Genomic DNA, 54297 nt, shown 5'->3' with positions numbered 1-54297 from the left:
GCGCGCAGTGGCGAAGAAGACAAGATCGGCGCGCTCGATGCCGGTGCCGATGATTACCTGACCAAGCCATTCGGCGTGGGCGAACTGGTGGCGCGCCTGCGCGTGCTGCTGCGCCGGCATGCGCGATCGAATCCGCATGGTTCGACGCAGATCGCCTTTGGCGAGGTGCAGGTCGACCTGGCGAGCCGGATGGTCATGCGCGCGGGGCAGGCGGTGCACCTGACGCCGATCGAATACCGACTGTTGTCGGTGCTGATCGCGCATCGCGGCAAGGTGATGACGCATCGCGAATTGCTGCGCGAGGTCTGGGGGCCTTCGCATTCCGAGAGCAGCCAGTATCTGCGGGTCTATATGGGCCACTTGCGGCACAAGCTCGAAGCGGATCCGGCGCAGCCGGTGCATTTGCTCACGGAGGTCGGGCTCGGCTACCGGTTTGCGGGGTAGGGTAGGGGTGCAGTGCGACGGCCGGGCATTGCTGCTGACCTGCGTGGACGCCGCCGCGCCAAGAACGAACCGAATCGACAAAAAGAAAAAGGCCGATGCTTGCGCATCGGCCTTCGTCTTGTATCGGATGGCTCCCCGACCTGGGCTCGAACCAGGGACCTACGGATTAACAGTCCGGCGCTCTACCGACTGAGCTATCGGGGAACAGCAGAGAAAGAGATTATAGCCAGTGCCTCTTTTCTTCGTCAACACCTTTTGGCGTATTTTTCTTGCCGGCTGGTCTGGCGAGCTGCCTGGCTGCTGCGGTCTGCGCTGCAGGCGCGCCTGATTGGTGGCGCTCCGTTGCTTCGCATCGACAGCGAGGCCGAATGATAGGCGAGCCCCCGGTCGGCGCCCACAAGAAAAAAGCCGCCATTCAGGCGGCTTTTCGTTTGATCGCTGATGTCCGGACCGTGATCAGTCGAACACCGGCGATTCCACGCCGAGCACCTTGTGCAGCTTCGGCGAGGTGGTGGTGTACTGCATGTGGATCTTCTTCTCGGGGAAGATATATGGTGCAGCACCGAACGCGGCCAGTGCGGCCTCGTGGAAGCCCGACAGGATCAGCTTCTTCTTGCCGGGGTAGGTGTTGATGTCGCCCACCGCGAAGATGCCGGGAATATTGGTCTGGAACTTCTCGGTGTCCACCTTGATCTGCTTGCGCTCCAGGTCCAGGCCCCACTCGGCGATCGGGCCGAGCTTGGGCGACAGGCCAAAGAACACCAGCAGGTCGTCCAGCGGCAGGCGGCGGGTGACGCCGTCGGCACCAGTCACCTTCACCTCGGTGAGCACGCCATCCTTCTCTTCATAGCCGCCGATCTGGCCGACCAGGAACTGCATTTCCATCTGTTCGCACAGATCCTTCATCTTCGCGACCGAAGCCGGAGCCGCGCGGAAGCCGTCGCGGCGGTGGATCATTACCACCGACTCGGCCTTGCCGACGAGGTCCAGCGCCCAGTCCAGCGCAGAGTCGCCACCCCCGACGATCACCAGGTTGCGGCCGTGGAAGCGGCTCGGATCCTTGACGCGGTAGAACAGCTGCTTGCCGTCGAATTTGTCGATGCCGTCGACCTTCAGCGTGCGCGGCTGGAACGAGCCCACGCCCGCGGCGATGAAAATGGTCTTGGTGATGAAGCGGGTTCCGAGCGAGGTCTCGACGAAGAAGCGGCCATCTTCACGGCGCTCGACCACGGAGACTTCCTGGCCCAGGTGGAAGGTGGGCTCGAACGGTTCGATCTGCTTGAGCAGGTTGTCGGTCAGTTCCTGGCCGGTGCAGCTGGGCACGGCCGGGATGTCGTAGATCGGCTTGTCCGGATACAGCTCCACGCACTGGCCGCCCACCACCTTGAGGGAGTCGATGACGTGTGCCTTGATTTCGAGCAGGCCCAGCTCGAACACCTGGAACAGGCCCACGGGGCCTGCACCGACGATCAGCGCGTCGATTTCCAGCGGCTGACCGCCGGCGGTGTTGCTGGCGGCGGCTTTCGTCGTGTCGGCAACGGGATTGGGAATGCTCAAGTCCATAATCGTCCTGATACGTTGTGGGCATCGCGTGCCCGGCATTGCGGAAAGCGCGTGGGGACGGCTTTCTAGTCAGTTCAGCGCTGCAGGTATTGCAGCTTGTCGGTGGCGTCCTTCCACTCTTCGGCCTCGGCCAGCGGAGCCTTGGTCTTGGTGATGGACGGCCAGTTGCGCGCCAGCTCGACGTTCAGTTGAATGAACTGCTGCTGGTCGCCCGGAACGTCTTCCTCGGCGTAAATGGCATTCACCGGGCATTCGGCCACGCACACCGCGCAGTCGATACACTCGTCCGGGTCGATGGCCAGAAAATTCGGGCCTTCACGGAAACAATCCACCGGACATACGTCAACGCAGTCTGTGTAGCGGCAACGGATGCAGGATTCGGTGACAACGTGAGTCATTTCGGTTCCAGGAAAACGGGTCGGCTTTTGATGGGAAACTGGTTTCGGCCGCTTGTTTGCCGGCGCTGCAACGAGCATTGCCGCCAATTGGCGATCTGCACGGGGCGAGCGCGGGCCGTGGCCTTTCAGAAACCGATATTGTATCCGAGCCTCCGGGCAAGGATAGCGGGTCTATATAGCTGGATCAGATAGTTTTCTTATTTCTTTATGTATATTTGATTGCGAACAGGTCTGTGCCAGATAGTGCGGGAATGGCACGATGCGATGGTCCCGGAAGCACTTCAGAGCGCCGCATCCTCCGTCACGCCCGGTCACCAGGAGATCACCATGCCTTGCCAGCAGCGCTTTGGTCCGTGGGAGCGCCTCAGAGGCGCGCGTTACCGGGCGTTGTTCGGGTGGCTGGGGCTTATCGGACTGCACTTGCTGGCGGCGACTCTGCCGGCCGGCGCGAACGCGCAGACGTTGTCCGAGCCCGCCATGGCTGACAGCGTGGTGTCCCGCCTGGTGGCATGGCGCACGCGCTCGGACCAGCCGGTGACGCTCGCGGCACTGACGAGCTTCGACTGGGAGAGCTTCAGCGTCACCCGGGCCCCGGCCGGGGATGCCATGGCCAACTGCGGGCGGGCCGGGTTGTTGCCATGTGGCCCCGAACTGCAACCTGATTCCCGCCAGTTGGTGCAGGTACTGAGCTTCCAGCGCGCGGGGGTCCAGGTCTATGCCGAGCGCATCATGGCGGAGAACGGCGCGTTCGCCGAGCCATTACCGGTGCGGGTGCCGCGCGCGGCCGCAACGCTGGTGTCTTGCCGCGGCAGCGATGACCGTCCCTTGTGGTGTGTGCAGGGCGCCGCGGCCCCACGGCGCCCGCAACCTTTTCTCGACGGCGGCTGACCGGGCGTTCGAACACCCGTCCGCCCGCCAGGGCGGACATCGGTTAGCATGTGTGCCTGACCCGGCATCGCCGTCTGGCCCGTTATGATCATTCCATCCCTGCTCGACACCGACCTGTACAAGTTCACGATGATGCAGGTCGTGCTGCACCATTTCCCGCAGGCGCACGTCGAGTACCGCTTCAAGTGCCGGAACGCGGGCGTCGACCTGACCCCGTACCTCGACGAAATCCGTGCGGAGGTGGCGCACCTGTGCAGCCTGCGTTTCTCGGACGAGGAGCTCGACTTCCTGCGGGGCATGCGTTTCATCAAGAGCGATTTCGTCGATTTCCTCGCGCTGTTCCACCTGAACCAGAAGTACGTGTCGATCGAACCCGCGCCGCAGGGCAATGGCGAGATCGAGATTGCGATCCGTGGCCCGTGGCTGCATACCATCCTGTTCGAGGTGCCGCTGCTGGCCATCGTCAACGAGGTGTACTTCCGCCGTACCCGGCCCGAGCCCGACCTTGCCGAAGGCCGACGCCGGCTGGATGAGAAACTGACGTTGCTGCAGGCACCGAACTACCGCGATTGCGTGATCGCGGACTATGGCACGCGCCGCCGCTTCTCGCGCGGCTGGCAGGAAGAGGTCCTGCTGGCGATGCGTGGCATGCTGGGGCCGCAACTGGCAGGCACAAGCAACGTGCATTTCGCGCGCCTGCACAATATGGTGCCGCTGGGTACCATGGCCCACGAGTATCTGCAGGCGTGCCAGGCGCTGGGCCCACGCCTGCGCGATTCGCAGGTCTTCGCGCTGGAAAGCTGGGCGCGCGAATACCGCGGTGACCTTGGCATTGCGCTGTCGGATACCTACGGCTTCGATGCGTTCCTGCGCGACTTCGACCTGTATTTCTGCAAGCTGTTCGACGGCGTGCGCCACGATTCAGGCGACCCGTTCCAGTGGGGCGAGCGGATGCTGGAGCACTACGTGGCCAACCGCGTCGACCCGCTCGGCAAGACGCTGATCTTCAGCGACAGCCTCGATATCCCGCGTGTCATCGAGCTGTACGAGCGCTTTCATGGCCGCTGCCGGCTGGCGTTCGGCGTGGGGACCAACCTGACCAACGACCTTGGTTATACGCCGCTGCAGATCGTCATCAAGATGGTCCGCTGCAACGGGCAGCCCGTGGCCAAGCTGTCGGATACGCCGGAAAAGACCATGTGCGACGATCCCGGCTACCTGGCCTACCTGCGCCAGGTGTTCGAGGTCCAGGCGCCTGCTTAGCAATTTTCAACAGATTCGGGGCGAGGGCGGGTCAGGGCGCGCCACTATAATGGCGTGCATTGCCACGCATGTTCATGACGCCAGGCCCTATGGAAACCAACAACGCCCGTGACCGCATCTTTGCCCGTATCCGCGCCGCGCAGGGGCGTTCGCCCAAGGTAACCAGCGGCGAGCGCGAAGCCGTGGCCGACTACCTCGCGCGTCATCCGCAGGGGCCTCGTCCGGAGGTGCACCCGGACCGTACCGAAGCCTTCATGGCACAGGCGCAGCGCATGGCGTCCACGGTCGATCGTGTCGCGACGCTCGCCGATGTGCCGGCGGCGACGGCGCGCTTCCTGGACAGCCTGAACCTGGTGCATCGTGCCGTCGCGTGGGACGCGTTTGGCGCGCTGCCATGGCAGGACAGCGGCTTGACCGTGGAGTGCCGGCCTCCTGAGCGCGATCCGCAGGCCGACCACGACCATGGCGATCTGGTCGGCATCACGGGCTGTTTCTGCGCCATCGCCGAGACGGGCTCGTTGATGCTGCTGTCGGGTCCGGAAACGTTCGCGTCGGCAGCGCTGCTGCCGGAGACACATATCGCGGTGGTGCCCGTGTCGCGCATCGTCGACAGTCTCGAAGATGCGTTCGCGCTGGTGCGCAGCGAACGCGGCGAGCTGCCGCGCGCGACCAATATCATCAGCGGCCCCTCGCGTACCGGCGATATCGAGCAGACCATCGTGCTGGGCGCGCATGGGCCGTATCGCGTCCACGTCATCCTGGTCGACCAGACCTGATCGCGCGCTTCGGAAGGGCAGGCGCGGCGCCGCTGCAGGTCTCATACCTGCGCGGCGGTTTTGCCCGGCCGCTCCTGCGCACACTGTCCAAGGAGAGTTCATCTGATGCAACGTGCCCGCATGCTGTGGCCGGTGCCGGCCATGCTGGCCTTTTTGCCGTCGCAGTCACACGCCGCCGACATCAATGGCGCAACGCTGTCCGCATGGTGGGGACTACCGTTCGCGGGGGTGCTGCTGTCGATTGCGCTGTTGCCGCTGCTGGCACCGCGTTTCTGGCATCACCACTACGGCAAGATCGCCGCGGGCTGGGGCCTCCTGTTCCTGCTGCCGTTCGCTGCGGTGTTCGGCGTGCATACGGCGTTGGCAGGCGCGGTGCACGCGCTGCTGGCCGAGTACATTCCATTCATCGCGCTGATCGCAGCACTCTATATCGTCGCGGGCGGTATCTGTGTGCGCGGCAACCTGCACGGAACGCCAGGGCTCAATACCGGCATCCTGACACTCGGCACGGTGCTTGCCAGCGTCATGGGGACGACGGGCGCGGCCATGCTGCTGATCCGGCCGCTGCTGCGCGCCAACGACAACCGCCGCCATGTGTCGCACGTGGTGGTCTTCTTCATCTTCCTGGTGGCCAATGCGGGCGGCGCGCTTACGCCGCTCGGCGATCCGCCGCTGTTCCTTGGCTTCCTGCAGGGCGTGGACTTCTTCTGGACGCTGCGCAATATCCTGCCGGAGACGTTGTTCATCTGCGTGGCGCTGCTGGCGATCTTCTACGTGCTCGACCGGCACTACTACCACAACAAGGAAGAGGCGCTGCCAGCCAGCAGCGACCCCACGCCGGACACACGCGGGCTTCGCATCGAAGGCAAGGTCAACTTCGCGCTGTTGCTCGCGGTGGTGGGTCTGGTCCTGATGAGCGGTTTGTGGAAGCCGGGCCTCTCGTTCGACGTGCTGGGCACGGAGGTGCCGCTGCAGGCGGCCGTGCGCGACGTGATGCTGGTGGTCGTGGCCATTGTCTCGCTGCTGGTGACGCCGCACTCGGCACGCAACGGCAACGAGTTCAGCTGGGAGCCGATCCTGGAGGTCGGCAAGCTTTTTGCCGGCATCTTCCTGACCATCATCCCGGTGATTGCCATGCTCAAGGCCGGTACCGACGGCGCGTTCGGGGTCGTGGTGCGGACGGTCAGCGATGCAAACGGGCAGCCGGTCGACAGCATGTACTTCTGGGCGACGGGACTGCTGTCGTCCTTCCTGGACAATGCGCCGACCTATCTGGTGTTCTTCAACACCGCAGGCGGAGATGCCGCCACGCTGATGACGCGCGACGCTTCCACGCTCGCGGCCATCTCCGCCGGTGCGGTGTTCATGGGCGCCAATACCTATATCGGCAATGCGCCGAACCTGATGGTGAAAGCCATCGCTGAAAACCGCGGCTTGCGCATGCCCAGTTTCTTCGGCTACATGCTATGGTCTGGCTCCATCCTGCTGCCGCTGTTCCTGGTGATGACGTTCCTCTTTTTCAAAGTGTGATGCCATGAAGCCGTCTGTCCTTGTCACCCGCGCCATTTTTCCCGATGTCATCGACCATCTCGCGCGGCATTTCGATGTCGATGACAACCAGCAGGACGCCGTGCTCGACGCCGACGCGCTCAAGGCGCGCCTGGCCGGCAAGGCCGGCGTGCTGACCAATACCGCAGACCGCGTCGATGCCGGCCTGATTGCCGCGCTGCCCAGCCTGCGTGCCGTCTGCAACATGGCGGTGGGCTACAACAACCTCGACATTCCGGCATTGACGGCAGCGGGCATTGTCGCCACGAACACGCCTGACGTGCTGACCGAGACCACGGCCGATTTCGGCTGGGCGCTGCTGATGGCGACCGCGCGCCGCGTCACCGAGTCCGAACACTACCTGCGCGATGGCAGGTGGCAGCGATGGAGCTATGACATGCTGGTTGGCATGGACGTGTACGGCAGCACGCTGGGCATCCTCGGCATGGGCCGCATCGGCCAGGCGCTGGCTCGGCGCGCGGCCGGGTTTGGCATGACGGTGCTGTACCACAACCGCAGCCAACTGCCGGCGTCCACGGAGCAGGCGCTCAATGCGCGTTATGTGAGCAAGGCCGAGCTGCTGCAACAGTCCGACCACCTGGTGCTGGTCCTGCCGTATGGCCCGGACAGCCACCACGCGATCGGCGCTGCCGAACTGAACCAGATGAAGCCGACTGCGACGCTGGTCAACCTTGCGCGCGGTGGCATCGTCGATGACGAGGCGCTCGCGCACGCGCTCAAGGCGCGTCGCATCTTCGCTGCGGGCCTTGACGTGTTCGAAGGCGAACCGGATGTTCACCCGGACCTGCTGGTCGTGCCCAACGTCGTGCTGACACCGCATATCGCCAGCGCATCGGAGAAGACGCGCCGTGCCATGGCCATGCTGGCCGCCGACAACCTGATCGCGGCGCTCGATGCCGGGCCTGATGCCGGGCATCCCAAGTCCGTCATCAATCCCACGGTGATGGGGCATCGCCGCTGAAACGTTACCTATGACCTGGATTCCCCTGCTTACGCTGGGCGTGGCGCTGCTGGCGCTGGTTCTGCTTGTCGTCCTGGTGCTGCGCCAGCAGGCAACGCCCGCCGACGGCGACCTGCATCGCCAGCTTGCCGATTCCCGCAATGAAGGCCTGCGCGGGATGGAGCGGCTCGAACGCGAACTGCGCAATGAAGTGGCCGAGGCCGCGCGCGGCAGCCGGTCGGAGTCGGCCCAGCAGATGCTGCGCTTCCAGCAGACGCTGTCGTCACAGCTCACGAGCATCGCCACGCTGCAGAACAACCAGATCGACACCTTTGCCCAGCAGCTGGCCAAGCTGACCGAATCGAACAACCAGCAACTCGAACACGTCAGGCAGAACCTGCTGTTGCAGGGTCAGCAGGCACGCGACGAGCAGGCCATGTCGTTGCGCCGCTTTGGCGACGGCCTGCAGCAGCAGCTTGCGCAGATGTCGGAGGCCAATGAGCGCCGGCTGGCCGAGGTGCGCGCCACGCTGGAGCAGAAGCTGCGCGACATCGAGGCGAACAACGCCACCAAGCTCGACGAGATGCGCCGCACCGTCGACGAGAAGCTGCACGCCACGCTGGAGCAACGGCTCGGCGAGTCGTTCCGGCTGGTCTCGGACCGGCTCGAGCAGGTGCATCGCGGTCTTGGCGAAATGCAGATGCTGGCGCAGGGCGTCGGCGACCTGAAGAAAGTACTCACCAACGTGAAGTCGCGCGGCACCTGGGGTGAAGTGCAACTTGAGATGTTGCTCGAGCAGATGCTGACGCACGACCAGTACGCCAAGAACGTGGAAACCGTGCGCAACTCGGGCGCGCGCGTGGAATTTGCCATCCGCCTGCCGGGCAAGGATGCCGCGCAGGGCGCGGTCTGGCTGCCGATTGATGCCAAGTTCCCGAAGGAGCAGTACGAGCGCTTGCTCGATGCCCAGGAGCGTGGCGACGTCGACGGCGTGGCCGCGTTTGGGCGTGAGCTGGAAGTGGCATTGCGGCGCGAGGCGCAGACCATCTCGGAGAAATACCTGTCGCCGCCCGCCACCACGGATTTCGCCATTCTCTTCCTGCCCACGGAAGGGCTATACGCAGAGGTCTTGCGCAGGCCCGGCCTGACCGATGTGATGCAGCGGAACTACCGCGTCACGGTGGCGGGGCCGACCACGCTGACGGCAGTGCTGAACAGCCTGCAGATGGGTTTCCGCACGTTGGCACTGGAAAAGCGCTCCAGCGAAGTGTGGGAAGTGCTGGGAGCGGTGAAGACGGAGTTCGGGAAATTCGGGGACGTGCTTGCCAAGACCCGCGATACGCTGGAGCGTGCGGCACGCAATATCGAACAGGCCGAGGTTCGCACGCGCCAGATGGCGCGCAAGTTGCGGACAGTCGAGGCCTTGCCTGGCGAGGCGGCACAGCAGTTGTTGGGCACCGGCGTGCCCGAGGTGCTGGGAGTGCCCGAAGTGTCGGAAGACGCGGGCGGCTGAAGCTGGCGGCGCGACACGCGCCGGCTCCGCAATTTGGTCAGTTCTGCTCTTCGGGCGCCAGTTCCCGCACGTGGACTTCGATGCCGCCAAAGCGTGCGGCAACCCAGTTGTAGGCCTTGCAGGCCAGCCACAGCAGACCGAATCCGATCAGTGCGTTCAGGATCAGGGCCGTGAACACGGTGATGCCGGGCAGATCGCCATAGCGGATGAAGGCAACAAATAGCCCCAGCGAGACGATCGGTACCGAAAAGCACAGGTAGACCAGCACCAGTGCGCGGGCGGTCTTGACCGGGTGGAGGTAGGCAATCTCCTGATTCATGACGGGGGAGAGATATGTTTCAAAATCGTGCGGCAAGTGTAGCGATTGCCCGTTGCCACGCATAGCCCGGCAATGGCGTGGCGTCCATTTCACCCGCTACCGCCAACAGTGAGCGTCAATATGCGGCGCAAAAACGACACATTGGCGTCGCCCGGGCCCGCGGTTCTAAGCTCAGACCAGCCCGTCGAACAGCAGAACATCGACCAGATCGCCGGCCCGGACGGAATCCTGCTCGTGCGCCAGTACGATGAAGCAATTGGCTTCGCTCATCGAGCGCAGCACGCCGGAGCCTTGTTGTCCGGTCACTCGCACCTCCCAGTCCTGCTCGCCGCGCGCCAGGATGCCGCGCTGGTACTCGGTGCGGCCGGGCTTCTTGCGGATCGGCTGGGCGCTGCGCACGCGCATCAGCGGCAGCGGCGGCACGCTGGCACCCATTTGACGGTGCAGTGCGGCGCGCACGAAATGGTAGAAGGTGACCATGACGGCCACCGGATTGCCGGGCAGGCCGAACAGTAGCGCGTCGCGTCCGCCCGAGGCGATGCGCCCGAATGCCATCGGGCGCCCGGGTCGCATGGCGATTTTCCAGAAGGTGACGTCGCCCAGGCTGGCCATGATCTGCTTGGTGTAGTCGGCTTCGCCGACCGAGACGCCGCCAGAGGTGATGACAGCGTCCGCATTCTCGCAGGCCGAGCGGAACGCGGCTTCCAGTGCAGCGGGATCGTCGCGCACCACACCCATGTCGATCAGCTCGACGTTCAGGCGTCGCAGCATGCCGTGCAAGGTATAGCGGTTCGAGTCGTAGACACAGCCCGGATCGAGCGGCTCGCCGATCGAGCGCAACTCGTCGCCCGTCGAGAAGAAAGCCACGCGCAGGCGCCGGCGCACCCGTACCTCGGCAAATCCCAGCGAGGCCAGCAGGCCCAGGTCCGCCGGCTGGATGATGCGCCCAGCCGGCAACGCAGCCTGGTCGCGCGCCAGGTCTTCGCCGCGCAGGCGCCGGTTGTCGCCAGCGCGCACCGTGTCGGCGGCGAAGCGGATGCGGCTGCCATCGGCCGATGGTTCCACAAACTCCTGCGGCACCACGGTGTCGCAGCCTGCTGGCATGACCGCGCCGGTCATGATGCGCACGGCCTGGCCTGCGCCCGGCGGGGTGCCGGCGCCACCACCAGCGAATGCGGTCTCACGCGCGACTTCCAGTTCCACGTGCCCTGCGGCGGACTGTAGCGCGCTGCTGGCAAAGGCATAGCCATCCATCGCCGAGTTGTCGTGCGCGGGTACGTCGATCGGCGAGATGATGTCTTCGGCCAGAACGCGATCCAGTGCGCTGCGGATGGGCACCTGCTCGATGCCGCGCACCGGCTCCACCACCTCGCCGATGATGCGGTTGGCATGCGCCACGGGCAGGGCGGTGGGGTCGTAGTCGGACAGGCAGGAAATGACGGATTGCAGGGATGGCATGGTGGGAACGGGCCTTCAGCCGGCGTCGTGCGTGCGCAGCTCGTCGAGGGTGTTGATATTGGCAAAGGCGCCGGCGTCATCGAACAGGACTTCCGCGAGCCGGTGCGAGGCCGCCCAGGTTTCGATCTTGCGTCCGCCGCCGTTCAGGTAGGCGAGCAGGTCGTCCAGCATGCCTACCGGCATCAGGCAAAAGACCGGCTGCAACTGGCGGCGGCCGTCCGCATCGACCGTGACCGGGATCGCCAGATCGGCGCCTTCGGCTTCGATGGCGTCGGCGAGCCGTTGCACCAGATCGGCAGGCAGGAACGGTGAATCGCAGGGCGCGGTGACCATCCAGCCCGTGGGGCATTGCTCGAGCCCGGCCAGCATGCCGGCCAGCGGTCCGGCAAAGTCGGGCACCGAGTCGGTCACCACCGGCACGCCGAACGATTCATAGGCCGACAGGTTGCGGTTCGCGTTGATCATCAGCGCCCCGGTCTGCGGCGTCAGCCGCATCAGCGTGTGCATGGCCATGGGCGTGCCGTGCAAGGGCTGGAGGCCTTTGTCGGTGCCGCCCATGCGGCTGCCCCTGCCGCCTGCCAGGATCAGGCCGGTAATGTCGTCGCGTGCAATCATCGGAGAGATTGGGTCCGGCGGCGGGTTATCCGCCGATGTATGACATTTCGATCTTGCGTTCGGCGCGGGCCTGACGCACCGCAGGGTTGCTGCGCTGCTCGGAGTAGTTGTCGGTGCGGCCCTGCCAGACCTGCGCGATGGCGTTCGACACCTGCAGATCGCTGTAACCGCCGCGCAGCAGGGCGCGCAGGTCATAGCCCTCGGTCGCGAACAGGCACAGGTAGAGGCGGCCTTCGGTCGACAGCCGGATGCGGCTGCAGTCGCCGCAGAACGCGTGGCTCACGCTGGAGATCACGCCGATCTCGCCGCCGCCGTCGCGGTAGCGCCAGCGCTCGGCGGTTTCGCCGGCGTAGTTGGCTTGCACCGGCTCCAGCGGGAAGGCTTCGTCGATGCGGCGGACCACTTCGGCGGACGGCAGCACTTCGTCCATCTGCCAGTGGTTGCTGGCGCCGACATCCATGAACTCGATAAAGCGCACGATGATGCCGCTGCCACGGAAGTGGCGGGCAAGCGGCACGATCTCGGCGTCGTTGGTACCGCGCTTGACCACCATATTGACCTTGATCGGCGCCAGCCCCACCGCCTGCGCGGTCTCGATGCCGTGCAGCACGTCGGCCACGGCAAAGTCCACGTCGTTCATGCGGCGGAAGGTGGCATCGTCGATGGCGTCGAGGCTCACGCTCACGCGGCTCAGTCCGGCATCGCGCAGCGACCGCGCCTTGCGCGCAAGCAGCGATGCATTGGTAGTCAGCGTCAGGTCCAGCGGCTTGCCAGAGGCGGTCTCGATGCGCGCCAGCATCTCGACGAGCTTCTCGATGTTCTTGCGCAGCAGCGGCTCGCCGCCAGTCAGGCGAATTTTTTCGACGCCCAGGCTGGCGAAGAGTCGTGCCGTACGCTCGATTTCCTCGAAGCTGAGCAGTTCGGAGTGCGGCAGGAAGGTGTAGTCCTTGTCGAAGACTTCCTTCGGCATGCAATACACGCAGCGGAAATTGCAGCGGTCCGTCACCGAGATACGCAGGTCGTGCAGCGGGCGCGCCCGGGTATCGGCGACCAGCCCGGAAGGCTCTGCCAGCGTTTCAGGGATGCTGGGCGTCATCGAGCGGTAGCGATGATCGCGCAGGTCGAAGATCGGAATGACGGTTTCGGTCATGGCCTGTGGGTGGGCGATGCGTCCGGGGAGCCAGGCTCGGGGGATCGGATGCATTCTGGTGCCATTCTAGCCGAGGCCGGCTGCCGGGATCCGGATTGCCCCTGCATGAAAAAGGGGACGGCCATGCCGTCCCCTTCGATTTCCCGTGGACAGGAAATGTGGCGCTTACTGCTGCGCGTTCGATTCGACCTCGCGGCCGCCGGTCTCGACCAGGATCATCGGGCCTTGCGGCAACGGCGGCAGCGGCTTGCGCTCACGCGGCACGCGCGGCGCGGGCACGATGCGTGCGGCGGCCTCCTGTGCTGCGCGCAGCTTTTCGCTGTCCGTGCCGACCCACTCCAGGCCGGCCGTGGCCAGCATCGGCTGCAGGCCTTCCATCGGCAGCGGCGACACGGTGGCCGGTGCGGCAGCCGTGGAGGCCACGGGTGCTGCCGGCGCTTCCACCACGGCGGGTGCGACGGCGGGCTGCACGATGGCGGCGGCCGGCTCGGCCTGCATGGGCGCTACAGGCTCGCTAGCCACGGCTACCGGCTCGACGACGACTGGCGCCGGTGCGACTTCGGCGGCCGGGGCTTGGGCAATCACCGGAGCAGGTGCCTGCGTCACAACCGGTTCGGCCCTGACTTCGGCCACCGGGGCGGCAACTGCCTCGACAGCCTGAACCGGCGCTTCCGCGATGATTGCGACGGCTTCGACTGCACGGACTTCCCGGACTTCGGCTACCGCAGCGGCCGGAGCCGGTGCGGCGGCTTCGGCGGCCACGGCGACGGTCGCTTCGGCCACGATCTCCGCAGGCGTATCGCCTTCGGCATCGTCCTGCGAACCCTGCACCGAATCGTCGCGTTCGCGGCGATAGCGGTTGCGGCCACGGCGGTTGCGGCGGCGACGTTCTTCGCCCTCGCCACCTTCGGTCGCGGCTTCAGCGCCTTCTGGCAGGTCGGCGCGCGGTGCCTCGGCTTGCGTATCCTCGAACGCTGCCTGCGGCAGGCTGGCAGCGGCCTGGATGGCAGCTACGGCTTCCACCGGTGCGGCTTCGCCGGCTTCTGCTTCGCGCGCATCGCCACGGTCACGCTGGCGCTCGCGCTGCCGTTCGCGGCGATCCTGATTGCGGTCGCGGCGGCCTTCCTGGCGCCCTTCGGCACGTTCACCCTGTGCGGCATCGGCCTGACGGGCCAGTGCGGGCGTGGCTTGGGCGTCGCCCTGGCGCGGCTGGCGGCCCTGACGCTCGCCGCGCGGCTCGCGCGGTTCGCGTTGTTCAGTCCGCTCGCCACCCTGGCGCTCGGTACGCTCGCCGCGCGGACCGCGTTCGCCGCGCTGGCGCTCTCCGCGCTCGGCGCGTTCACCACGCTCGGTGCGCTCACCGCGTTCGCCACGCTCGCCGCGTTCCCCACGCTGGCCCTGGCCGCGGCCTTCGCCACGCTGGCCGCGCTCGCGGCGCCCTTCGGGGTTGCGCGCTTCGCTGGCGACCGGCTTGGCCGGCTCGACCACCACCGGCGCCGCCGGGCGGACACCAAACAGGCCCTTCAGCCAGGCGATGAAACCGCCGCCTTCGACCGGCTTCGTCGCCGGCACCGGCGGGGCGGCCGGAGCGGCCTCCGGGCGCGGAGCGCGCTCGGCGCGAGGCACCGAGACAGGCGCCGGCTGTTCCGGCGTGATGCCCTTGACCGCTGCTTCCTGGCGCGGCTTGGCGTCTTCCTTCTTACGGCTGCTGTAGCTGGTATCGGCTTCCAGTTCCTTGGCGGCGGCTTCGGCCATGCGGTAGCTGGCCGTGCCTTCCTCCAGGCGCGGATCGTCGTGGCGCAGGCGCTCAAGCTTGTAGTGCGGCGTCTCCAGGTGCTTGTTCGGAATCAGCAGCACATTGACCTTGAAGCGCAGCTCGATCAGGTTGATTTCCTGGCGCTTTTCGTTCAGCAGGAAGGCGGCGACCTCCACCGGCACCTGGCAGTGGATGGCGGCGGTGTTCTCCTTCATCGCCTCTTCCTGGATGATGCGCAGCACCTGCAGGGCGGACGATTCGGTATCGCGGATGTGGCCCGTGCCGTTGCAACGCGGGCAAGTGATGTGCGAGCCCTCCGACAGCGACGGGCGCAGGCGCTGGCGCGACAGCTCCATCAGGCCAAAGCGGCTGATCTTACCCATCTGCACACGCGCACGATCGTGGCGCAGGGCGTCCTTCAGGCGGGTTTCGACATCCTTCTGGGCCTTGCCCGACTCCATGTCGATGAAGTCGATCACGATCAGGCCGCCCAGGTCGCGCAGGCGCAGCTGGCGCGCGATCTCGTCGGCCGCCTCCAGGTTGGTGCGCAACGCGGTTTCCTCGATGTCGGCGCCCTTGGTGGCGCGGGCCGAGTTGACGTCGACCGAGACCAGGGCCTCGGTGTGGTCGATCACGATGGCGCCGCCGGACGGCAGCATCACCATGCGGGAATAGGCCGACTCGATCTGGTGCTCGATCTGGAAACGCGAGAAGAGGGGCACGTCGTCCCGGTACTTCTTCACGCGGTTCATGTTGTCAGGCATCACCACGCTCATGAAGGCGCGGGCCTGTTCGTAGATCTCGTCGGTATCGATCAGGATCTCGCCGATATCCGGCTGGAAGTAATCGCGGATCGCGCGGATGACGAGGCTCGATTCCAGGTAGATCAGCAGAGGGGCCTTGTTGTCGCCGGCGGCGCCGTCGATGGCCTTCCACAGTTGCAGCAGGTAGTTCAGGTCCCACTGCAGTTCCTCGGCCGAGCGGCCGATGCCGGCGGTACGGGCGATGATGCTCATGCCGTCCGGTACGGCCAGCTGCGCCATGGTTTCGCGCAGTTCCTGGCGGTCTTCGCCTTCGATGCGGCGCGACACGCCGCCGCCGCGCGGGTTGTTCGGCATCAGCACCAGGTAGCGGCCGGCCAGCGAGATGAACGTGGTCAGGGCCGCGCCCTTGTTGCCGCGCTCTTCCTTCTCGACCTGGACGATCAGTTCCTGGCCTTCATGGAGGGCGTCCTGGATGCGCGCGTTGCGCACGTCGATGCCTTCCTTGAAGAAGGCGCGGGCGACTTCCTTGAAGGGCAGGAAACCGTGGCGTTCTTCGCCGTAATTGACGAAGCAGGCTTCCAGCGAGGGTTCGATGCGGGTGATGACACCCTTGTAGATATTGCCCTTGCGCTGTTCGCGCCCGGCGGTTTCGATGTCGATATCGATCAGCTTCTGACCGTCGACGATGGCGACGCGCAACTCCTCCTGTTGCGTCGCGTTAAACAGCATGCGTTTCATCGCAATAACTCCAGTGTCGCGGATGGCACCGTCAAGCAGTGTCCGCGGCGAATCGATGAAGCACGCAAGGGAGCGAAGCGAGGCGCGAGAATTGCCGAAAAGCGCCAAATTGCGTCAAGACGCAACCGGCTGGGCGCGGGTGAAAGAAAGGCGACGACGTCTGGGAGAACGTCCGCGTGGCGGGAAAGAACACCGGCTGCTGCTCTTGTCGCAGAAATCCGGCGTATTCCCGGATGCCGGCGGCGATGCGGGGCCGGCGCAAACGGCGCCGGCGACATCGCGGCCGGCCACGGAAGGCCTAGACGCGTCAAAGAGCAAGTTTTTCGGACGCGGCACGGCGACCATTTGCTACCTGACATCTCCTGGCGGGCGCACCTACTACTTCTTGGAGTTCTGCGACCGGGCGCCGGTATTTCTAGTCAGGTGGCAGGCACGCCTGCCGGCCGGCACCGTTTCCCGGTGCGGCGGGACTTTCTCTCACCGAAGCGGATGCCACCGGGCATCCGCCTTGAATTCTGTTTTACCTGAACACTTTGTTCCCACGAAATTGCCGGCCTTGCCGAAGCCACCTCTGGGCGACTTCCTGCGCGCCGGCAATTGCGCGCGTGCTGCTTTGCCGTCATTTGCCCGTCTGGCGCCTGCGGGTTACGCGAATAAGCGGGAGACGGAAGGGCTGACGGCAACCCCAAGTGTAAAATGCGATAAATCGCTTACACAGGCCTTGTGCTGCCGGTCATTGGCCGGAACAGCGAGGAAATTATATTGAAAATGAATGAGTTACGCCATCAAATTGAAACAGGGGCAAAGTCCGCGCCGGCTGCTCCCCAGGTGGCGTATGTCACGATTGACGAAGGCGCCGAAGGGCAGCGCATCGACAACTTCCTGCTGAAGATATCGAAGGGGGTGCCGAAGAGCCATATCTACCGGGTGCTGCGGTCGGGAGAGGTGCGTGTCAACAAGGGTCGCATCGACGCCACCTATCGTCTTCAGATCGGCGACGTGGTTCGTATTCCGCCCATGCGGGTGGCGGAATCTTCACAAGCCGGCGGCCGACAACCCGTGCCGGCGGCCGATTTTCCGGTCCTGTTCGAGGACGCGCACCTGCTCATCATCAATAAGCCGGCAGGCGTGGCCGTGCATGGCGGCTCGGGCGTGGCCTTCGGTGTGATCGAGCAGCTGCGCAAGGCGCGGCCGCAGGCCAAATTCCTGGAGCTGGTCCACCGCCTGGACCGGGAGACGTCCGGCATCCTGGTCCTGGCCAAGAAGCGGTCGGCGCTGGTTGACCTGCACGAACAGATCCGTGGCAATAGCATGGACAAGCGCTACTTCGCCTGCGTGGCCGGGGAGTTCGCGAACAGCCGCCAGCATATCCGCCTGCCTCTGTATAAATACAGCACGCCGGACGGCGAGCGCCGGGTCCGCGTTCAGGAGGACGGCCTGGCCTCGCACACGGTGTTCAGCCGGATCGAGGCCTTCCCGGGCTTCACGCTGCTGGAAGCGGAATTGAAGACCGGACGCACGCACCAGATTCGCGTGCACCTGTCGCACTCCGGCTTTCCCATTGTCGGCGACGAGAAGTACGGCGACTTTGCGCTGAACAAGCAGCTGGCCCGGGCGAGCGCGCGGCCGGGCATCAAGCGCATGTTCCTGCACGCGCACAAGCTGACGTTTGTCCATCCGGGGACCGGCGAACCGCTCGTGGTGTCGGCACCCCTGCCGGACGAATGCACCGGATTCCTGCAACAATTGCGTAGCCAGAAAAACCAGGGCGCCCCGGAGTCGGGCGCCGCTCACGCCAACAAGGAAAGTAATGGCCAGGCAACAATTTGACCTGATCGTGTTCGACTGGGACGGAACCCTGATGGATTCCACCCCGACCATCGCCAAATGTATCCAGCTGGCCAGCCGGGACCTCGGGCTGCCGGTTCCCGACGACAGTGCCGCCAGCCATGTCATCGGGCTCGGCCTGAAAGACGCGCTGTCGTATGCCGTTCCGACCCTGGACCCGGCCGACTATCCCCGTCTGGCTGAACGGTATCGCTACCATTTCCTGACACGTGATGCCGACCTGGTGCTGTTCGACGGCGTGCGCGAAATGCTCGAGGCGCTGCACGGCGAGCACTATTTCCTTGGCGTGGCGACGGGCAAGACACGTGTCGGCCTGCAACGCGCACTGGCTGCGAGCGGCCTGACGCGGCTGTTCGATGCCACGCGTTGCGCAGACGAGACGTTTTCGAAGCCACATCCGGCGATGTTGCAGGAACTGACCCGTGAACTGGGCCAGGACCTGGGCCGCACGGTGATGATCGGCGATACGACACACGACCTGCAGATGGCCCTCAATGCGGGTGCCCATGGCATCGGCGTTTCATATGGCGCGCATCCCGGGGATTCGCTGCGCGCCATGGCGCCTGTCCACTGCGCGAGCTCCATCGGTGACCTGACGGAATGGCTGCTGGCCAATGCCTGAGGCCAGTGTCGACGGCGTGGCCGCGCAGTTCCTGTGTCCAGCCGACACGCTGATCGACGGCGGAGCGGGCGTGCGTTTCACCGTGGAATTCCAGTCGCGCCGGCTGGCGGCCTTCGCTGTGCGCTTCGATGGTGCGGTGCATGGTTACCTGAACCAGTGCGCCCACGTGCCCATGGAGCTGGACTGGCAGGAAGGGCAGTTTTTCGAGTCCTCGGGCCTATACTTGATCTGTTCGACACATGGGGCCATGTACGAGCCCGACAGCGGGTTGTGTGTCGGCGGTCCTTGCCGGGGAGCTTCCCTGGCTAAATTGCGTATCGAAGAGCGCGACGGCAAGGTATTCTGGGTGCCTGAAGCGCCATACCGACCAGCGGAGTTGCCGGCGAGCACTGCGTAACCCAGAGCCCTTCCACGAGCCACTTGCATGACAGAACAGCAAAAACCGCCTTCGGGCGAATCGGGTCAGCCGGATGAATACGCCGGTACAAGCCCCGCCGCGGCGCCGGGTCCGGCGAGCGGTGCGACCGAGGCGGAGCGTCTGGAGACGGCGCACAAGGCGGACTATCCGCTCGAGCGCGAGTTGCGTGCCTCCGATGACGCCGCACGGCGTGAGGCTGGCGAGCGCAAGACGCGCATAGAGGGTGGCAAGGGCGGCGGGCCGGTCGGCGGTGGTGCCGGCTGGGAGCGCGACGTGCTTGAAAAAGTGCTGATGGCGACGCTGCGCGAGCAACGTGCCGCTCGCCGCTGGCGCATTTTTTTCCGTTTCGCCGGCCTGGCTGTCTTGCTGGGCATCTTTTTCGCCGTGTTCGACTTCAAGGGCGACAGTGCCATCGGCACGGGCAAACATACTGCCATGGTGTCGCTGGACGGCGAGATTGCAGCGGGGACCCCGGCCAGCGCGGAATCGATCAACGCCTCGCTGCAGGCGGCGTTTGCCGACAGCAATGCCGCCGGGGTGATCCTGAAGATCAACTCGCCCGGCGGCTCGCCGGTGCAGGCGGGCATCATCAACGACGAGATCCACCGCCTGCGCGGGCTGTACCCGTCCAAGCCGTTCTACGTGGTCGTCGAAGAGATCTGCGCATCCGGAGGCTATTACGTGGCGGCCGCCGCGGACAAGATCTATGTCGACAAGGCCAGTATCGTCGGCTCGATCGGCGTGCTGATGGACGGTTTCGGCTTTACGGGTTTGATGGACAAGCTGGGCGTGGAGCGCCGCCTGTACACGTCGGGCGCCAACAAGGGCATGCTGGATCCGTTCTCGCCGCAGGTGCCCCGGCAGAAGGCCTACGCGGAAGCCATGCTCAAGGAAATCCACCAGCAGTTCATCGACGTGGTGAAGGAGGGGCGCGGCGATCGCCTCAAGGACGATCCTGAGCTGTTTTCGGGCCTGTTCTGGTCGGGTGAGCGCAGTGTCGAACTGGGGCTGGCGGACGGCCTGGGCGGCGCCGACTACGTGGCGCGCGACTTGTTCAAGGCCGAGGACATCGTCGACTACACCGTCAAGGAGAACATCGCCGAACGCGTGGCCAAGCGCTTTGGCGCCGCGATGGGCGCGGCTGCGATGAAGACGATGCTCTGGAGCACCGGGCTGAAAGGCATGCGCTAGGCGCGGGCTTCCCGGCGGATTCCGTCCGCCGGGAGACTTCCCCTCATTTGCGCCGATTCAGTCGGCGAGCAAGGAAAAGATGGCGGGGCGCTTGTGCAGGTCGAGCCGGTCCGGCCGCCACTGCGCGAGCGGCAGCGTGACGATGGTCTCGGTTGGCAGCGTCAGGTCCACCGCTACCGACAGCAGCGTGGTGCCGGCACAGTGCTGGCGTAGTGCATCGAGCAGGGCGCCGTTGCGGTAGGGCGTTTCAATCCACACCTGGGTCTGGCGGAATTTGCGCGAGTGCTGTTCCAGTTCGCGCAGCCGCTTCGCGCGCTCGTCGGCGTCCACCGGCAGGTAGCCGTTGAAAGCAAAGCTCTGGCCGTTCAGCCCCGAGCCCATCACCGCGAGCAGGATCGAACTGGGCCCGACCAGCGGGCGAACACGGATGCCGCGCGCATGGGCCAGTCGCACCAGTTCGGCGCCGGGGTCCGCCACGGCGGGCACGCCGGCTTCCGACAGCAACCCGCCGTCACGGCCCTCGGCCAGCGGCGCGAGCAGTTCAGCCAGTGCATCGGCGCGGGTGTTGACATTCAGTTCTCGAATTTCGATCTGCTGGATCGGTCGTGCCAGCGGGCACGTCTCCCCCAGCTTCTTGAGGAAAGCGCGCGCGGTCTTGGCGTTCTCCGCGACCAGGTAGTCCAGTTGCGCGGCAACTTGCTGGACGCCCGCAGGGATGACGTCCGGCAGCGGGTCCGCTTCGTCGCGCTTGCCCAGGGTGTTGGGGATCAGGTAAAGGGTGCCGCTCATCGTATGGGGGCGCCGCTCATGCGGCAAAGAATGGGTAACCGGCCTGGCGCAGCATCGTCGTCAGCGTGATCAGCGGCAGGCCGACCAGCGCGGTGGGATCATCCGATTCCACGCGTGACAGCAACGCGATGCCCAGGCCTTCGGACTTGGCGCTGCCGGCGACATCGTACGGCTTTTCGAGGTTTAGGTAGGCATCGATCTCGGCGTCGCTGAGGTCGCGCAGGGTGACGCGCGTCTGCACGTCGGCAAGCTGCGACTGGCCGCTGCGTCCATCGAGCAGGCAGAGCGCGGAATGGAAGGTCGCGGTACGTCCACGCATCAGGCGCAGTTGCTCCCGCGCCTTGTCGTGGGTGCCGGGCTTGCCCATCTGCCGGCCGTCGAGCGTCAGCACCTGGTCCGAGCCGATGATCAGGGTGCCGGGGTGGCGCAGGGCGATGGCCTCAGCCTTGTTCAGCGACAGGCGCAGCGCGGTGGCCTCAGGCGTTTCCTCGTCCAGCGGGGTTTCGTCGATATCGGGCACCGCCACCTCGAAAGGCAGGCGCAGCCGCTCAAGCAACTCGCGCCGATACGGCGAACTGGAGCCCAGGATCAATCTGGGAAGTGGTTGTAAATGCATAAGTGATTGAAGCGGAACAGAAATTCAAAGGTTAAAGCGTTCAAGACCTTTGACCGGGCAGCAGGTTTCGTCTTATAATCCCGCGTTTCGCCGCATCCGAGCATGGTTTGCCGTGCCGCCTGAAAGGCCTGATGGCCCAGGATGTAGCGAACCATGCATGAGCAGCCATATGACCGAGTCGATCGACCTGCGCGAGCTGGATCTCTTTGCTTTCTGCCGCAAAGGCGTTAGCACAGCCGGCCAGGTGGCGGTGCGGGATTTGCCGCGCATCTTAGCCGAGACGGCCGCGCAAGCGCCAGCTTCGGCGGCAGACGAGGTGTTCGCCTATGCGGCCACCGGGTTCGCGCGCGAAGAGGCGTCGGCGCCCGGCGCGCCCGTGGTGCAGCGCCTGTTCCTGGATCTTTCCGTGAACGGTCACGTCTGGCTGAGCTGCCAGCGTTGCCTTGGGGTCTACGCGGAGCCCGTTGCCACGTCCATGCGCTTTGAGGTGTTCGCCAGCGATGAGGCGGCCGACAGCGCGCCGATGGACGATGACGAGCTCGACGCGATTGCCGGCTCCAAGCGATTTTCGTTGCTTGAACTGATTGAAGACGAGGTGTTGCTGGCGCTGCCTGCGGCACCCAAGCATGCTGTCTGCCCGGCAGTGCACGAGAGTCTCGTGACCGGCGCCGATGGCGAGGTGGAGCCCGAGGCTGCACCGGAGGAAGAGGAAAAGCGACCATCGCCCTTCGCGGCGCTGGCCGGCCTGAAGACCAAGCATTGATGCCGCAGGGCGGCGCGCGCAAGGTCTTGCAGGTGGTGGTTGATGCATCCGGCCGGGCCCCGGCTACGCCTAGTGCGGGATGCGTGTGTTAATATTGAAAAATTCTCGAAGGAGTCATCATGGCTGTTCAACAGAACAAGAAGTCGCCGTCCAAGCGCGGCATGCATCGCTCGCACGACCACCTGTCGGTCGCTCCGCTGGCCGTCGAGCCGACCACCGGCGAAACCCACCTGCGCCACCACGTGAGCCCGAACGGCTACTACCGTGGTCGCAAGGTCATCAAGACCAAGAACGACTGATCGCTTCGTTCGGCGTGACGTTGCGTCTCGCTCGCGCATGCCTGTAGGTCAGAGACAAAAAAGCGGCAAGATCGTTGCCGCTTTTTTGTTGGGCGCTCGCGATGCGAACCGGCTTTCCGCCGGCGCCGATGCGTAATCCGTATCCGGAACAATGACGATCAAAATCGCTATCGACTGCATGGGCGGCGACCACGGCGTTTCCGTGACTGTCCCGGCGGCGATCAGTTTTCTTTCCAGTCATGACGATGCCGAGGTGGTGCTGGTCGGCCTGCCCGACGCCATCCAGGCGCAGCTGAAAAAGCTGCACGCGCAGAACCATGCGCGCGTCACCATCGTGCCGGCGACCGAGGTCATCACCATGGATGACCCGGTGGAAGTGGCGCTTCGCAAGAAGAAGGATTCCTCGATGCGGGTCGCCGTGACCCAGGTCAAGGAAGGCCTGGCTGGCGCCTGCATTTCCGCTGGCAATACCGGCGCGCTGATGGCGGTGTCTCGCTACGTGCTGAAGACGCTTGAAGGCATCGAGCGCCCGGCCATCGCCACCACCATTCCCAACGAGAAGGGCTGGGGCACCACCGTGCTCGATCTTGGCGCCAACGCCGATTGCGAACCGGAGCACCTGCTGCAGTTCGCGCGCATGGCCGAGGCCATGGTGGCCGTGGTGGACCACAAGGAACACCCGACGGTAGGCCTGCTCAATATCGGCGAGGAAGTGATCAAGGGCAACGAGGTGGTCAAGCGCGCGGGCGAACTGCTGCGTGCGTCGGAGTTGAATTTCCACGGCAACGTGGAAGGCAACGACATTTTCAAGGGCACGACCGACATCGTCGTCTGCGATGGCTTCGTCGGCAACGTGGCGCTCAAGAGCACCGAAGGCCTGGCGAAGATGATCGGCGGCATGATCAAGGAAGAGTTCACCCGTTCCTGGTTTACCAAGCTGCTCGCGGGCATTGCCATGCCCGTGCTGTCTCGCCTGGCCAAGCGGCTGGATCCGGCGCGCTACAACGGCGCTTCGCTGCTCGGTCTGCGCGGACTGGTGATCAAGAGTCACGGGTCGGCCGATGCCCATTCCTTTGAGTGGGCGATCAAACGCGGGTATGATGCCGCCAAGAATGGCGTCATCGAACGCATAGCAAGGGCATTCGCCGACAAGACCAGCGCTGCGGGCGCTGCGCCGGGCGGCCCGGAGACAGCACCGACCCCGCACCCCAGCACCCGCGCCGCCTGATGCATCGGGCCGGCGCCTGGGCTGCCATACGGACAAATCGATCCGACACTACATGACCAAGTACGCAAAAATCATCGGTACCGGGAGCTACCTGCCCCCGCAGCGCGTGACCAACCATGATCTGGCGGCGCAGCTGGCCGAAAAGGGCATCGAGACCAGCGACGAGTGGATTTTCTCGCGCAGCGGCATCTCGGCCCGGCATTGGGCCGAGCCTGACGTGGCAAGCAGCGATCTGGCCGTCAAGGCTGCCGAAAAGGCGATCGAGGCGGCTGGCATTGACCGCCAGAGCATCGACCTGATTATCGTCGCGACGTCTACGCCGGACTTCGTGTTCCCGAGCACGGCGTGCATCGTCCAGAACAAGCTTGGCATCAACAACCAGTGCGCGGCATTCGACCTGCAGGCCGTGTGTTCGGGCTTCGTGTATGCGCTGGCCACCGCTGACAAGTTCATCCGCAGCGGTTCGCATCGCAATGTGCTGGTAATCGGTGCGGAAGTGTTCTCGCGGATTCTCGACTTCAACGACCGCACCACTTGCGTGCTGTTCGGCGATGGTGCGGGCGCGGTCGTGCTGACGGCCTCCGACGAGCCGGGCATCCTGTCGACGGCCATGCACTCGGACGGCAGCCATGTGGATATCCTGTGCGTGCCAGGCAACGTCGCGGGCGGCGCGATCATCGGCAATCCCTTGCTCCATATGGACGGCCAGGCGGTGTTCAAGCTTGCCGTGACGGTGCTGGACAAAGTGGCGCGCGAGGCGATGGCCGCGGCGGAGATCCAACCCGAGCAGGTCGACTGGCTGATTCCCCACCAGGCCAATATCCGCATCATGCAGGGCACCGCGCGCAAGCTTGGCCTGCCTGCCGACCGCATGGTGGCCGTCGTGCACGAGCACGGCAATACCTCGGCCGCTTCGATTCCGCTGGCGCTCGACGCCGCTGTGCTCGACGGCCGTATCCGCCCGGGGCATACCGTGCTGCTGGAAGGCGTGGGTGGCGGCTTCACCTGGGGCGCTGCGCTGCTGCGCATGTAATGACAGCCGGCGCGGCAGGCAAGGTCGGCCGCGCGGCTACAGGTATTCAATTTCTGGGATAGCACTCCGATGAAATTTGCTTTCGTATTTCCCGGCCAGGGTTCGCAATCGGTTGGCATGCTCAATGCGTTCGCCGACAACGCCGCGGTGCGCGCGACCCTGGAGGAAGCGTCGACGGCGCTGGGCCAGGATATCGGCCGCATGATCGCCGAAGGCCCGGCTGAAGAACTGAACCTGACCACGAACACGCAGCCGGTCATGCTGACCGCGGCCGTGGCGATCTACCGCGCGTGGCTCGACGCCGGCGGCCCGGTGCCTGCCTTGGTTGCTGGTCACAGCCTGGGCGAGTACTCGGCGCTGGTGGCAGCGGGCGTGATTCCGTTTGCCGACGCCGTGCCGCTGGTGCGCTTCCGCGCGCAAGCCATGCAAGAGGCCGTGCCGGTGGGCGCGGGTGGCATGGCCGCGATCCTGGGGCTGTCGGATGATGACGTGCGCGCGGTTTGCGCCGAAGCATCGGCCGCCGGGGTGGTGGAGGCGGTGAATTTCAACGCGCCGTTGCAAGTCGTGATCGCCGGCAGCAAGGCCGGCGTCGAGAAGGCGTGCGAAGTGGCCAAGGCCAAGGGCGCCAAGCGCGCGCTGCCGTTGCCCGTGTCGGCGCCGTTCCATTCGTCGCTGCTCAAGCCGGCGTCGGACCGCCTGCGCGAACGCATGGCCGGACTGACGTTCTCGGCGCCGGCGATTCCGCTGGTCAACAATGTCGATGTCGCCATCGTCAACGATCCGGATGCGATCAAGGACGCGCTGGTGCGCCAGGCGGCTGCGCCGGTGCGCTGGGTGGAATGCGTGCAGAAGATGGCCGCGGAAGGCGTTACGCACGTGATCGAATGCGGCCCCGGCAAGGTGCTGGCTGGCATGACCAAGCGCATCGACGGCAACCTGGTGGGCGGCGCGATCTTCGATCCCGCCTCGCTGCAGGACACCCTGGCGCTGCTGAAGTAAGCGCCTGCAAGAAAGGACAAATCGAATGACCAAACTCCTCGATAACCAGGTCGCGCTGGTCACTGGCGCTTCGCGTGGCATTGGCCGCGCCATTGCGCTGGAACTGGCCCGCCAGGGCGCCACCGTGATTGGTACCGCCACCAGCGAATCGGGCGCTGCCGGCATCACCGAATACCTCGGCGCGCAAGGGCTGAAGGGCAAGGGTGCCGTGCTGAACGTGAACGACGCTGCCGCCTGCGACGCACTGATCGACGAGATCGTGAAGGGCCACGGTGGTATCGGCGTGCTGGTCAACAATGCCGGCATCACGCAGGACCAGCTCGCCATGCGCATGAAGGACGAGGACTGGCTGGCGGTCATCCAGACCAACCTGACCTCGGTTTTCCGCCTGTCTCGTGCGGTGCTGCGCCCGATGATGAAAGCCCGCCAGGGCCGCATCATCAACATCACGTCGGTGGTCGGCTCGGTGGGCAATCCGGGCCAGATGAACTACTCGGCTGCCAAGGCGGGCGTGGCGGGGATGACCCGCTCGCTGGCGGCCGAAATCGGCAGCCGCAACGTGACCGTCAATTGCGTCGCGCCGGGCTTTATCGACACCGATATGACCAAGGCGCTGTCCGAAGAGCAGCATGCTTCGCTCAAGCAGCAGATTCCGCTTGGACGTCTGGGTCAGCCGGAAGATATTGCCAATGCGGTGGCCTTCCTGGCCGGTCCGCAGGCTGCCTACATCACCGGCACGACGTTGCATGTGAACGGCGGCATGTACATGAATTAAAAGGTTTTTGGGCGGCTCTTTCGGAGAAGAAGCCGGAAGAAGCTGCCTGAAGTAGTAGTTTTCCGAACCAATCGGGTGCGATTCTTGCAAAGCTTGGCAGGCGGCATTTCTGACGCCCCAAACCTGCTAAAATGCGCCCACTTTTTGTCGAACTTCCCTGGAGGGTTACATGGACAATATCGAACAACGCGTCAAGAAAATCGTGGCAGAACAGCTTGGCGTGGCCGAGGCAGACATCAAGAACGAATCCTCGTTCGTGAACGATCTCGGTGCGGACTCGCTGGACACGGTTGAACTCGTGATGGCGTTGGAAGATGAATTCGGCATGGAAATTCCTGATGAGGAAGCCGAGAAGATCACGACCGTGCAGCAGGCAATCGACTACGCCACCGCGCACGTCAAGGCCTAAGCCAGTCGTATCTGAATTCCGAGCCACAGAAGGCGGGTGGGCGCACCGTTGCGGTAGCGCCTTGCTGTTTTCTGTGGCTTTCGTCTGTTCGAAGACGCAGAATCAAGGCTCATGCCGCGCGGACCTGACTGGCCGGGTAACACTGCCAGTCGCCGGAACGCGGTGATGTGTCCCGATCCTGCATCACGCACCCGTAGGAAATCATAGTGAGCCGTCGTCGCGTCGTTGTCACTGGGCTTGGCCTTGTGTCTCCGGTCGGAAACACGGTTGCCGAAGGCTGGGCCACCCTGGTTGCCGGCAAGTCTGGCATCGCCACCGTCACCAAATTCGATCATTCCGCGCTTTCCGTGCACTTTGCCGGGGAAGTGAAGGGCTTCAATGCCGAGGATTACATCCCCGCCAAGGAAGCCCGCAATATGGATACCTTCATCCACTTTGGCATCGCGGCCGGCGCCCAGGCGCTGAAGGACAGCGGGCTCGAAGTGACCGATGCCAATGCCGAGCGCATCGGCGTGCTGGTGGGTTCGGGCATTGGCGGCTTGCCGATGATCGAGGACACGCATGCCACGCTGACCGAACGTGGTCCGCGCCGTATCTCGCCGTTCTTCGTGCCGGGCTCGATCATCAACATGATCTCGGGTCACCTGTCGATCATGCACGGCCTGAAGGGTCCGAACCTTGCTGCCGTGACGGCGTGCACCACCGGCCTGCACAGCATCGGCCTGGCCGCCCGCCTGATTCAGGCTGGCGACGCCGATGCGATGCTGGCCGGCGGCGCTGAATCGACCGTGTCGCCGCTGGGCATTGGCGGCTTCGCTGCCGCGCGTGCCCTGTCGACGCGCAATGATGATCCGGCGGCGGCTTCGCGCCCTTGGGACAAGGACCGCGACGGCTTCGTGCTGGGCGAGGGCGCGGGCGTCATGATGCTGGAAGAGTACGAATCGGCGAAGGCACGCGGTGCGCGCATCTATGCCGAACTCGTGGGCTTCGGCATGAGCGGCGACGCATTCCACATGACCGCGCCGAACATGGACGGTCCGCGCCGCTGCATGGTCAATGCGCTGCGCGATGCCGGCATCAATGCCGACCAGGTGCAGTACCTGAACGCACACGGCACGTCTACGCCGTTGGGCGACAAGAACGAGTCCGACGCCGTCAAGGCAGCCTTCGGCGACCATGCCTACAAGATGGTGGTGAATTCGACCAAGTCGATGACCGGCCATTTGCTGGGCGGCGCCGGTGGCCTGGAATCGGTCTTCACCGTGCTGGCGTTGCATCACCAGGTGTCGCCGCCGACCATCAACATCGATAACCAGGATCCGGAATGCGACCTGGATTACGTGGCCAACACGGCGCGTGACATGAAGATCGATGTGGCCGTGAAGAACAACTTCGGCTTCGGCGGTACCAACGGCACGCTGGTTTTCCGTCGCGCCTGATTCGGTGTCACGGAAGCGCCTCGCCGGCCCTCGTCTCGGCGGGCTCACTCCTTTGCAGTGGGCCCTGCTGGCGTTGTGGTCCGGCGAGGTCGCTGCCCTCGGCCTGCTGGCCCGGATGTGCGTGGGTGCGGCAATGACCCACGGCGCGGTCGGCAACGTCTTTCCTTTCCTGATTTGTGTCGCATGGCTTGGCATGGCCGTCATGCTGGTTCGAAGCTCCCGCGCCGGGTGGTCATGGGCCAGCCAGACCTGCTCCGCAGTGCTGTCGCCGCCGCAACGCTATGGCCTGCCTCGCCTGGTGCTCCGGCGTCCCGGTACCGGTAGCGAAACAGCGGTGGTATCGGGGGGCTGGAACGTCGGCGGCATTCTCTTCCTGAACCTGACGCAAGGCCCCGGCAAGCGCCGCGGGCTACTGGTGTTCCCGTTCCAGGCGGCCTCCCCGCGAGTCGTGCGCGCGGCAAGGGTGGCAATGGCGGTTGCACGAGAGGTGCAACCAGCGCAATGTGATGGGGAACGTTATTGTTAGGCAGCGGTCACAGCATGCACTTTGAAGCACCGGAACATCCGTGGTTCGTAGGTTAAATACAACGTTCGTCGTGACGACCAAACCAAGAGATACACTGCAGGTGAGCCATACGTGAGCGAACGCGAAGCCGATCAGCTCCTAGTTGAACGCGTCCAGCAGGGCGACAAGCGGGCCTTTGAGCTGCTGGTGGCGAAGTACCACCGGAAGATCATCCGTCTGATTTCGCGCCTGGTGAGAGATCCCGCCGACGTCGAGGACGTGGCGCAGGATGCCTTTATCAAGGCATACCGTGCCTTGCCCCAGTTCCGCGGGGAATCCGCCTTCTACACATGGCTGTACCGGATCGCCGTCAACACGGCCAAAAACTACCTGGCCACACAGAGCCGGCGGCCCGAGGCGTCCAGCGACATCGATGCAGAAGAGGCTGAAACTTTTGCGGATGGTGAGCAACTAAGGGATATCAATACGCCGGAGTCGATGCTGCACACGCGCCAGGTTGCCGAAACGGTCAACCGTGCGATGGAGGCACTGCCGGAAGAATTGCGTACCGCCATCACCTTGCGCGAGATCGAAGGCCTCAGCTATGAGGAAATCGCCGAGGCGATGGGTTGCCCGATCGGGACGGTGCGGTCGCGCATTTTCCGTGCGCGCGAGGCGATTGCCGAGAGATTGCGCCCGCTGCTGGGAACGGCGGAGGGCAAGCGATGGTAGTGATAAGAATGTCGTGCGGCCAGCGTTGCAGCCAGTTCCTGCATCGATAAGCGACAGAAAGTGACGGGATTATCGGTGTTCAATGGAATTGGAATGTCTTGGGGTGGGAAATGGGTCAGGCTCATAAGCAGTCGGTTCATGTAGTGGAAGCGGCGGAGCAGATCTCCGTCTTGATGGATGGCGAACTGTCGCCGCATGAGGTCGATGCCGTGGTGGCGCTCGCCAAGAGCGAAGCCGGCATGGCGAACTGGTCGATGTTCCAGATGATCGGCGATACGCTGCGCTCGGAAGAACTGAGCCACGCGGGCCCGACCGGCGATTTTCTCGCCCGCTTCTCCTCGCGCCTCGAGGACGAGCCCCATGTGCTGGTGCCGGCTGTGGCCCAGGCCGCGGGCATGCGTCAGCGCTTGCTGGTTCGTCCGTCCTGGGTGCGACGGGTCATGCCCGGCACGGCCATCGCCGCGGCGGTGGCGGCCGTGAGTTGGGTCGTGGTGCCGCAAATGCGCGGGCCGGCCGACCTGGGCACGCCTGACGCCGTGGTCGCGCGAGCGGACCAGCCGGCGGCGGCCAAGCCCGGCAACCTCGTTACCGTCGCAGCCGATAGCGCCCAGATGATCCGCGATCCGCGGCTGGACGAGTACCTGCGCGCTCATCGCAGCTCGGTCGCAACGGAGGCGTTCGTGCCCACCATGCGCGCGGTCGCCAACGGCGCTAATTTCTCTCAGGACAATTCGCAGGAATAATGCCGGACATGCATAAAGGATGGTCGCCCGCCGGCGTAGCGGGCGCACCGAGAACGAGGGCCCTGCGCAGGTCCTTTTTTCTCGCCTTGTGTCTGAGCGCGGCGGCGGCAACGGCCCAGCCCTCGGACAATTCGCTGAACCGGCGTGATGCCTCCGCCTGGCTCAGCAAGATCCATCGCGCAGCACAGCGCGAAAACTATGTCGGCACGCTGATCTACCAGCGCGGCAGCGTGATGCATGCCTCGAAGATCCAGCACTACAGCGACCTCGTGCACAATGAGTATGAGCGCCTGGAAACGCTGGACGGCAAGCCGCGCGAAGTGCTGCGGCAGAATGATGTCGTCCACAGCCTGATTCCCGAAGCCAAGCTCGTGGTGGTCGAGAAGCAGGAAGCCAAGGACCGCTTCCCGGCGCTGCTGGCCACCAACAAGAGCGATGTGCTCGATCTGTACGACATGCGCAAGCTGCCCGGCGAGCGTGTGGCCGGGGTGGAATGCGAGGTGTTTTCGCTGGAGCCGCACGATGCGGCGCGCTATGCCGTACGCCTCTGGGCCGAAAAGAACTCCGGCTTGCTGATGCGGGCTCAGACCATTGGCGATGGCGGCAAGGTGCTGGAGCAGGTGGCCTTTTCGCAGGTCGACATCGGCGTGCCCTCGGACAAGCAACGCATCCTCGGGGCGATCAAGAACTCCAGTTCCTGGAACCACTACGAGGTCACCTATCAGCCGACCAACGTTGCGGATGAAGGCTGGAACATCGCCGTGCCGCTGAAGGGATTCCAGAAGATTCGTGAAGTGCGCCGCCCGCTGGGCGAGCTGCGCGCGCCTGCTCAGGGCCGCGGGCAGGTGTTCGAGGTGCTTCAGGTGGTGTACAGCGACGGGCTGACCGGGCTGTCGGTGTTCATCGAACCCGTGTCCGAGCAGCGTGTGCGCCGTGAAGGCGTCGCTTCGCTCGGCGCCACGCAGGTTGTCGTGCGCCGCATCGCCGACTACTGGATTACAGTGGTCGGCGAAGTTCCCGCCAGCACGGTGCGGCAGTTCGCGTCGGCCGTGGAATATCGCCCTCCCAAGGCGTTACACTGAGCGCGTACAAGTGGCGAATGCGGGGTCTGCCCGGCCCCGTGTCCGCGTGTCCCCGCGGGCGGCATCCCGCATCTTGTCCCAGCCGGTACCTCATCATTTGCTGAATCCCGGGAGTTGTCGATGACGTTCAGATCCCCAGCCTTGGCACGTGCCATGGTCATGGCTGCCATGTTGATTCTCGGTCCGGCGATTGCCGAAGTGGGTCACGCCCAGGCCGCGGCTTCCAACTACAACCTGCCCGACTTCACCGACTTGGTGGAGAAAGCCAGTCCCGCCGTCGTCAATATCCGGACCACGGAGCGCGTGCGCTCGCGCGGCGGCCCGGGCAGTGAAGACGACGACATGGCCGAGTTTTTCCGGCGCTTTTTCGGTGTGCCGATGCCGGGCGCGCCGACGCCCGGCGCCCCGGCGCCAGGCGCGCCGCGGCGCGGCCAGCCGCCACAGGGCCAGCCGCCGCAGGGCGAGGAACAGAGCCGCGGCGTCGGTTCAGGCTTCATCATCAGCCAGGATGGCTACGTGATGACCAATGCCCACGTGGTGGCCGATGCGGAAACCATCTACGTCACGCTGCCCGACAAGCGCGAGTTCAAGGCCAAGCTGATCGGCGCGGACAAACGCACGGACGTGGCGCTCCTCAAGATCGAGGCAACGGGGCTGCCGCGACTGACACTGGGCGATTCCGACAAGGTTCGCGCGGGCGAATGGGTTCTGGCGATTGGTTCGCCGTTCGGGCTCGACAACAGCGTGACGGCTGGCATTGTCTCCGCCAAGGGACGTGATACCGGTGACTACCTGCCGTTCATCCAGACCGACGTGGCCGTGAATCCCGGCAACTCTGGCGGCCCGCTGATCAATTTGCGCGGCGAGGTCATCGGCATCAACTCGCAGATCTACAGCCGCAGCGGTGGCTACATGGGCATTTCGTTCGCGATTCCGATCGACGAAGCGATGCGCGTCACCGAGCAGTTGAAGACCTCTGGGCGCGTGACACGCGGCCGTATTGCCGTGGCGATCGGCGATGTGACCAAGGAAGTGGCGGATTCGCTCGGCCTGGGCCGTGCGCGCGGCGCGCTGGTTGGCAGCGTCGAGCCGGGTGGTCCGGCCGAGAAGGCCGGGATCGAGCCGGGCGACATCATCCTGAAGTTCAACGGCCGGGAGATCGAAAAAGCGTCCGACCTGCCGCGCATGGTCGGCGATACCAAGCCCGGCACGAAGGTACCGATGCAGTTGTGGCGCAAGGGCGCAACGCGCGACGTATCGATTACCGTGACGGAGTTGGAGCCCGAAACGCGAGCGAAGGCTCGCGGCACACCGCCGGCCAAAGACGAGGCCACTGCGCAGGCGGCCAAGCCCAATGCACTTGGGCTGATCGTCAACGACATTCCGGATGCCCGCCTGAAAGAGCTGAAGGTGAAGTCGGGCGTGGAGGTCGAAGTCGCGGACGGTCCCGCCATGCGTGCCGGCATTCGTCCTGGCGACATCATTCTGCGGCTAGGCGACACCGATGTGACCGGGGCTCGCCAGTTCAACGATCTGGTCAAGGGGCTGGACAAGAACCGCATTGCCGCTGTGTTCGTGCGGCGTGGTGATGCGACCCAGGTCCTGACGCTGCGCCCCGGGGCCACTGCCGCCCGCTGAACGTACGACATGCGCCAGCTCACGTTGTACGGCAGGGCCTATTGCCATCTGTGCACGGATATGCGGGACGCGCTGGAGCCGTTCCGGCGCGAAGTTCCGTTCATCCTCCACGAGGTGGACGTGGATGACGATCCGGACCTGGAGTCCCGTTTTGGCGAGCGCGTGCCCGTGCTGGTCGCAACAGGACCAGAAGGACCTCGCGAGCTTTGCCACTACTTCCTCGACGCCGCTGCCGTCCGCACCTGGCTCGGGGCCGCGGTATAGGCTGCAATCAGCACATCCGGGCGTGCACAACAGCCTGGCGATCCGCCCATTCGTGGCCCGGAAGTCATTGAAAATCCGGTAAAATTCTAGTTTGGCGCGAAATCAGCGCCCCAAGACCCGCGGCTCCTGACGCGGGCGTTCCCAAGGGGGCGCCCGCGCTTGGCCGTTCACGAATCCGCTGCCGCCGGGGCGAAGACGCCGGCGCTTGCCTGAAGATTAGATGGACCATATTCGCAATTTCTCGATCATCGCCCATATCGACCATGGGAAATCCACCCTGGCCGACCGGATCATTCAGCTGTGTGGGGGGCTGTCCGATCGCGAAATGGAGGCCCAGGTCCTCGACTCGATGGATATCGAGAAGGAACGCGGCATCACCATCAAGGCGCAGACGGCCGCGCTGGCTTACAAGGCGCGTGACGGCAAGGTCTACAACCTGAACCTGATCGACACCCCGGGGCACGTCGACTTCAGCTACGAAGTGAGCCGTTCGCTGTCGGCCTGCGAAGGCGCGCTGCTGGTGGTCGACGCTTCGCAGGGTGTCGAGGCGCAAACCGTGGCCAACTGCTACACCGCGATCGAGCTCGGCGTGGAAGTGGTGCCGGTGCTGAACAAGATCGACCTGCCACAGGCCGATCCGGCCAACGCCATCCAGGAAATCGAAGACGTCATCGGCATCGACGCGCAGGACGCCACGCCGTGCTCGGCCAAGACCGGCCAGGGCGTGCAAGACGTGATCGAGGCGCTGATCGCCAAGGTGCCGCCGCCCGAAGGCGATGCCAGCGCGCCGTTGCAAGCGCTGATCATCGACTCGTGGTTCGACAACTACGTGGGCGTGGTCATGCTGGTGCGCGTCGTCAATGGCACGTTGCGCCCGAAAGACAAGGTGCTGCTGATGGCCACCGGGGCCCAGCATCTCGTCGAGCAGGTTGGCGTGTTCTCGCCGAAGTCCGTGCAGCGTGAAGCCCTGACTGCGGGCGAAGTGGGCTTCGTCATTGCCGGCATCAAGGAGCTGAAGGCCGCCAAGGTCGGCGACACCATCACGACCGTGGCGCGCAAGGCCGCGGCGCCGCTGCCGGGCTTCAAGGAAGTCAAGCCGCAGGTGTTCGCCGGCCTGTATCCGGTCGAGGCCAACCAGTATGAGGCGCTGCGCGAATCGCTCGAGAAGCTGCGCCTGAACGACGCCTCGCTGATGTTCGAGCCGGAAGTGTCGCAGGCGCTGGGCTTCGGTTTCCGCTGCGGCTTCCTTGGCCTGCTGCACATGGAAATCGTGCAGGAGCGCCTCGAACGCGAATTTGACATGGACCTGATTACCACGGCGCCGACCGTGGTGTACCAGGTGCAGATGCGCGACGGCACCACGGTGACGGTGGAGAACCCGGCCAAGATGCCCGACCCGAGCCGGATCGAGGCGATCCTGGAGCCGATCGTCACGGTCAACCTTTATATGCCGCAGGAGTATGTCGGCTCCGTGATCACGCTGTGCACGCAGAAGCGGGGCACGCAGATCAATATGAGCTACCACGGCAAGCAGGTGCAGCTGACCTACGAGATCCCGATGGCGGAAATCGTGATGGACTTCTTCGACCGCCTGAAGTCGGTATCGCGCGGCTACGCCTCGATGGATTACGAGTTCAAGGAATATCGCCCGTCCGACGTGGTCAAGGTCGATATCCTGATCAATAGCGACAAGGTCGATGCGCTGTCGGTGATCGTGCACCGCTCGAATTCGCAATACCGTGGCCGCGAAGTGGCCGCGAAAATGCGCGAGATCATTCCGCGCCAGATGTACGACGTGGCGATCCAGGCCGCGATCGGCTCGAACATCATTGCGCGCGAAAACGTCAAGGCGCTGCGCAAGAACGTGCTGGCCAAGTGCTATGGCGGCGATATCTCGCGCAAGAAGAAGCTGCTCGAAAAGCAGAAGGCCGGCAAGAAGCGCATGAAGCAGGTTGGCACCGTCGAGATTCCGCAGGAGGCGTTCCTGGCCATCCTGCAGGTTGACGACAAGTAAGCGGCTGCGCACGCAGGAACGGGACCGCGGCGCAGAGGGCGCGGCGGCATAAGAAGAAGCTGTAGCAGGACATCCAAGAACCAGAAGCCGTCATGAATTTTGCACTGATCCTTTTTGTGCTGGTGGTGATCACGGGTATCGCGTGGATCGCGGACAAGCTTGTGTTTGAGCGGCAGCGGCGCGCATCGGCGCGCCTGGCGCTGGCCGAGTTCGATTCGCGCCAGTCCGACCTGCAGAGCCGCTTCGGTTCCGGCGAAGTCGACTCCACGCGCAAGCGCCTAGCCGAGGAAAAGCTGCGCCAGCCGTGGTGGCTCGAGTATTCGGCCAGCTTCTTCCCGGTCATCCTGGCGGTATTCGTGCTGCGTTCCTTCGTGGTCGAGCCGTTCAAGATTCCGTCCGGCTCGATGATTCCCACGCTGCTGATCGGTGACTTCATCCTGGTCAACAAGTACGACTATGGCATTCGCCTGCCGGTGGTGAACAAGAAGATCATGGAAATTGGCGAGCCGCAGCGCGGCGATGTCATGGTGTTCCGCTATCCGAAGGACCCGTCGCTCGATTACATCAAGCGCGTGATCGGTCTGCCGGGGGATGAGGTTCAATATTCGAACAAGCACCTGACCATCAATGGCAAGCCGGCCGACTACACGGCGCTGCCCGATTATCTGGATGAGGAGCGTTTGTCCTATTCCAAGCATTTCACGGAAAAGCTGCCTGGTGGCGTGGAGCACGGCATCCTGAACGATGCGGACCGGCCCGCGTTTGTTGCCGGCGCGGATCCGGATTTCCCGTTCCGGGAAAACTGCACTTACAATCAGCAGGGTGTGACCTGCAAGGTGCCTGCAGGTCACTATTTCGTCATGGGCGACAACCGCGACAACAGCCTGGATTCCCGCTATTGGGGCTTTGTGCCGGACGAGAATATCGTTGGCAAGGCGTTTGTGATCTGGATGAATCTCGGTAATTTCGGACGCGTCGGGGCCTTCAAATAACACACCCGCGCGGCGCAAGAACGCTCAACCAGAAGAGGGAAGCGCAAATGGGTCAGATGGGGAAAAGAGGTCGGGCCGGCAATGTTGGCCGGGAGCGGGCCAGCCTAGGCCGACGGCGGACCGAGGGGTTTTCCCTCTGGACACTGCTGGTCGTGATCTTTTTCGTGATCGGCGTCGCGTTGCCGGCACTCCGCGCGATACCGAGCCTGACGGAGTATTTCTCCGTCAAGCGGGCCGCCAGTTACGCGAAGCAGAAGGCCACCAACAAGCGGGAAGTGGTCGAGTATTTTGATAAGCAGGCAACCATCGACCGGATTGCCGCGGTGCGGGGGGAGGACCTCCAGATCCGCGAAGACGAGAACGGAACGATCCAGTCGGTCGAATTTGCCTACCGGACCGAAGTTCCCGTCTACGGTCCACTGAGTCTATTGATTAGCTATTCGGGAACGCAGCACTGATATGAACCTCGACGCCTTGCAGCAACGTCTCGGCTACCGATTCAGCAAGCCTGAGTTGCTGCAGCAGGCGCTGACGCACCGCAGCCACAGCGCCCAGCACAACGAACGCCTGGAATTCCTGGGGGATTCGGTGCTGAACTGCGCCGTGGCGGACATGCTGTTCGGCATGTTCAGCAAGCTGGATGAGGGCGACCTGTCGCGCGTGCGCGCCAACCTGGTCAAGCAGCAGGCGCTGTACGAGATCGCCCAGATGCTGCAGCTCTCCGACGCGCTGCGCCTGGGCGAGGGCGAGTTGAAGAGCGGTGGTTTCCGGCGTCCGTCGATCCTGGCCGATGCGCTCGAAGCCATCGTCGGCGCGGTGTTCCTCGACGCCGGCTTCGAGGCCGCGCGCGCGCTGATCCGCAAGCTGTATATCCCCATCCTGGAGCAGGTGGACCCTCGCACGCTAGGCAAGGACGCCAAGACTCTGCTCCAGGAATACCTGCAAGGCCACAAGATCGCCTTGCCGCAATATAACGTAATCGCCACGCATGGCGCCGCGCACAGCCAGCAGTTTGAAGTCGAGTGCATGGTGCCTAAACTGGAAGTCCGGGTGTTCGGCACCGGCGCCTCGCGCCGGGCGGCGGAGCAGGCGGCGGCCAAGCTGGCGCTCGATGAAGTCCAGAAGCTGGTGCCGCAGCTGCTCAAGCGCAGCCGGGCCGAGCGCACGGGCAAGACGCGCAAGCAGCCGGTGCCACCGGACCCACAGTTGTCTCTCAGGTTGAAGGAATGACCGAATCGAACCATCCGCAGCAGCCCGCTGCGGATACCCCAGCCAAGGCGTTCCGCTGCGGCACCGTGGCCATTGTCGGCCGCCCCAATGTCGGCAAGTCCACGCTGATGAATGCGCTGGTCGGCCAGAAGATCAGCATCACGTCGCGCAAGGCGCAGACCACTCGCCACCGGCTCGTCGGCATCCAGACCACCGACGACGCGCAGTATGTCTTCGTTGACACGCCCGGATTCCAGACCCGCCACGCCAGCGCGCTGAACCGCTCGCTCAATCGCGCGGTCACTTCCACGTTGTCCTCGGTGGATCTGGTGCTGTTCGTGGTCGAAGCCGGTTACTACGGCGCGGATGACGAAAAGGTGCTGGCCTTGCTGCCGAAGAACACGCCGGTGCTGCTGGTGACGAACAAGCTCGACCGCGTCACCGACGACCGCGCCGGGGTGATGATGCCCTTCCTGGAAAAGATGGGGCAGCTCTTTCCGTTCCGCGAAGTGGTGCCGATGTCGGCCAAGACGCATGACCATATCACGCGCCTGTTCGAGATCCTGCGGCCTTACCTGCCGGAAGGCGAGCCGATGTACGACGCCGACGCGATGACCGATCGCAGCGAGCGCTTCCTGGCCTCGGAGATCATCCGCGAGAAGGTGTTCCGCTGGACCGGCGACGAACTGCCGTACACGAGCACTGTCATCATCGATAAGTTCGAGACGGAAGGGCGCCTGCGCCGCGTCTTTGCCACCATCCTGGTCGAGCGCGACGCGCACAAGGCCATGATCATCGGCAACAAGGGCAGCAAGCTCAAGCAGATTTCCACCGAGGCGCGCCTCGACATGGAAAAGCTCTTCGATGGCAAGGTCTACCTGGAAATGTGGATCAAGGTGAAGAGCGGCTGGGCCGATAACGAAGCCGGACTGCGCGCCTACGGCTACGAGTGAGCAAGATGCCTGACTTCGCGCGCGGGCCCGGCAAGGTCCGCCGCGCCGATCCGGTCGTGGATGAAGCCGCCGAACTGCTGGACAACCGGGCGCTGCCCGGCATGTCCGGCGCCGCCGGCCGCGCGATGATGGATCGGGCGATGCGCATCGTTCCGGCGCGCAGCGAATCGCGCGTGTCGGAGCAGCCGGGCTTTGTCCTGCATGCGTGGCCGTATCGCGAAACCAGCCTGATCCTCGATGTATTCACCCGCGACCACGGCCGGCTGTCGATGGTTGCCAAGGGCGCCAAGCGGCCGCATTCGTCGCTGCGTCCGGTGCTGCAGCACTTTCATCCGATCTCGCTGTCGTGGAGTGGACGTGGCGAGGTCAAGACGCTGACGCGCGCGGAATGGGTCGGCGGCATGCCGCCGCTGTCCGGCGACGCGCTGCTGTCCGCGTTCTACCTCAATGAACTGCTGATGCGGTTCTGTCCGCGCGAGGACGGACATCCGGCCTTGTTCCGCCACTACATGGCTACGCTCACGCGCCTGGCGCATGGCGAGTCCGCGGGCCTGGTGCTGCGCAGCTTCGAGCGCGTGCTGCTGCAGGAAACGGGTTTCGCGGTGGCCTTCGACCAGTGCCTGAGCACCGGCGAACGCGTGCAGCCCGGACTCGACTATGTCTACCAGCCCGAGCGCGGCGTGCGCAGGGCCCAGCCAAGCGACCCGTCGTCGTGGCCCGTGGTGTCGGGCCAGACCTTGCTCGACATGTCGGAGGATGATTACGGGCGCGCGCAAACGGCACTGCAAAGCCGCGCGCTGATGCGCTTCCTTCTGCATTATTATTTGCAGGGTGCGCCGCTCAAGACGCGGCAGATCCTGATCGACCTGCACTACCTTTGACCCGCCGGGCTACCGGCCCACTGCTGATTCCGCAAGCATGATCTTCCACGCAAATCCGGGCGTCATCGACCTTGGCGTCAATATCGACCACGTTGCCACGCTGCGCAATGCGCGCGGCACGGTGTATCCCGATCCGATCCAGGCCGCGCTGCAGGCCGAGGAGGCCGGCGCGGACCTGATCACGCTGCACCTGCGCGAAGACCGTCGCCATATCCGCGACGCCGATGTGCGCGCGCTGCGCCCGCTGCTGACCACGCGCATGAACCTGGAATGCGCGATCACGCAGGAGATGCTCGATATCGCCTGCGAGATCCGTCCGCAGGATGTGTGCCTCGTGCCCGAACGGCGCGAAGAGGTGACCACCGAAGGCGGCCTCGATGTGGCGGGGCGTTTTGAACAGGTTAGCGCGGCATGCAAGCAACTCGCCTCGGCGGGTATCCGCGTGTCGCTGTTCATCGACGCCGATGCCGACCAGATTGCCGCCGCCGCCGCCTGTGGCGCGCCCGTGATCGAACTCCATACCGGCCGCTACGCCGACGCGCACACGCCTGACGAGCAGGCTATCGAATTGCGCCGCGTTGCCGATGGCGTCGATGCCGGCATCCGTCATGGCCTGGTGGTCAATGCGGGCCATGGCCTGCACTACACCAACGTGCAGCCTATCGCCGCGCTGCCGGGTATCAAGGAGCTGAACATCGGCCACGCGATCGTCGCGCACGCCGTGTTCGCCGGCTGGCAGAACGCCGTGCGCGAGATCAAGGCCATCATGGTGGCCGCGCGCCTTGGTACCCGCTATCCCGTTGCGGGCAGCCCGGCGTGATCTACGGCGTCGGCACTGACATCATCGAGATCGCGCGTGTGCAAGGCGTGATGGAGCGCACGCGCGGCCGTTTCGCGGAGAAGGTGCTGGGCCCGGATGAACTGGTCAAGTACCACGCGCGCAAGGCGCGCTCCGAGCGGCGCGGCCTGGCCTTCCTGGCAACGCGCTTCGCCGCCAAGGAAGCCTTCTCCAAGGCGATCGGGCTCGGCATGCGCTGGCCGATGACCTGGCGCGCGATGGAACTGATGAACCTGCCGTCGGGCGAGCCGACACCGGTATGCCATGGCGAGCTCGCCCAATGGATCCGGGAACGCGGCCTGACGATACGTGTCAGTGTCAGTGATGAACACGCCTATGCGGTTGCTTTTGCAATCGCCGAGCGGGGCGGCCATGCGGCCACTCCGGAAACTCCAGCCTAGCCTCGAACCCTATCCATGACCAAGAAGCTCTCCGGCAAACGGCCGGGACCGGTGGTGCTTGATGTTGTCGGCAAGCAGCTCGACGCCGAAGACGCGCGCCGCATTGCACATCCGCTGACCGGTGGCGTGATCCTGTTCGCGCGCAATTTCGAATCGCGCGCGCAACTGCTGGCGCTGACGCGCGCCATTCGTGCTCTTCGCGACGACGTGCTGATCTGCATCGACCATGAAGGCGGCCGCGTGCAGCGCTGCAAGACCGACGGCTTCACGCACCTGCCCGCCATGGGCAAGCTGGGCGAGCTGTGGGACCGCGACGTTCTGGCCGCTACCAAGGCCGCGGTGGCTTGCGGCTACGTGCTGGCCGCTGAACTGCGCGCCTGCGATGTCGACCTGAGCTTTACGCCGGTGCTGGACCTCGACTACGGCCGCAGCGCCGTGATCGGCGACCGCGCCTTCCACGCCGATCCGCGCGTGGTCACCATGCTGGCGGGGCACCTGAACCACGGCTTGTTGCTGGCGGGCATGAGCAACTGCGGCAAGCATTTTCCCGGCCACGGTTACGTGGAAGCGGACTCGCATGTCGCGATTCCCGTGGACGAGCGGCCGCTGGAAGAGATCCTCGGGCAGGATGCGCGCCCGTACGACTGGATGGGCCTGTCGCTGTCGTCGGTCATGCCGGCACACGTGATCTACCCGAAGGTCGATCCCAATCCGGCGGGCTTCTCGCCGTTCTGGCTGCAGGACATCCTGCGCGCGCAACTGGGCTTCGAGGGCGTCATCTTCAGCGACGATCTGAGCATGGAAGGGGCCAGCGTGGCCGGCAACGTCACGCAGGCCGCGCGGGCTGCACTGGCTGCGGGCTGTGACATGGTGCTGATCTGCAACCACCCCGAGCGTGCCGACCAGTTGCTGGCGGAACTCGATAGCGGCATCGACAAGACTTCACAGCGCCGCATCCGCAAGCTGTTCGCACGCCGCAAGCCGCTCGACTGGAACAAGCTGCAGCAGGAGGGCGAATATCGCGCCGCGCTGCGTTTGCTGAAGGACCACGAACTGATCGCCTGAACGGGTAGCCGCGTCGTTTGCGGCAGGCAACAAAAAAGGCAGCGAGGCTGCCTTTTTCGTTTCCGGCCCCGCTTGGTCGGCGGGGCGAGCCGTGCGCTCAGTTGGCGCGGCTGCGGTATTCGCCGGTACGGGTATCGATTTCGATCTTGTCGCCGATGTTGCAGAACAGCGGCACTTGCAGTTCGAAGCCCGTGTTGATCTTGGCGCCCTTCAGCACCTTGCCCGACGAGGTGTCGCCCTTGACGGCCGGCTCGGTGTAGACGATTTCGCGCACCAGCGTGGTCGGCATGTCGACCGAGATGGCCTTCTCGTTGTAGAACACCACTTCTACGGCCATGCCGTCTTCGAGGTAGTTCAGCGCGTCGCCCATGCTGTCGCCCTCGACTTCGAACTGGTTGTAGTCGGCGTCCATGAACACGTACATCGGATCGGCGAAGTACGAGTAGGTGCATTCGCGGCGCTCGAGCATCACGACTTCGAACTTGTCGTCGGCCTTGAACACCGACTCGCCCGGGGCTTCGGTGAGCAGGTTCTTGTACTTCATCTTGACCACGGCAGCGTTGCGGCCCGACTTGTTGTACTCGGCCTTCTGCACAACCATCGGGACGCCGTTCATCATGAACACGTTGCCGACGCGGAGTTCCTGTGCGGTTTTCATCTGAACTGTTTTCCTGAAAAAGAAAGTCTCGGAAATTGGTATGGCGAGGTGTGGCGCAGGCGCGGCCAGCAGGAAGCCCTGTCGCCTTGCCGCTTCTGGCGCCTGCTGGGCCCGTGCCCACGTGCGCTTGACCCCGTGCTCAGTGTTCGCTCAGGTCCCCGCGCCGCGGCGCGCGCGTGGCAGCGCTGCCCTCTGGTATGGGAGCCTTGGTTACCAGGCCCGGTCGCCATCAAATCAACCCGCTATTTTACCCGATTTTCACAGAACGCCACGAGATTTGCCGCCAGGTCACCCAAGCCAAGCAGGCGCGCCTGCCATTGGCGGGCGGCTTGTGCCAGCACGGGCAGCTTGCGGCGCAAGTCGGTCCAGTCGGGTGCGTTGCCGTACGCATTCCAGGCGTGCCAGAAATCCGCCAGGGCCGTGGCCGCGGCGGCGTCCACGCCGCTGCGGCGGAACAGCGCGAGCCAGGCGTCGAGCTTGTCGCGGTGCGCGTCCTCATCCTGCGGGTAGATGTGCCAGACCAGCGGCCGCGCCGCCCACTGCGCGCGCACGAACGAGTCTTCTCCGCGCACAAAATTGAGGTCGCAGGACCACAGCATTTCGTCGTAGAGCTCCTGCCGCACGAAGGGCACGATGTTGACCTGCAGGTTGCCCCGTACCAGCGCCTTGCCCGGCGCTGCGCTTTCCCCTGACCACGCTGCAAGCTGCTCGGCCGCCATGCCTTGCGGAATCAGGCACTGGATCGGTTCCGAGCCATCGCGCCATTGCTCAAGCAACGCGGGTAGCGCAGTGTTCTGGTACGAAAACAGGCTGACCTTGAGCGCGCTTGCATCGCGGGTCGCGCGCAGCCGGTGCCACAGGGCGGCCTGGGCGGCCGGACCGGCCAGGAAGGTGTCCCGCTGTGCGCCCAGCATCGATTCGCGCAGCAAGCCGCCGGTCCCGTGCTCGAAACCGGGGAAGAAGAAGTGCTTCGTCAGCGGCAGCCGCGGATGCGGTGAAGGCATGCCGTGGTGCTCGCGCACCCAGGACTCCGCGCTCAGGTATTCAAGGTTGATCCATGCCGGGGCGCGCTCGCGTGCCACCATGCGGGCAAGGAAAACCTCCGGCAGGTCGCAGGCAAAGGCTTCGATGACGGCGTCGTGCACGGTAAGGTTGCCAAAGCGGGCGCGGTCATCGGCATCGCCACCGGGGCGCCAGGTGCGGATTTCCACGCCGGACAGGCGCTGCTGCCGCGCTGCCGTGTCCAGCGCGGGCGCCAGCCGGGAAAAGCTCTGCAGGTCATCGACCCACAGGCGCACCGCATGGCCGTGTTCCTGCGCGAGCTGGCGTGCCAGCCGCCAGCAGACGCCGATATCGCCGAAATTGTCGATGACGGTGCAGAAGATGTCCCAGGAACGGATTGGCATGTCGGAGGTGGCAGGCAAGGCAGGGCGGGCGGGCAAAGCGAGGGAGGGCAGTGAATTGCTCTAAACTTCGGATTTTAGAGCCGTTGCCGCGAATCGCGAGCCGGCCACATCGAATTGGTCATCGTCCCCCATGTCCGACCCGCTTCCTGACGCTTCGGCCCTGCCGCCCGAAGCGGCACCGGCAGAACCCTTCGACCCCAAGCCCGTCATCGCCCGCCTGCCGGGCTTGCCCGGCGTGTATCGTTATATCGACAGCGCCGGCAACGTGCTCTATGTCGGCAAGGCGCGCGACCTCAAGAAGCGGGTATCGAGCTACTTCAACAAGACCCAGCTGTCGCCACGCATCGCCATGATGGTGGCCAGGATCGCGCGCATCGATACCACCGTGGTGCGCACCGAGGCCGAGGCCCTGCTGCTCGAGAACAACCTGATCAAGGCGCTGGCGCCGCGGTACAACATCCTGTTCCGCGACGACAAGTCCTATCCCTTCCTCAAGCTGACCGGCCATCGTTTTCCGCGCATGGCCTACTACCGTGGCGCCACGGACCGCAAGCACCAGTACTTCGGTCCGTTCCCGAGCGCCTACGCAGTGCGCGAGAGCATGCAGATCCTGCAGAAGGTGTTCCAGCTGCGCACCTGCGAGGATACGGTCTTCAACAACCGGACCCGGCCCTGCCTGCTGCACCAGATCCACCGCTGCACGGGCCCATGCGTGGGCGCGATCAACGAGGCGGACTACGCGCGCGACGTCGGCAATGCGGCGCGCTTCCTGCAAGGCCGCGAAACCGAGGTGCTTGAGGGGCTGCAGTCGAAGATGGAAGAGCATTCCACCCGGCTGGAGTTCGAGCAGGCCGCTGCGGTGCGCGACCAGATCGCGGCGCTGTCGACCGTGCTCAAGCGGCAGGCGGTGGAGGAGGTCGGCCAGGCGCGGGACATCGACGTGCTGGCGGCGGTCGTGGAAGGCGGACGCGCGTGCGTCAACCTGGCCATGGTGCGCGGCGGTCGCCACCTTGGCGACAAGGCCTATTTCCCCGCGCATGCCGACGAGGCGGCGATGATCGTCGAGGACGGCGACGAGGGGGCAGAGGGCACGGAAGGCGCGGAAGGCGAACCGGCACCGGCCGGGCCGCCGGGCGTCGAGCGCATTGCAGCGCGCGTGTTGTCGGCGTTCATGGCGCAGCATTACCTGGATCAGGCGGCGCCCCCGATCATCGTCGTCAGCCACGTTCCCGACGATGCCGCATTGCTGGATGCCCTGGCGCTCCACGCCGGGCGCAAGATCGCGCTGGTGCGGCAGCCGCAGGGCCAGCGCAAGGCCTGGCTGGAGATGGCGCAGCAGGGTGCGGCACTGGCGCTGGCGCGGCGGCTCGCGGAACAGGGCAGCCAGGAGGCGCGCACGCGTGCGCTCGCGGAGACGATCGGCATCGACCTGGAAGACCTGGCATTGCTGCGTGTGGAGTGCTTCGACATCAGCCACACCGCTGGCGAGGCCACCCAGGCGTCCTGCGTCGTGTTTCACCATCACGACATGCAGAACGGCGAATACCGCCGCTACAACATTCAGGACATCACGCCGGGCGACGACTACGCGGCCATGCGCCAGGTGCTGACGCGCCGGTACCAGAAGCTGGTCGAGCAGATGCAGGAGGAGGGCGGCCAGGATGCCGCCGGCGAGGCCTCGTCGCCGCTGCCGCACGTGGTGCTCATCGACGGCGGCAAGGGGCAGGTCGAGGTGGCGCGCCAGGTGTTCGAGGAGCTGGGGCTTGATATCGGGCTGCTGGTGGGCGTCGCCAAGGGCGAGGGCCGCAAGGTCGGCCTCGAAACCCTGGTATTCGCGGATGGGCGGCCATCGCTCGAACTCGGGCAGGGCAGTGCGGCGCTGATGCTGGTCGCGCAGATCCGCGACGAGGCGCACCGCTTTGCCATCACGGGCATGCGCGCGCGCCGGGCCAAGGCACGCACGACCTCGCGGCTGGAAGAGATCGAGGGCGTGGGTGCGCGCCGGCGGCAGAAGCTTCTGACCCGTTTTGGCGGCCTGCGCGGCGTCATGGCAGCCAGCATTGACGAGCTGGCCAGCGTCGACGGCATCTCCCGCGGCCTAGCCGAGGAAATCTACCGTCAGCTTCATTGATGTCCCAGGCCGGCGATTTACCCCGCCGGGCGTGCATTGGCGCCGAAATCGGCGACAATCGCGGAATTCGTCATTGCCCCGTCGGTCTCCGAGCCCCATGCCCTTCAATATCCCGATCCTGCTGACCTGGTTGCGCGTTGCCATGATTCCCCTCGTGGTGGGCGTGTACTACCTGCCGGAAGCATGGCTGCCGATGCACACGAAGAACGTCACGGCGGCGTCCTTCTTCATCGTCGCGGCGGTCACGGACTGGCTGGACGGCTTCCTGGCGCGGCGCTGGAACCAGACCTCGGCCTTCGGCGCGTTCCTGGATCCCGTGGCCGACAAGCTGATGGTCACCGCGGCACTGCTGTCGCTGCTGGCCCTGGGCCGGGTGGCGGACCTGGTGGCCCTGGTCATCATCGGCCGCGAGATCACGATCTCGGCCTTGCGGGAATGGATGGCGCAGATCGGCGCTTCCAAGAGCGTGGCGGTGAACTTCCTCGGCAAGCTGAAGACCACGGTGCAGATGATCGCGATCCCGATGCTGCTCTTCAGTGACCGGCTGTTCGGCATCGACGCGCAGGTGGTGGGCACCTGGATGATCTACGTGGCCGCGGTCCTGACGCTGTGGTCGATGTTCTATTACATGAAGCTGGCCTGGCCGCAGATCCGCGAGCGCGCCGGCGTTCTTGGTGAGGCGCGCACACAAAAATGATGCCGCGCGCAAAAAAGTGTTGACGAGCAGATCTGTCCTTTGCAATAATCTTGTTCTCGCTGCTGACGACGCAAACGAAAGCGGCGAGATAAGCTGGTTTAGCGCAAGAAGCTGTTGTTTGCAGTCAATTGCGTGCTCGCCTCGATGGTGAGCGTAAAACGGCGCAATGCGGGAGTAGCTCAGTTGGTAGAGCGCAACCTTGCCAAGGTTGAGGTCGAGAGTTCGAGACTCTTCTCCCGCTCCAGGTTAATTCGGGTGCGGTAACAAGCGATGGCTTGTCGTTGGACTCGTAGCAGTAAAAGTTTTACGCGGGAGTAGCTCAGTTGGTAGAGCGCAACCTTGCCAAGGTTGAGGTCGAGAGTTCGAGACTCTTCTCCCGCTCCATCCCCAAAGGGAAGCAGCGCTTCCCTTTTTGTTTGGGTTGGTAGCCGCAAGCAGCATCGGTTGATGCGGGTACAATTCAGCAGCACGTCACCTGGCGGGGTGGCAGAGTGGTTATGCAGCGGCCTGCAAAGCCGTGTACGCCGGTTCGATTCCGACCTCCGCCTCCAGTTGAAAAAGATGCAGCGCCCCATGGGCGCTGTTTTCGTTTGCGCCTCGTCTGCATCGATCTACGCTTGCGCACCGACTTGTTGGGCCGTGATCCGAAGATACTCGGTAAAGGCCAGCAGCCCCCGTGTCGGAAACTTGTCCTGGTGCACCACTAATTGCAGCGGACGGACAATGCGGGGCAAGCCTTGCCGCACCGCTACCAGCGTGCCGCGCTCCAGTTCATCGCGGACCACGTGCAGCGACAGGCAACTCACGCCGAAACCACTCATCACCGCACGCTTGATCGCCTCGGCATTGCCCAGTTCGAGCGCGAAGCGTAGCTCGCCCAGCAGGGGCATCAGTCTTTCTTCAATGATCTCCCGGGTACCGGAGCCCGGCTCGCGCACGATCCATTCGGCATCGCGCAGGCCATCAAGGGGCGCGTTCGGCGCGGCAAGTGGATGGGACGGGCCAACCACTACGACCATCTCGTCATCGCACCACGGCATGCTGCGCAGCTCGCGTTCATGGCTGGCGCCTTCGACGAGCCCGATGTCGGCCTCGAACTGCATCACCGAGCGCAAGACGTCGCGGGTATTACCGATGCGCAGATCCAGCTGGCACGGGCCGCCCTGCGAAGCGCGAAAGCCAGCCATCAGCGCCGGCAGGATATAGCTGCCGATCGTATTGCTGGCGGCAATGCGCAGCTGCACCCCGGTCTGTGTCGTGAACCGCTCAAGCTCCTGCGCCTGATCGAGCAAAGACAAGGCGCGCGGAAAGAACTGCCGCCCGGTCTCGTTGATGCTGAGGCGCCTTGCCACCCGGTCGAACAGTGGGCCGTCGAGCGCACGCTCCAGTTCCGCCAGGGAGGCGCTGACGGCCGACTGGGACATGGAGAGGGCTTCCGAGGCCGCCACCGTGCTGCCGTGCTGAGCCACGGAGACGAAGACCTGGAGTTGGCGCAACGTCAGGCGAAGGGGGCGCTGGTCCATATCGACATTTCAGGTAATTCATACCGATATTACCCGTTTTGCAGATTGAGAGGGGGAAGGTACGCTCCATATACCTAATCAAACACCTGCCGCCATGTCATCCGTGTCCGCTACCAATTCCCCCCAGGCTGTTGCGCCAGCCGCCGTGCTGCCGTGGCATCAGCGTCTGCTGCCTTTGCTGCCCCTTGGGGGCGTGGCATGGCTCGCCATGGTTCTGGCCGACCATCCCGCCGTCTCGCGCTATGGCCTGAGCGCCCTGACGCTGGCCATGTTTGCCGGCATGATCGCCGCCAATACCATGCCCAAGCACTGGCTGCAACCGCTGGCGCCTGGCATGCAGATCGCGCGTCAGCACCTGCTGCGCCTGGGCGTGGCCCTGTATGGACTGCGACTGACCTTTGCCTCGATTGCCGCGCTCGGCTTGTCCGGCATCGTGGTGCCGCTCGCCATGCTGCTTGGCACGCTGCTTTTTGGCACCTTGATCGGTACGAAAGTATTCGGCCTGAGCCGCCGCGAGGCCATCCTGGTCAGCTCGGGCAGCGCCATCTGCGGCGCCGCCGCGGCAATCGCCGTGTCGTCCGTCGTGCGTACCGACGACAAGCAGACGGCGGTCGCGGTGGCCACGGTGGTGCTGTTTGGTACTGTCGGCATGCTGCTCTATCCGTACCTGTTCGAGCTGGTGACGGGCACCTACCACTGGAATATCAGCGAACGCATGTTCGGCATCTTCACCGGCGCGACGCTGCACGAAGTCGCACAGGTGATTGCGGCGGGCAAGATGATTGGCGATACGACCGCGGACGCCGCCGTCGTGACCAAGATGGTGCGCGTGCTGGCACTCGGCCCGGTGCTGCTGGTGATGGCCTTGTGGCCGAACAAGGATGCCAAGGCCCAAGGCGGTGGCCCGCGCCTGAGCGGCCTGCTGAAGTCGGTGCCGTGGTTCGCGGTTGGCTTCGTCGCCGTGATGGCGGTGAATTCGGCGGGCGTCGTTCCGCAGGAATGGAAGGCCGGCCTGACCGCGCTGGACAACTGGATGCTTGCCTGCGCCATGCTGGCCATCGGCCTGCACACGCGGATCGGCGACCTGCTGCGCGCCGGGCGCAAGCCGCTTGCCCTGGCTGGCGTGATCTTTGTCTTCCTGATGGCCGGCGGCGCAGCGCTCTGCTACCTGATGGCCTGAACGGAAGGGCGGGATGAGACGGCGGCCGCAGCCAGCTTGGTGCGGCCGACGGGACTCGAACCCGTAAGCCCGTAAGGGCGGCAGATTTTAAGTCTGCTGAGTCTACCAATTTCTCCACGGCCGCGCGGAAAGGCCAACATTGTGGTGGTTGCGCATCCGGGATGCAAGTGCGGGCTGCGAGCGCTCCTTCTCAAAGCCGGTTCTCCAGCAAAGTGATCCGTCTGTTACGGCTCGTAACAATGTCGTGAGCGCCGTTGCACCTGGAAATTTCCGAACCACTAAAATAGAGCCATCAGGAATCCGGGACAGAGGGGCGGGAAATGAAACGTTGGTGGCTCGCAGCATTCGGTATCGTCGCTGGCCTTGCGTCGGGTGCGGCAATGGCCCATGTGAGCGTCGGCGTTGCGATCGGTGTGCCTGGCGTGGTTGTCGGCGCCCCAGCTTATTATCCTCCGGCCCCGGTGTACTATCCGCCAGCTCCGCCGGTCGTGGTGGCGCCCGCTCCGGTGTACTACGCCCCGGCGCCGGTGTATTACGGCCCGCGGTACTACGGTCCCGGTCCGCGTTATTACGGCCCGCGCTACTATGGCCCGCGCCCGTACTACGGACCCCGTGGGTACCACGGTCATGGCCATTGGCGCTGATAGCCAGCCCTCCAAGGTTTTTGAAAGAAAGAGCCCCGATTCGGGGCTCTTTTATTTTGTCCGCTTCGCGCGATACAAGTGAAGGGCCGCTCCCGGCAAGTTCCCTAACGGTTGGTGTCATCAAATTTCCTGAATAGATCGCTCAAAGGCCTAGGGATACCACTATTAGGGTTTCCCCTAAACTGCATCTGTGACGCCGCAATGTCACACGAAAAGATCGTGGTCCTCGCGGCGCCTGTCTGTCAGAGAAAAAGGGGAATCTCATGAATATCAAGCGTAGTTTGGCGACTGTCGCCGCCCTGTCGGCGCTTTCCGCTGTGTCGCTGCCGTCGTTTGCCGGTACGGGCAAGGTCGATCCGTTCCTGGATGGTGCCAAGGTCGGGAAGGTGGATGCGTTCACCGACGGCGCGCGTGTCGGCAAGACCGATCCCTATACCGACGGCGCCCGGATCAGCAAGCCGGATCCGTTCACCGACGGTGCCCGCACCAGCAAGCCGGACCCATTTACCGACGGCGCCTGACGCATGACGGTTGCCGGCGTCTCGCGACGTCGGCGGATCGACAACATGACCCGCCTGATGTGCGGGTCATGTTGTTTTGGGCAATTGTGTTTTGTCCCTCGCAGGCACACCTCGCGCGGTGACCGGGACATTTGCGCGGCGCTATACTTCCGCCTCACACCGTATGAACATCAGGAGAGTGGTATGCAGCAAAAGACCGTGCTGACGGCAGAAGACGTGAAGAAGATCATGGCCGCAGCAGAGGCCGAGGCAAAGGCGCACCAGTGGGCCGTCTCGATCGTCGTGGTGGACGATGGTGGCCACATGCTTGCCATGCAGCGCCTGGACGGCACGGCGCCGATCTCGGCCTATATCGCGACGGAGAAGGCCCGCACTTCGGCCCTGGGTCGCCGCGAGTCGAAGGTCTACGAAGACATGATCAACAACGGTCGCTATTCCTTCATGACTGCCCCGACGCTGCAGGGCATGCTGGAAGGCGGCGTGCCCATCGTCTGCAACGAGCAGGTCGTAGGAGCGGTAGGTGTTTCGGGTGTCAAGTCGACGGAAGACGCCCAGATCGCCCGTGCTGGTATCGCGGTGCTGGGTCTCTGATCCCCTGATCCCATTCGCCGGAAGCCCCACCTGGCTGCGGGGCTGGCAAGCGCGTCGCCTTGCCATCGGCAGGCAGGCCATTCGGCCTGCCGCCTCTCACTTTCTGTGACGGCCGGCACTGCAGTGCCAGCGCCGTGTCATTCCCTTACTTTGTCAAGATCAGCTTGCCGTAGCGCGTGACGCGCAGCGTGTAGATGTCGCCGTTATGGCGGATCGGCAGCGTCGTGGCCCCACGCATGATGGTTTCGAGCGCGACAGGCTCGGCCACGGGCGAATTCGGCAAGCTGTCGCGCACCAGGGCTTCCAGGCGGGCCGGAATGGCCGCCACAGCGGATTTCACGGATTCCAGCGCGGATGCCGCTGGCGTATCGCGTCGGCCCTGCGGGGCAACTTCCACGCGCCGCAGCGACAGGCGGCGGCGGGTAACTTCACGGGGTTGCGACAGCGGCAGGGAAAGGGTGCTCATCATCTGGCTCCGTTCGGCAATGAGGGATTGGCTTGCACGCCGGGCGCATGGCGTCACCGGAGGTCCGTGCTTGCGATGGAAGAAGCATAAATGAGAACCGTTATCATTTCAATAGTGCCGATCGATGGTTACACATTTGGCGTATCGGCCCAGTCAAAGAAAAAGGGCATCCCGTGGGATGCCCTTCATTCCGCATAGCCAGGCCAGGCCGTGCCTACTGTTTCGGTTCGGTGATGAAGCCGATCTTGCCGAGTCCGCCATGCTGCGCGGCGGCCATGACTTCGGCCACGCGTTCATAGCGCACCTCGCGGTCCGCGCGCAGGTGCAGTTCGGGCTGCGGCTCCTGCTGGGCGGCCAGGGCGATTTTGTTCGCCAGCGTGGTCTCGTCGACTTCAGTCTGGTTCCAGTAGACCTTGCCCTGGGCATCGATCGAGACATTGATGCTCTGCGGCTTGGAATCGTTCGGCGTATTGCTTGCGCGCGGCAGGTCGATCTTTACCGCGTGATTGATGACCGGGATCGTGATGATGAAGATGATCAGCAGGACCAGCATGACGTCGACCAGCGGCGTCATGTTGATTTCGCTCATCACCTCGTCATCGTCGCCGTCGAGGGTGCCAAATGCCATGATGACTTCCTTGATGCGAGGATGTTACTGCCGTGCCGCGGCGAGCCGCACGGCGTTGTCTTCGGCGCGGGTGCCGGTCGGGCGAACGCGCGCGCCGGTCACGAAGTAGGCGTGCAGGTCGTGGGCAAAGCGGTTCAGCTTGGAGATGACCGCCTTGTTGCCGCGCGTCAGCGCGTTGTAGCCGAGCACCGCGGGAATGGCCACGGCCAGGCCGAAGGCCGTCATGATCAGGGCTTCACCGACCGGGCCGGCGACCTTGTCGATCGTGGGCACGCCCGAGGCGCCAATGCCGATCAGCGCATGATAGATGCCCCACACCGTGCCGAACAGGCCCACGAACGGCGCGGTGGAACCCACCGAAGCCAGTACCGCCAGGCCGGACTGCATGCGCGCAACGGCTTCGTCGATGGAGCTCTTGAGCGAGCGCGTCAGCCAGTCCGAAATGTCCATCACGTCATGCAGCTGCGGCTGGCTGGCGCGGTGGTGCTGGGCGGCGTCCTTGCCGGCGATGGCCAGCGTGCGGAACGGGTTGGCGTCGTTGGCGCCCAGCGTTTCCAGGGCGTGGTCGAAGTCGTCGGAGTGCCAGAAGCGCTTTTCCGCGCCGTGCGCCATCTTCTTCAGGCGAACCAGATCCCACGCCTTCGTAAGGATCACGATCCACGACAAGAGCGACATGATCAGCAGAATGATGGCCGTCGCACGCATGACGAAATCGCCTTGCGACCAGAGGTGGGAAAGTCCGAGGTCCTGCATGTTGGTTCCTGGTGAGTACGTTGTAGGTTGAGATCAGTTCAGTTCGAATCCAATCGGCTGCTGCGCGGTCACGGCAATGGCGCGGCCGTTATCCATGTACGGCTTGCAGCGCATGCGCTGGACGGCGTCGACGGCAGCCTGGTCCAGGCGTGACGATCCGCTGGAGGATACTACCGACGTCTTGACCACCTTGCCGGTTTCATCCGTTGTCAGGCGCACCACGGTCTTGCCGGTCTCGCCCATGCGGCGTGACTGGGCCGGATAGCTTGGCTGCGGCGGCGAGCACTGGATCTCGCCGATTCCCACGGCACGCGGCGCGGACGACACGGGCGCAGGTTCGGGCGCGGGCGCTGCGGGAGCCGGCGAGGCAGGCGGCGTCGGTGGCGCTTCGATCGCGGTAGGCGACGGCGGCAGGGCGGCGGCCGGTTGCGGAACCGGCTTGGGCTGCGGCGGCGTCGGCCGCGGCGTAGTCACCTTGACCTGCTTGGGCGGCGTTTCCGTCTTGGGCTTGGGCGGCTCCGGCGCGGGCGGCTTGGGCTGCTCGAGCGGAATGATGCGCGCAATGATTTCCGGGGCAATCACCGCCTCGGTCATCTTGCGGCCCAGGCCGCTCTGGATCAGGTAAAGCAGGCCGGCGTGGAACAGCAGGACGGCGAGCGTAATCTTGAGGAAGCGTTGATCGAACATGAGGTGAACAACAGTGTCTGCCGGCCGGCACAGAGTCACTTGCGATAGAACAGGATCAGCGAGATACCACATCCGACCAGCAAGCTAACAAGCAATTCCATGATAAACGCTCCTGCAATACGGTTGCCGGGGAGCGCCACTCTCGGGCGGCGTGTCAGTGGAGCAGTATAAACGATAATGATTCTTATTTGTTGTGATTTGTGCGCCGCAGCTGGAAATTTGTCCAAAGGGCAGTTATACCGCCAAATCCAGGCAGCGTTTCGAGGGGGCGGGCGCACAACAATGGCGGGCATGGCGAGGCGTTCGGAATGCGCCGCAAGCCGCAAAGCGCGCTAGCATAGGGAAAATAGTGCGAGCGGGGTGGTACCCCTGTTGCGGCGTCGCAATCGGGGGCACGGGGATGAGGCCATGGACTTCACACGTTTTGCTGAAGAGGACCGCTCCAAGATACTGCGCCCCGGGCCGGGCCTGTCGGCCAGTTCGGCGCTGGACTGGATGTGCGCCCAGTTTGC

General features: G+C 64.6%; 57 protein-coding genes and 5 tRNA genes (2 of these 62 cut by a window edge). 44 read left to right on the top strand and 18 right to left on the bottom strand.

Annotation, left to right across the window (positions count from 1 at the left end; translation table 11 throughout):
- On the top strand, positions 1-444 hold the 3' portion of the coding sequence (kdpE, locus tag ACIGJC_RS10265) for a two-component system response regulator KdpE (RefSeq protein ID WP_483708670.1). 252 nt of this gene lie to the left of the window's left edge; only the last 444 of its 696 coding nucleotides appear in the window; its start codon lies beyond the left edge, outside the window; its stop codon occupies positions 442-444.
- Positions 445-572: 128 nt separating this feature from the next.
- Here kdpE and ACIGJC_RS10260 read toward each other — a convergent pair.
- From ACIGJC_RS10260 to fdxA, 3 genes are all read right to left on the bottom strand, one after another.
- Positions 573-648 (bottom strand) — tRNA-Asn (locus tag ACIGJC_RS10260).
- Positions 649-900: 252 nt separating this feature from the next.
- Entirely contained in the window at positions 901-2007 is a 1107-nt protein-coding gene (locus ACIGJC_RS10255) for an NAD(P)/FAD-dependent oxidoreductase (RefSeq protein ID WP_483708669.1), read from the bottom strand.
- Between the two features lie 74 nt (positions 2008-2081).
- Positions 2082-2405 carry a ferredoxin FdxA gene (gene fdxA, locus ACIGJC_RS10250; protein ID WP_483711515.1) on the bottom strand — a complete coding sequence of 108 codons (324 nt, stop codon included), beginning with the start codon at positions 2403-2405 and terminating at the stop codon, positions 2082-2084.
- A 327-nt stretch (positions 2406-2732) separates the two neighbouring features.
- Here fdxA and ACIGJC_RS10245 point away from each other — a divergent pair, with 327 nt between their 5' ends.
- The 6 genes from ACIGJC_RS10245 (at position 2733) to ACIGJC_RS10220 (ending at position 9354) form a co-directional block, all read left to right on the top strand.
- A complete protein-coding gene (locus ACIGJC_RS10245; protein ID WP_483708668.1) occupies positions 2733-3293 on the top strand; it encodes a hypothetical protein in 561 nt (186 codons plus the stop codon).
- Between the two features lie 84 nt (positions 3294-3377).
- Positions 3378-4556, top strand: coding sequence for a nicotinate phosphoribosyltransferase (gene pncB, locus ACIGJC_RS10240; protein WP_483708667.1), 1179 nt, complete (start codon positions 3378-3380; stop codon positions 4554-4556).
- Positions 4557-4645: 89 nt separating this feature from the next.
- Entirely contained in the window at positions 4646-5332 is a 687-nt protein-coding gene (locus tag ACIGJC_RS10235) for a LutC/YkgG family protein (protein ID WP_483708666.1), read from the top strand.
- A 105-nt stretch (positions 5333-5437) separates the two neighbouring features.
- Positions 5438-6862 carry a sodium:proton antiporter gene (locus ACIGJC_RS10230; RefSeq protein ID WP_483708665.1) on the top strand — a complete coding sequence of 475 codons (1425 nt, stop codon included), beginning with the start codon at positions 5438-5440 and terminating at the stop codon, positions 6860-6862.
- A 4-nt stretch (positions 6863-6866) separates the two neighbouring features.
- Positions 6867-7862, top strand: a complete 996-nt coding sequence (locus ACIGJC_RS10225) for a 2-hydroxyacid dehydrogenase (RefSeq protein WP_483708664.1) — start codon at positions 6867-6869, stop codon at positions 7860-7862.
- Positions 7863-7872: 10 nt separating this feature from the next.
- Complete coding sequence (locus tag ACIGJC_RS10220; RefSeq protein ID WP_483708663.1) at positions 7873-9354, top strand: DNA recombination protein RmuC; 1482 nt, start codon at positions 7873-7875, stop codon at positions 9352-9354.
- A gap of 37 nt (positions 9355-9391) precedes the next feature.
- Here ACIGJC_RS10220 and ACIGJC_RS10215 read toward each other — a convergent pair whose 3' ends face one another.
- The 5 genes from ACIGJC_RS10215 to ACIGJC_RS10195 all read right to left on the bottom strand — a co-directional run bounded on the left by ACIGJC_RS10215 (position 9392) and on the right by ACIGJC_RS10195 (position 16154).
- The gene (locus tag ACIGJC_RS10215) at positions 9392-9673 is read right to left on the bottom strand and encodes a hypothetical protein (RefSeq protein WP_483708662.1); all 282 of its coding nucleotides are present in this window, start codon (positions 9671-9673) and stop codon (positions 9392-9394) included.
- Between the two features lie 171 nt (positions 9674-9844).
- The gene (gene moeA, locus ACIGJC_RS10210) at positions 9845-11131 is read right to left on the bottom strand and encodes a molybdopterin molybdotransferase MoeA (protein WP_483708661.1); all 1287 of its coding nucleotides are present in this window, start codon (positions 11129-11131) and stop codon (positions 9845-9847) included.
- Between the two features lie 15 nt (positions 11132-11146).
- The gene (gene mobA / locus ACIGJC_RS10205) at positions 11147-11746 is read right to left on the bottom strand and encodes a molybdenum cofactor guanylyltransferase MobA (RefSeq protein ID WP_483708660.1); all 600 of its coding nucleotides are present in this window, start codon (positions 11744-11746) and stop codon (positions 11147-11149) included.
- A gap of 25 nt (positions 11747-11771) precedes the next feature.
- Positions 11772-12896 carry a GTP 3',8-cyclase MoaA gene (gene moaA, locus ACIGJC_RS10200; protein WP_483708659.1) on the bottom strand — a complete coding sequence of 375 codons (1125 nt, stop codon included), beginning with the start codon at positions 12894-12896 and terminating at the stop codon, positions 11772-11774.
- 165 nt (positions 12897-13061) lie between these two features.
- Entirely contained in the window at positions 13062-16154 is a 3093-nt protein-coding gene (locus tag ACIGJC_RS10195) for an Rne/Rng family ribonuclease (protein ID WP_483708658.1), read from the bottom strand.
- 768 nt (positions 16155-16922) lie between these two features.
- On the opposite strand from ACIGJC_RS10195, the gene ACIGJC_RS10190 reads away from it, so the two are divergent.
- From ACIGJC_RS10190 to ACIGJC_RS10175, 4 genes are read left to right on the top strand one after another with little or no spacing between them, the layout of a single operon-like run.
- Positions 16923-17984: an RluA family pseudouridine synthase gene (locus tag ACIGJC_RS10190; protein WP_483711514.1), complete on the top strand. Its 1062-nt coding sequence runs from the start codon at positions 16923-16925 to the stop codon at positions 17982-17984.
- The gene (locus tag ACIGJC_RS10185; RefSeq protein ID WP_483708657.1) at positions 17965-18624 is read left to right on the top strand and encodes an HAD-IA family hydrolase; all 660 of its coding nucleotides are present in this window, start codon (positions 17965-17967) and stop codon (positions 18622-18624) included. Before ACIGJC_RS10190 ends, ACIGJC_RS10185 begins: the two co-directional genes overlap by 20 nt.
- Positions 18617-19021, top strand: coding sequence for a Rieske (2Fe-2S) protein (locus ACIGJC_RS10180; protein WP_483708656.1), 405 nt, complete (start codon positions 18617-18619; stop codon positions 19019-19021). The genes ACIGJC_RS10185 and ACIGJC_RS10180 overlap by 8 nt, the downstream gene beginning before the upstream one ends.
- Before the next feature lie 27 nt (positions 19022-19048).
- Entirely contained in the window at positions 19049-20233 is a 1185-nt protein-coding gene (locus ACIGJC_RS10175; RefSeq protein WP_483708655.1) for a S49 family peptidase, read from the top strand.
- 57 nt (positions 20234-20290) lie between these two features.
- Here ACIGJC_RS10175 and ACIGJC_RS10170 read toward each other — a convergent pair whose 3' ends face one another.
- Positions 20291-21022, bottom strand: a complete 732-nt coding sequence (locus ACIGJC_RS10170; RefSeq protein WP_483708654.1) for an SAM-dependent methyltransferase — start codon at positions 21020-21022, stop codon at positions 20291-20293.
- A gap of 16 nt (positions 21023-21038) precedes the next feature.
- Positions 21039-21638, bottom strand: a complete 600-nt coding sequence (locus ACIGJC_RS10165) for a Maf-like protein (RefSeq protein WP_483708653.1) — start codon at positions 21636-21638, stop codon at positions 21039-21041.
- 169 nt (positions 21639-21807) lie between these two features.
- On the opposite strand from ACIGJC_RS10165, the gene ACIGJC_RS10160 reads away from it, so the two are divergent.
- The 23 genes from ACIGJC_RS10160 (at position 21808) to nagZ (ending at position 41900) form a co-directional block, all read left to right on the top strand.
- Positions 21808-22401, top strand: a complete 594-nt coding sequence (locus ACIGJC_RS10160; protein ID WP_483711513.1) for a YceD family protein — start codon at positions 21808-21810, stop codon at positions 22399-22401.
- Between the two features lie 119 nt (positions 22402-22520).
- Positions 22521-22700, top strand: coding sequence for a 50S ribosomal protein L32 (gene rpmF / locus ACIGJC_RS10155; RefSeq protein ID WP_008644820.1), 180 nt, complete (start codon positions 22521-22523; stop codon positions 22698-22700).
- 151 nt (positions 22701-22851) lie between these two features.
- Entirely contained in the window at positions 22852-23928 is a 1077-nt protein-coding gene (plsX, locus tag ACIGJC_RS10150) for a phosphate acyltransferase PlsX (RefSeq protein ID WP_483708652.1), read from the top strand.
- 52 nt (positions 23929-23980) lie between these two features.
- A complete protein-coding gene (locus tag ACIGJC_RS10145) occupies positions 23981-24961 on the top strand; it encodes a beta-ketoacyl-ACP synthase III (RefSeq protein WP_483708651.1) in 981 nt (326 codons plus the stop codon).
- Positions 24962-25030: 69 nt separating this feature from the next.
- Complete coding sequence (gene fabD / locus ACIGJC_RS10140) at positions 25031-25960, top strand: ACP S-malonyltransferase (protein ID WP_483708650.1); 930 nt, start codon at positions 25031-25033, stop codon at positions 25958-25960.
- A 25-nt stretch (positions 25961-25985) separates the two neighbouring features.
- Positions 25986-26735 (top strand): 3-oxoacyl-ACP reductase FabG, encoded by a 750-nt coding sequence (gene fabG / locus ACIGJC_RS10135; RefSeq protein WP_483708649.1) that lies wholly within the window; start codon positions 25986-25988, stop codon positions 26733-26735.
- Between the two features lie 169 nt (positions 26736-26904).
- On the top strand, positions 26905-27144 hold the full coding sequence (gene acpP, locus ACIGJC_RS10130) for an acyl carrier protein (protein WP_008644813.1): 240 nt from the start codon (positions 26905-26907) through the stop codon (positions 27142-27144).
- 206 nt (positions 27145-27350) lie between these two features.
- Positions 27351-28583 carry a beta-ketoacyl-ACP synthase II gene (gene fabF, locus ACIGJC_RS10125; protein ID WP_483708648.1) on the top strand — a complete coding sequence of 411 codons (1233 nt, stop codon included), beginning with the start codon at positions 27351-27353 and terminating at the stop codon, positions 28581-28583.
- Positions 28584-28635: 52 nt separating this feature from the next.
- The gene (locus ACIGJC_RS10120) at positions 28636-29109 is read left to right on the top strand and encodes a hypothetical protein (RefSeq protein ID WP_483708647.1); all 474 of its coding nucleotides are present in this window, start codon (positions 28636-28638) and stop codon (positions 29107-29109) included.
- A gap of 111 nt (positions 29110-29220) precedes the next feature.
- Positions 29221-29820 carry an RNA polymerase sigma factor RpoE gene (gene rpoE / locus ACIGJC_RS10115; protein ID WP_483708646.1) on the top strand — a complete coding sequence of 200 codons (600 nt, stop codon included), beginning with the start codon at positions 29221-29223 and terminating at the stop codon, positions 29818-29820.
- 110 nt (positions 29821-29930) lie between these two features.
- Positions 29931-30563 carry a sigma-E factor negative regulatory protein gene (locus tag ACIGJC_RS10110; protein WP_483708645.1) on the top strand — a complete coding sequence of 211 codons (633 nt, stop codon included), beginning with the start codon at positions 29931-29933 and terminating at the stop codon, positions 30561-30563.
- Positions 30564-30571: 8 nt separating this feature from the next.
- Positions 30572-31645 carry a MucB/RseB C-terminal domain-containing protein gene (locus ACIGJC_RS10105; RefSeq protein ID WP_483708644.1) on the top strand — a complete coding sequence of 358 codons (1074 nt, stop codon included), beginning with the start codon at positions 30572-30574 and terminating at the stop codon, positions 31643-31645.
- Positions 31646-31765: 120 nt separating this feature from the next.
- Positions 31766-33283 carry a DegQ family serine endoprotease gene (locus ACIGJC_RS10100; protein ID WP_483708643.1) on the top strand — a complete coding sequence of 506 codons (1518 nt, stop codon included), beginning with the start codon at positions 31766-31768 and terminating at the stop codon, positions 33281-33283.
- 9 nt (positions 33284-33292) lie between these two features.
- Positions 33293-33547 (top strand): glutaredoxin family protein, encoded by a 255-nt coding sequence (locus ACIGJC_RS10095; protein ID WP_483708642.1) that lies wholly within the window; start codon positions 33293-33295, stop codon positions 33545-33547.
- A 220-nt stretch (positions 33548-33767) separates the two neighbouring features.
- Entirely contained in the window at positions 33768-35561 is a 1794-nt protein-coding gene (gene lepA, locus ACIGJC_RS10090; RefSeq protein ID WP_483708641.1) for a translation elongation factor 4, read from the top strand.
- Between the two features lie 92 nt (positions 35562-35653).
- Complete coding sequence (gene lepB, locus ACIGJC_RS10085; protein WP_483708640.1) at positions 35654-36553, top strand: signal peptidase I; 900 nt, start codon at positions 35654-35656, stop codon at positions 36551-36553.
- 47 nt (positions 36554-36600) lie between these two features.
- Positions 36601-37011, top strand: a complete 411-nt coding sequence (locus tag ACIGJC_RS10080) for a DUF4845 domain-containing protein (RefSeq protein ID WP_483708639.1) — start codon at positions 36601-36603, stop codon at positions 37009-37011.
- Position 37012: 1 nt separating this feature from the next.
- Positions 37013-37783, top strand: coding sequence for a ribonuclease III (gene rnc / locus ACIGJC_RS10075; RefSeq protein WP_483708638.1), 771 nt, complete (start codon positions 37013-37015; stop codon positions 37781-37783).
- A complete protein-coding gene (gene era / locus ACIGJC_RS10070) occupies positions 37780-38715 on the top strand; it encodes a GTPase Era (protein WP_483708637.1) in 936 nt (311 codons plus the stop codon). The genes rnc and era overlap by 4 nt, the downstream gene beginning before the upstream one ends.
- Positions 38716-38720: 5 nt before the next feature.
- Positions 38721-39596: a DNA repair protein RecO gene (recO, locus tag ACIGJC_RS10065; protein ID WP_483708636.1), complete on the top strand. Its 876-nt coding sequence runs from the start codon at positions 38721-38723 to the stop codon at positions 39594-39596.
- Positions 39597-39633: 37 nt separating this feature from the next.
- On the top strand, positions 39634-40416 hold the full coding sequence (gene pdxJ, locus ACIGJC_RS10060; RefSeq protein WP_483708635.1) for a pyridoxine 5'-phosphate synthase: 783 nt from the start codon (positions 39634-39636) through the stop codon (positions 40414-40416).
- Complete coding sequence (gene acpS / locus ACIGJC_RS10055) at positions 40413-40835, top strand: holo-ACP synthase (protein WP_483708634.1); 423 nt, start codon at positions 40413-40415, stop codon at positions 40833-40835. The genes pdxJ and acpS overlap by 4 nt, the downstream gene beginning before the upstream one ends.
- Positions 40836-40850: 15 nt before the next feature.
- Entirely contained in the window at positions 40851-41900 is a 1050-nt protein-coding gene (nagZ, locus tag ACIGJC_RS10050) for a beta-N-acetylhexosaminidase (protein WP_483708633.1), read from the top strand.
- Between the two features lie 97 nt (positions 41901-41997).
- Here the strand turns inward: nagZ and efp are convergent, their stop codons facing one another.
- Positions 41998-42558, bottom strand: a complete 561-nt coding sequence (gene efp, locus ACIGJC_RS10045) for an elongation factor P (RefSeq protein ID WP_483708632.1) — start codon at positions 42556-42558, stop codon at positions 41998-42000.
- Between the two features lie 242 nt (positions 42559-42800).
- Complete coding sequence (earP, locus tag ACIGJC_RS10040; RefSeq protein ID WP_483708631.1) at positions 42801-43964, bottom strand: elongation factor P maturation arginine rhamnosyltransferase EarP; 1164 nt, start codon at positions 43962-43964, stop codon at positions 42801-42803.
- A gap of 130 nt (positions 43965-44094) precedes the next feature.
- On the opposite strand from earP, the gene uvrC reads away from it, so the two are divergent.
- The 5 genes from uvrC to ACIGJC_RS10015 all read left to right on the top strand — a co-directional run bounded on the left by uvrC (position 44095) and on the right by ACIGJC_RS10015 (position 47343).
- The gene (uvrC, locus tag ACIGJC_RS10035; RefSeq protein ID WP_483708630.1) at positions 44095-46095 is read left to right on the top strand and encodes an excinuclease ABC subunit UvrC; all 2001 of its coding nucleotides are present in this window, start codon (positions 44095-44097) and stop codon (positions 46093-46095) included.
- 97 nt (positions 46096-46192) lie between these two features.
- Entirely contained in the window at positions 46193-46792 is a 600-nt protein-coding gene (gene pgsA / locus ACIGJC_RS10030; protein ID WP_483708629.1) for a CDP-diacylglycerol--glycerol-3-phosphate 3-phosphatidyltransferase, read from the top strand.
- Positions 46793-46960: 168 nt separating this feature from the next.
- Positions 46961-47036, top strand: a tRNA-Gly gene (locus ACIGJC_RS10025).
- A gap of 64 nt (positions 47037-47100) precedes the next feature.
- Positions 47101-47176 (top strand) — tRNA-Gly (locus ACIGJC_RS10020).
- Positions 47177-47269: 93 nt separating this feature from the next.
- Positions 47270-47343: transfer RNA gene (locus ACIGJC_RS10015), tRNA-Cys, on the top strand.
- Between the two features lie 60 nt (positions 47344-47403).
- Here ACIGJC_RS10015 and ACIGJC_RS10010 read toward each other — a convergent pair.
- Positions 47404-48315: a LysR family transcriptional regulator gene (locus tag ACIGJC_RS10010; RefSeq protein ID WP_483708628.1), complete on the bottom strand. Its 912-nt coding sequence runs from the start codon at positions 48313-48315 to the stop codon at positions 47404-47406.
- Between the two features lie 94 nt (positions 48316-48409).
- Between ACIGJC_RS10010 and ACIGJC_RS10005 the strand changes: the two genes are divergently transcribed.
- Positions 48410-49495, top strand: a complete 1086-nt coding sequence (locus ACIGJC_RS10005) for a YeiH family protein (RefSeq protein ID WP_483708627.1) — start codon at positions 48410-48412, stop codon at positions 49493-49495.
- A 37-nt stretch (positions 49496-49532) separates the two neighbouring features.
- Here ACIGJC_RS10005 and ACIGJC_RS10000 read toward each other — a convergent pair.
- Positions 49533-49619, bottom strand: a tRNA-Leu gene (locus tag ACIGJC_RS10000).
- A 196-nt stretch (positions 49620-49815) separates the two neighbouring features.
- Here ACIGJC_RS10000 and ACIGJC_RS09995 point away from each other — a divergent pair.
- The 3 genes from ACIGJC_RS09995 (at position 49816) to ACIGJC_RS09985 (ending at position 51251) form a co-directional block, all read left to right on the top strand.
- The gene (locus tag ACIGJC_RS09995; protein WP_483708626.1) at positions 49816-50139 is read left to right on the top strand and encodes a hypothetical protein; all 324 of its coding nucleotides are present in this window, start codon (positions 49816-49818) and stop codon (positions 50137-50139) included.
- A 263-nt stretch (positions 50140-50402) separates the two neighbouring features.
- Positions 50403-50660, top strand: coding sequence for a hypothetical protein (locus ACIGJC_RS09990; protein ID WP_483708625.1), 258 nt, complete (start codon positions 50403-50405; stop codon positions 50658-50660).
- A 183-nt stretch (positions 50661-50843) separates the two neighbouring features.
- The gene (locus ACIGJC_RS09985) at positions 50844-51251 is read left to right on the top strand and encodes a heme-binding protein (protein WP_483708624.1); all 408 of its coding nucleotides are present in this window, start codon (positions 50844-50846) and stop codon (positions 51249-51251) included.
- Positions 51252-51396: 145 nt separating this feature from the next.
- Here ACIGJC_RS09985 and ACIGJC_RS09980 read toward each other — a convergent pair whose 3' ends face one another.
- The 4 genes from ACIGJC_RS09980 to ACIGJC_RS09965 form a co-directional block, all read right to left on the bottom strand.
- Positions 51397-51717 (bottom strand): hemin uptake protein HemP, encoded by a 321-nt coding sequence (locus ACIGJC_RS09980; protein WP_483708623.1) that lies wholly within the window; start codon positions 51715-51717, stop codon positions 51397-51399.
- Between the two features lie 214 nt (positions 51718-51931).
- A complete protein-coding gene (locus tag ACIGJC_RS09975; RefSeq protein WP_483708622.1) occupies positions 51932-52345 on the bottom strand; it encodes an ExbD/TolR family protein in 414 nt (137 codons plus the stop codon).
- Positions 52346-52369: 24 nt separating this feature from the next.
- The gene (locus ACIGJC_RS09970) at positions 52370-53098 is read right to left on the bottom strand and encodes a MotA/TolQ/ExbB proton channel family protein (protein WP_483708621.1); all 729 of its coding nucleotides are present in this window, start codon (positions 53096-53098) and stop codon (positions 52370-52372) included.
- Positions 53099-53131: 33 nt separating this feature from the next.
- Positions 53132-53785 (bottom strand): energy transducer TonB, encoded by a 654-nt coding sequence (locus ACIGJC_RS09965; RefSeq protein ID WP_483708620.1) that lies wholly within the window; start codon positions 53783-53785, stop codon positions 53132-53134.
- Positions 53786-54193: 408 nt separating this feature from the next.
- On the opposite strand from ACIGJC_RS09965, the gene ACIGJC_RS09960 reads away from it, so the two are divergent.
- Positions 54194-54297, top strand: partial view of an AAA family ATPase gene (locus tag ACIGJC_RS09960; RefSeq protein ID WP_483708619.1) — the 5' end (the start) only. Its footprint extends 2197 nt past the window's final position; the window shows 104 of its 2301 coding nt (coding positions 1-104); the start codon lies at positions 54194-54196; the stop codon falls past the right edge of the window.

The sequence above is a fragment of the Cupriavidus sp. C3SS-1 genome (assembly GCF_057073755.1).
The sequence above is the reverse complement of the archived record's forward strand: the minus strand, read 5'-3'. Positions and strand labels throughout refer to the sequence as shown.

What these genes read in the sequence shown, in the direction of transcription:
- ACIGJC_RS10255 (WP_483708669.1), bottom strand. Translation starts at nt 2,007, where the DNA reads ATGGACTTGAGCATTCCCAATCCCGTTGCCGACACGACGAAAGCCGCC.
- fdxA (WP_483711515.1), bottom strand. Translation starts at nt 2,405, where the DNA reads ATGACTCACGTTGTCACCGAATCCTGCATCCGTTGCCGCTACACAGAC.
- ACIGJC_RS10245 (WP_483708668.1), top strand. Translation starts at nt 2,733, where the DNA reads ATGCCTTGCCAGCAGCGCTTTGGTCCGTGGGAGCGCCTCAGAGGCGCG.
- pncB (WP_483708667.1), top strand. Translation starts at nt 3,378, where the DNA reads ATGATCATTCCATCCCTGCTCGACACCGACCTGTACAAGTTCACGATG.
- ACIGJC_RS10235 (WP_483708666.1), top strand. Translation starts at nt 4,646, where the DNA reads ATGGAAACCAACAACGCCCGTGACCGCATCTTTGCCCGTATCCGCGCC.
- ACIGJC_RS10230 (WP_483708665.1), top strand. Translation starts at nt 5,438, where the DNA reads ATGCAACGTGCCCGCATGCTGTGGCCGGTGCCGGCCATGCTGGCCTTT.
- ACIGJC_RS10225 (WP_483708664.1), top strand. Translation starts at nt 6,867, where the DNA reads ATGAAGCCGTCTGTCCTTGTCACCCGCGCCATTTTTCCCGATGTCATC.
- ACIGJC_RS10220 (WP_483708663.1), top strand. Translation starts at nt 7,873, where the DNA reads ATGACCTGGATTCCCCTGCTTACGCTGGGCGTGGCGCTGCTGGCGCTG.
- ACIGJC_RS10215 (WP_483708662.1), bottom strand. Translation starts at nt 9,673, where the DNA reads ATGAATCAGGAGATTGCCTACCTCCACCCGGTCAAGACCGCCCGCGCA.
- moeA (WP_483708661.1), bottom strand. Translation starts at nt 11,131, where the DNA reads ATGCCATCCCTGCAATCCGTCATTTCCTGCCTGTCCGACTACGACCCC.
- mobA (WP_483708660.1), bottom strand. Translation starts at nt 11,746, where the DNA reads ATGATTGCACGCGACGACATTACCGGCCTGATCCTGGCAGGCGGCAGG.
- moaA (WP_483708659.1), bottom strand. Translation starts at nt 12,896, where the DNA reads ATGACCGAAACCGTCATTCCGATCTTCGACCTGCGCGATCATCGCTAC.
- ACIGJC_RS10195 (WP_483708658.1), bottom strand. Translation starts at nt 16,154, where the DNA reads ATGAAACGCATGCTGTTTAACGCGACGCAACAGGAGGAGTTGCGCGTC.
- ACIGJC_RS10190 (WP_483711514.1), top strand. Translation starts at nt 16,923, where the DNA reads ATGAATGAGTTACGCCATCAAATTGAAACAGGGGCAAAGTCCGCGCCG.
- ACIGJC_RS10185 (WP_483708657.1), top strand. Translation starts at nt 17,965, where the DNA reads ATGGCCAGGCAACAATTTGACCTGATCGTGTTCGACTGGGACGGAACC.
- ACIGJC_RS10180 (WP_483708656.1), top strand. Translation starts at nt 18,617, where the DNA reads ATGCCTGAGGCCAGTGTCGACGGCGTGGCCGCGCAGTTCCTGTGTCCA.
- ACIGJC_RS10175 (WP_483708655.1), top strand. Translation starts at nt 19,049, where the DNA reads ATGACAGAACAGCAAAAACCGCCTTCGGGCGAATCGGGTCAGCCGGAT.
- ACIGJC_RS10170 (WP_483708654.1), bottom strand. Translation starts at nt 21,022, where the DNA reads ATGAGCGGCACCCTTTACCTGATCCCCAACACCCTGGGCAAGCGCGAC.
- ACIGJC_RS10165 (WP_483708653.1), bottom strand. Translation starts at nt 21,638, where the DNA reads ATGCATTTACAACCACTTCCCAGATTGATCCTGGGCTCCAGTTCGCCG.
- ACIGJC_RS10160 (WP_483711513.1), top strand. Translation starts at nt 21,808, where the DNA reads ATGACCGAGTCGATCGACCTGCGCGAGCTGGATCTCTTTGCTTTCTGC.
- rpmF (WP_008644820.1), top strand. Translation starts at nt 22,521, where the DNA reads ATGGCTGTTCAACAGAACAAGAAGTCGCCGTCCAAGCGCGGCATGCAT.
- plsX (WP_483708652.1), top strand. Translation starts at nt 22,852, where the DNA reads ATGACGATCAAAATCGCTATCGACTGCATGGGCGGCGACCACGGCGTT.
- ACIGJC_RS10145 (WP_483708651.1), top strand. Translation starts at nt 23,981, where the DNA reads ATGACCAAGTACGCAAAAATCATCGGTACCGGGAGCTACCTGCCCCCG.
- fabD (WP_483708650.1), top strand. Translation starts at nt 25,031, where the DNA reads ATGAAATTTGCTTTCGTATTTCCCGGCCAGGGTTCGCAATCGGTTGGC.
- fabG (WP_483708649.1), top strand. Translation starts at nt 25,986, where the DNA reads ATGACCAAACTCCTCGATAACCAGGTCGCGCTGGTCACTGGCGCTTCG.
- acpP (WP_008644813.1), top strand. Translation starts at nt 26,905, where the DNA reads ATGGACAATATCGAACAACGCGTCAAGAAAATCGTGGCAGAACAGCTT.
- ACIGJC_RS10110 (WP_483708645.1), top strand. Translation starts at nt 29,931, where the DNA reads ATGGGTCAGGCTCATAAGCAGTCGGTTCATGTAGTGGAAGCGGCGGAG.
- ACIGJC_RS10105 (WP_483708644.1), top strand. Translation starts at nt 30,572, where the DNA reads ATGCATAAAGGATGGTCGCCCGCCGGCGTAGCGGGCGCACCGAGAACG.
- ACIGJC_RS10100 (WP_483708643.1), top strand. Translation starts at nt 31,766, where the DNA reads ATGACGTTCAGATCCCCAGCCTTGGCACGTGCCATGGTCATGGCTGCC.
- ACIGJC_RS10095 (WP_483708642.1), top strand. Translation starts at nt 33,293, where the DNA reads ATGCGCCAGCTCACGTTGTACGGCAGGGCCTATTGCCATCTGTGCACG.
- lepA (WP_483708641.1), top strand. Translation starts at nt 33,768, where the DNA reads ATGGACCATATTCGCAATTTCTCGATCATCGCCCATATCGACCATGGG.
- lepB (WP_483708640.1), top strand. Translation starts at nt 35,654, where the DNA reads ATGAATTTTGCACTGATCCTTTTTGTGCTGGTGGTGATCACGGGTATC.
- ACIGJC_RS10080 (WP_483708639.1), top strand. Translation starts at nt 36,601, where the DNA reads ATGGGTCAGATGGGGAAAAGAGGTCGGGCCGGCAATGTTGGCCGGGAG.
- rnc (WP_483708638.1), top strand. Translation starts at nt 37,013, where the DNA reads ATGAACCTCGACGCCTTGCAGCAACGTCTCGGCTACCGATTCAGCAAG.
- era (WP_483708637.1), top strand. Translation starts at nt 37,780, where the DNA reads ATGACCGAATCGAACCATCCGCAGCAGCCCGCTGCGGATACCCCAGCC.
- recO (WP_483708636.1), top strand. Translation starts at nt 38,721, where the DNA reads ATGCCTGACTTCGCGCGCGGGCCCGGCAAGGTCCGCCGCGCCGATCCG.
- pdxJ (WP_483708635.1), top strand. Translation starts at nt 39,634, where the DNA reads ATGATCTTCCACGCAAATCCGGGCGTCATCGACCTTGGCGTCAATATC.
- nagZ (WP_483708633.1), top strand. Translation starts at nt 40,851, where the DNA reads ATGACCAAGAAGCTCTCCGGCAAACGGCCGGGACCGGTGGTGCTTGAT.
- efp (WP_483708632.1), bottom strand. Translation starts at nt 42,558, where the DNA reads ATGAAAACCGCACAGGAACTCCGCGTCGGCAACGTGTTCATGATGAAC.
- earP (WP_483708631.1), bottom strand. Translation starts at nt 43,964, where the DNA reads ATGCCAATCCGTTCCTGGGACATCTTCTGCACCGTCATCGACAATTTC.
- uvrC (WP_483708630.1), top strand. Translation starts at nt 44,095, where the DNA reads ATGTCCGACCCGCTTCCTGACGCTTCGGCCCTGCCGCCCGAAGCGGCA.
- pgsA (WP_483708629.1), top strand. Translation starts at nt 46,193, where the DNA reads ATGCCCTTCAATATCCCGATCCTGCTGACCTGGTTGCGCGTTGCCATG.
- ACIGJC_RS10010 (WP_483708628.1), bottom strand. Translation starts at nt 48,315, where the DNA reads ATGGACCAGCGCCCCCTTCGCCTGACGTTGCGCCAACTCCAGGTCTTC.
- ACIGJC_RS10005 (WP_483708627.1), top strand. Translation starts at nt 48,410, where the DNA reads ATGTCATCCGTGTCCGCTACCAATTCCCCCCAGGCTGTTGCGCCAGCC.
- ACIGJC_RS09995 (WP_483708626.1), top strand. Translation starts at nt 49,816, where the DNA reads ATGAAACGTTGGTGGCTCGCAGCATTCGGTATCGTCGCTGGCCTTGCG.
- ACIGJC_RS09990 (WP_483708625.1), top strand. Translation starts at nt 50,403, where the DNA reads ATGAATATCAAGCGTAGTTTGGCGACTGTCGCCGCCCTGTCGGCGCTT.
- ACIGJC_RS09985 (WP_483708624.1), top strand. Translation starts at nt 50,844, where the DNA reads ATGCAGCAAAAGACCGTGCTGACGGCAGAAGACGTGAAGAAGATCATG.
- ACIGJC_RS09980 (WP_483708623.1), bottom strand. Translation starts at nt 51,717, where the DNA reads ATGAGCACCCTTTCCCTGCCGCTGTCGCAACCCCGTGAAGTTACCCGC.
- ACIGJC_RS09975 (WP_483708622.1), bottom strand. Translation starts at nt 52,345, where the DNA reads ATGGCATTTGGCACCCTCGACGGCGACGATGACGAGGTGATGAGCGAA.
- ACIGJC_RS09970 (WP_483708621.1), bottom strand. Translation starts at nt 53,098, where the DNA reads ATGCAGGACCTCGGACTTTCCCACCTCTGGTCGCAAGGCGATTTCGTC.
- ACIGJC_RS09965 (WP_483708620.1), bottom strand. Translation starts at nt 53,785, where the DNA reads ATGTTCGATCAACGCTTCCTCAAGATTACGCTCGCCGTCCTGCTGTTC.